Origin of the sequence: Streptomyces sp. NPDC051576 (assembly GCF_040681835.1) — a bacterium.
Lineage (GTDB): Bacteria > Actinomycetota > Actinomycetes > Streptomycetales > Streptomycetaceae > Streptomyces.
In genome coordinates, this window is record NZ_JBFAZO010000011.1 from 57672 (window position 1) to 113784 (window position 56113).

At 70.6% G+C, this 56113-nt stretch carries 50 protein-coding genes (2 of these 50 only partly in view); 25 read left to right on the top strand and 25 right to left on the bottom strand.

The features are described from left to right. On the top strand, positions 1-97 hold the final stretch of the coding sequence (locus AB0M63_RS31845) for an MFS transporter (RefSeq protein WP_366021837.1). Its footprint begins 1508 nt before the window's first position; the window shows 97 of its 1605 coding nt (coding positions 1509-1605); its start codon lies beyond the left edge, outside the window; the stop codon is at positions 95-97. A 139-nt stretch (positions 98-236) separates the two neighbouring features. Beyond that, entirely contained in the window at positions 237-1427 is a 1191-nt protein-coding gene (locus tag AB0M63_RS31850; protein WP_355921745.1) for an acyl-CoA dehydrogenase family protein, read from the top strand. Between the two features lie 51 nt (positions 1428-1478). On the opposite strand, the gene AB0M63_RS31855 is transcribed toward AB0M63_RS31850, so the two are convergent. Further along, positions 1479-1919, bottom strand: a complete 441-nt coding sequence (locus AB0M63_RS31855; RefSeq protein WP_355921696.1) for a cell division protein SepF — start codon at positions 1917-1919, stop codon at positions 1479-1481. Positions 1920-2251: 332 nt separating this feature from the next. Here AB0M63_RS31855 and AB0M63_RS31860 point away from each other — a divergent pair, with 332 nt between their 5' ends. From AB0M63_RS31860 to AB0M63_RS31915, 12 genes are all read left to right on the top strand, one after another. Beyond that, complete coding sequence (locus AB0M63_RS31860; protein WP_366021988.1) at positions 2252-3421, top strand: DUF5685 family protein; 1170 nt, start codon at positions 2252-2254, stop codon at positions 3419-3421. Between the two features lie 172 nt (positions 3422-3593). Then, on the top strand, positions 3594-5837 hold the full coding sequence (locus tag AB0M63_RS31865) for a nitrate- and nitrite sensing domain-containing protein (RefSeq protein ID WP_366021838.1): 2244 nt from the start codon (positions 3594-3596) through the stop codon (positions 5835-5837). Next, on the top strand, positions 5834-6262 hold the full coding sequence (locus AB0M63_RS31870) for a roadblock/LC7 domain-containing protein (protein WP_355921702.1): 429 nt from the start codon (positions 5834-5836) through the stop codon (positions 6260-6262). The genes AB0M63_RS31865 and AB0M63_RS31870 overlap by 4 nt, the downstream gene beginning before the upstream one ends. Further along, on the top strand, positions 6259-6615 hold the full coding sequence (locus tag AB0M63_RS31875; RefSeq protein WP_355921704.1) for a DUF742 domain-containing protein: 357 nt from the start codon (positions 6259-6261) through the stop codon (positions 6613-6615). Before AB0M63_RS31870 ends, AB0M63_RS31875 begins: the two co-directional genes overlap by 4 nt. Next, positions 6599-7198: an ATP/GTP-binding protein gene (locus AB0M63_RS31880; protein ID WP_355921707.1), complete on the top strand. Its 600-nt coding sequence runs from the start codon at positions 6599-6601 to the stop codon at positions 7196-7198. The genes AB0M63_RS31875 and AB0M63_RS31880 overlap by 17 nt, the downstream gene beginning before the upstream one ends. 406 nt (positions 7199-7604) lie before the next feature. Further along, the gene (locus tag AB0M63_RS31885; RefSeq protein ID WP_366021839.1) at positions 7605-9422 is read left to right on the top strand and encodes an FAD/NAD(P)-binding protein; all 1818 of its coding nucleotides are present in this window, start codon (positions 7605-7607) and stop codon (positions 9420-9422) included. Between the two features lie 89 nt (positions 9423-9511). Next, positions 9512-10588 (top strand): LLM class flavin-dependent oxidoreductase, encoded by a 1077-nt coding sequence (locus tag AB0M63_RS31890; RefSeq protein WP_366021840.1) that lies wholly within the window; start codon positions 9512-9514, stop codon positions 10586-10588. Then, complete coding sequence (locus tag AB0M63_RS31895; RefSeq protein WP_366021841.1) at positions 10585-11907, top strand: NtaA/DmoA family FMN-dependent monooxygenase; 1323 nt, start codon at positions 10585-10587, stop codon at positions 11905-11907. Before AB0M63_RS31890 ends, AB0M63_RS31895 begins: the two co-directional genes overlap by 4 nt. Before the next feature lie 24 nt (positions 11908-11931). Then, a complete protein-coding gene (locus AB0M63_RS31900; protein WP_366021842.1) occupies positions 11932-12714 on the top strand; it encodes a DUF1684 domain-containing protein in 783 nt (260 codons plus the stop codon). Between the two features lie 253 nt (positions 12715-12967). Continuing rightward, positions 12968-13867 carry a S1 family peptidase gene (locus AB0M63_RS31905; RefSeq protein ID WP_355921724.1) on the top strand — a complete coding sequence of 300 codons (900 nt, stop codon included), beginning with the start codon at positions 12968-12970 and terminating at the stop codon, positions 13865-13867. A 161-nt stretch (positions 13868-14028) separates the two neighbouring features. Further along, positions 14029-14913 (top strand): slipin family protein, encoded by an 885-nt coding sequence (locus AB0M63_RS31910; protein ID WP_366021989.1) that lies wholly within the window; start codon positions 14029-14031, stop codon positions 14911-14913. A 230-nt stretch (positions 14914-15143) separates the two neighbouring features. Next, complete coding sequence (locus AB0M63_RS31915; RefSeq protein WP_366021843.1) at positions 15144-16226, top strand: S1 family peptidase; 1083 nt, start codon at positions 15144-15146, stop codon at positions 16224-16226. Positions 16227-16283: 57 nt separating this feature from the next. Here the strand turns inward: AB0M63_RS31915 and AB0M63_RS31920 are convergent, their stop codons facing one another. From AB0M63_RS31920 to AB0M63_RS31935, 4 genes are all read right to left on the bottom strand, one after another. Further along, complete coding sequence (locus tag AB0M63_RS31920) at positions 16284-17354, bottom strand: DUF3533 domain-containing protein (protein ID WP_366021844.1); 1071 nt, start codon at positions 17352-17354, stop codon at positions 16284-16286. Positions 17355-17653: 299 nt separating this feature from the next. Further along, on the bottom strand, positions 17654-18634 hold the full coding sequence (locus tag AB0M63_RS31925) for an ImpB/MucB/SamB family protein (RefSeq protein WP_366021845.1): 981 nt from the start codon (positions 18632-18634) through the stop codon (positions 17654-17656). Further along, the gene (gene dnaE / locus AB0M63_RS31930; RefSeq protein WP_366021846.1) at positions 18631-22077 is read right to left on the bottom strand and encodes a DNA polymerase III subunit alpha; all 3447 of its coding nucleotides are present in this window, start codon (positions 22075-22077) and stop codon (positions 18631-18633) included. The genes AB0M63_RS31925 and dnaE overlap by 4 nt, the downstream gene beginning before the upstream one ends. Before the next feature lie 642 nt (positions 22078-22719). Further along, positions 22720-23094 (bottom strand): cupin domain-containing protein, encoded by a 375-nt coding sequence (locus AB0M63_RS31935; RefSeq protein WP_355906175.1) that lies wholly within the window; start codon positions 23092-23094, stop codon positions 22720-22722. 136 nt (positions 23095-23230) lie between these two features. Here AB0M63_RS31935 and AB0M63_RS31940 point away from each other — a divergent pair, with 136 nt between their 5' ends. Both AB0M63_RS31940 and AB0M63_RS31945 read left to right on the top strand, forming a co-directional pair. Continuing rightward, complete coding sequence (locus AB0M63_RS31940) at positions 23231-23674, top strand: MarR family winged helix-turn-helix transcriptional regulator (protein ID WP_355906178.1); 444 nt, start codon at positions 23231-23233, stop codon at positions 23672-23674. Positions 23675-23820: 146 nt separating this feature from the next. Next, positions 23821-24678, top strand: coding sequence for an alpha/beta fold hydrolase (locus AB0M63_RS31945; protein ID WP_355906181.1), 858 nt, complete (start codon positions 23821-23823; stop codon positions 24676-24678). 68 nt (positions 24679-24746) lie between these two features. Here AB0M63_RS31945 and AB0M63_RS31950 read toward each other — a convergent pair whose 3' ends face one another. Beyond that, entirely contained in the window at positions 24747-25757 is a 1011-nt protein-coding gene (locus tag AB0M63_RS31950) for a lytic polysaccharide monooxygenase (RefSeq protein WP_355906184.1), read from the bottom strand. A gap of 186 nt (positions 25758-25943) precedes the next feature. Between AB0M63_RS31950 and AB0M63_RS31955 the strand changes: the two genes are divergently transcribed. Next, positions 25944-26390 carry a GNAT family N-acetyltransferase gene (locus AB0M63_RS31955; RefSeq protein WP_366021847.1) on the top strand — a complete coding sequence of 149 codons (447 nt, stop codon included), beginning with the start codon at positions 25944-25946 and terminating at the stop codon, positions 26388-26390. A 25-nt stretch (positions 26391-26415) separates the two neighbouring features. Here the strand turns inward: AB0M63_RS31955 and AB0M63_RS31960 are convergent, their stop codons facing one another. Next, complete coding sequence (locus AB0M63_RS31960) at positions 26416-26550, bottom strand: hypothetical protein (RefSeq protein WP_355906190.1); 135 nt, start codon at positions 26548-26550, stop codon at positions 26416-26418. Between the two features lie 135 nt (positions 26551-26685). Here AB0M63_RS31960 and AB0M63_RS31965 point away from each other — a divergent pair, with 135 nt between their 5' ends. Continuing rightward, positions 26686-27285, top strand: a complete 600-nt coding sequence (locus AB0M63_RS31965) for a class I SAM-dependent methyltransferase (RefSeq protein ID WP_355906193.1) — start codon at positions 26686-26688, stop codon at positions 27283-27285. Between the two features lie 324 nt (positions 27286-27609). Here the strand turns inward: AB0M63_RS31965 and AB0M63_RS31970 are convergent, their stop codons facing one another. Beyond that, entirely contained in the window at positions 27610-28110 is a 501-nt protein-coding gene (locus tag AB0M63_RS31970; protein ID WP_366021848.1) for a DUF402 domain-containing protein, read from the bottom strand. After that, positions 28091-29020, bottom strand: coding sequence for a GNAT family N-acetyltransferase (locus AB0M63_RS31975; RefSeq protein WP_366021849.1), 930 nt, complete (start codon positions 29018-29020; stop codon positions 28091-28093). The genes AB0M63_RS31970 and AB0M63_RS31975 overlap by 20 nt, the downstream gene beginning before the upstream one ends. Positions 29021-29091: 71 nt before the next feature. On the opposite strand from AB0M63_RS31975, the gene AB0M63_RS31980 reads away from it, so the two are divergent. Continuing rightward, complete coding sequence (locus AB0M63_RS31980; RefSeq protein WP_366021850.1) at positions 29092-29463, top strand: GntR family transcriptional regulator; 372 nt, start codon at positions 29092-29094, stop codon at positions 29461-29463. Positions 29464-29477: 14 nt separating this feature from the next. On the opposite strand, the gene AB0M63_RS31985 is transcribed toward AB0M63_RS31980, so the two are convergent. Continuing rightward, positions 29478-30572 carry a DUF5925 domain-containing protein gene (locus AB0M63_RS31985; RefSeq protein ID WP_355906206.1) on the bottom strand — a complete coding sequence of 365 codons (1095 nt, stop codon included), beginning with the start codon at positions 30570-30572 and terminating at the stop codon, positions 29478-29480. Positions 30573-30760: 188 nt separating this feature from the next. On the opposite strand from AB0M63_RS31985, the gene AB0M63_RS31990 reads away from it, so the two are divergent. Beyond that, entirely contained in the window at positions 30761-32176 is a 1416-nt protein-coding gene (locus AB0M63_RS31990) for a xylan 1,4-beta-xylosidase (RefSeq protein ID WP_366021851.1), read from the top strand. A 22-nt stretch (positions 32177-32198) separates the two neighbouring features. On the opposite strand, the gene AB0M63_RS31995 is transcribed toward AB0M63_RS31990, so the two are convergent. The 5 genes from AB0M63_RS31995 to AB0M63_RS32015 form a co-directional block, all read right to left on the bottom strand. Further along, complete coding sequence (locus AB0M63_RS31995; RefSeq protein ID WP_366021852.1) at positions 32199-36041, bottom strand: lipopolysaccharide biosynthesis protein; 3843 nt, start codon at positions 36039-36041, stop codon at positions 32199-32201. Continuing rightward, entirely contained in the window at positions 36034-36834 is an 801-nt protein-coding gene (locus AB0M63_RS32000; RefSeq protein ID WP_366021853.1) for a polysaccharide deacetylase family protein, read from the bottom strand. Before AB0M63_RS32000 ends, AB0M63_RS31995 begins: the two co-directional genes overlap by 8 nt. Continuing rightward, positions 36827-37828 carry a glycosyltransferase family 2 protein gene (locus AB0M63_RS32005; RefSeq protein WP_366021854.1) on the bottom strand — a complete coding sequence of 334 codons (1002 nt, stop codon included), beginning with the start codon at positions 37826-37828 and terminating at the stop codon, positions 36827-36829. Before AB0M63_RS32005 ends, AB0M63_RS32000 begins: the two co-directional genes overlap by 8 nt. Next, positions 37825-38643 (bottom strand): glycosyltransferase family 2 protein, encoded by an 819-nt coding sequence (locus tag AB0M63_RS32010; RefSeq protein WP_356063632.1) that lies wholly within the window; start codon positions 38641-38643, stop codon positions 37825-37827. The genes AB0M63_RS32005 and AB0M63_RS32010 overlap by 4 nt, the downstream gene beginning before the upstream one ends. A gap of 369 nt (positions 38644-39012) precedes the next feature. Next, positions 39013-39438 (bottom strand): hypothetical protein, encoded by a 426-nt coding sequence (locus AB0M63_RS32015; RefSeq protein WP_366021855.1) that lies wholly within the window; start codon positions 39436-39438, stop codon positions 39013-39015. A gap of 173 nt (positions 39439-39611) precedes the next feature. On the opposite strand from AB0M63_RS32015, the gene AB0M63_RS32020 reads away from it, so the two are divergent. Further along, on the top strand, positions 39612-40418 hold the full coding sequence (locus AB0M63_RS32020) for an SGNH/GDSL hydrolase family protein (protein ID WP_355906227.1): 807 nt from the start codon (positions 39612-39614) through the stop codon (positions 40416-40418). A gap of 4 nt (positions 40419-40422) precedes the next feature. Here the strand turns inward: AB0M63_RS32020 and AB0M63_RS32025 are convergent, their stop codons facing one another. The 4 genes from AB0M63_RS32025 to AB0M63_RS32040 form a co-directional block, all read right to left on the bottom strand. Next, positions 40423-42048: a protein kinase gene (locus AB0M63_RS32025; protein ID WP_366021856.1), complete on the bottom strand. Its 1626-nt coding sequence runs from the start codon at positions 42046-42048 to the stop codon at positions 40423-40425. A 45-nt stretch (positions 42049-42093) separates the two neighbouring features. Continuing rightward, entirely contained in the window at positions 42094-43728 is a 1635-nt protein-coding gene (locus AB0M63_RS32030; RefSeq protein ID WP_366021857.1) for a sulfite exporter TauE/SafE family protein, read from the bottom strand. Beyond that, a complete protein-coding gene (locus tag AB0M63_RS32035; protein WP_366021858.1) occupies positions 43725-45704 on the bottom strand; it encodes a hypothetical protein in 1980 nt (659 codons plus the stop codon). The genes AB0M63_RS32030 and AB0M63_RS32035 overlap by 4 nt, the downstream gene beginning before the upstream one ends. Before the next feature lie 170 nt (positions 45705-45874). Continuing rightward, positions 45875-47419 (bottom strand): DUF4331 domain-containing protein, encoded by a 1545-nt coding sequence (locus AB0M63_RS32040; protein ID WP_355906239.1) that lies wholly within the window; start codon positions 47417-47419, stop codon positions 45875-45877. A gap of 229 nt (positions 47420-47648) precedes the next feature. Between AB0M63_RS32040 and AB0M63_RS32045 the strand changes: the two genes are divergently transcribed. The 3 genes from AB0M63_RS32045 to AB0M63_RS32055 all read left to right on the top strand — a co-directional run bounded on the left by AB0M63_RS32045 (position 47649) and on the right by AB0M63_RS32055 (position 49414). Beyond that, entirely contained in the window at positions 47649-48191 is a 543-nt protein-coding gene (locus tag AB0M63_RS32045) for a sigma-70 family RNA polymerase sigma factor (protein WP_355906741.1), read from the top strand. Next, on the top strand, positions 48188-49021 hold the full coding sequence (locus tag AB0M63_RS32050; protein WP_355906242.1) for an anti-sigma factor: 834 nt from the start codon (positions 48188-48190) through the stop codon (positions 49019-49021). The genes AB0M63_RS32045 and AB0M63_RS32050 overlap by 4 nt, the downstream gene beginning before the upstream one ends. Positions 49022-49147: 126 nt before the next feature. After that, complete coding sequence (locus AB0M63_RS32055; RefSeq protein WP_355906245.1) at positions 49148-49414, top strand: hypothetical protein; 267 nt, start codon at positions 49148-49150, stop codon at positions 49412-49414. Between the two features lie 42 nt (positions 49415-49456). Here the strand turns inward: AB0M63_RS32055 and AB0M63_RS32060 are convergent, their stop codons facing one another. From AB0M63_RS32060 to AB0M63_RS32070, 3 genes are read right to left on the bottom strand one after another with little or no spacing between them, the layout of a single operon-like run. After that, positions 49457-50665, bottom strand: coding sequence for a CaiB/BaiF CoA-transferase family protein (locus AB0M63_RS32060; protein WP_366021859.1), 1209 nt, complete (start codon positions 50663-50665; stop codon positions 49457-49459). A 49-nt stretch (positions 50666-50714) separates the two neighbouring features. Beyond that, a complete protein-coding gene (locus AB0M63_RS32065; RefSeq protein ID WP_355906251.1) occupies positions 50715-51497 on the bottom strand; it encodes an ABC transporter permease in 783 nt (260 codons plus the stop codon). After that, entirely contained in the window at positions 51494-52438 is a 945-nt protein-coding gene (locus AB0M63_RS32070; protein ID WP_366021860.1) for an ATP-binding cassette domain-containing protein, read from the bottom strand. The genes AB0M63_RS32065 and AB0M63_RS32070 overlap by 4 nt, the downstream gene beginning before the upstream one ends. Before the next feature lie 63 nt (positions 52439-52501). Here AB0M63_RS32070 and AB0M63_RS32075 point away from each other — a divergent pair, with 63 nt between their 5' ends. After that, positions 52502-53233 carry a TetR/AcrR family transcriptional regulator gene (locus AB0M63_RS32075; RefSeq protein ID WP_355906256.1) on the top strand — a complete coding sequence of 244 codons (732 nt, stop codon included), beginning with the start codon at positions 52502-52504 and terminating at the stop codon, positions 53231-53233. Here the strand turns inward: AB0M63_RS32075 and AB0M63_RS32080 are convergent. The 3 genes in view from AB0M63_RS32080 to hmgA are tightly spaced (at most 27 nt apart) and all read right to left on the bottom strand, a layout consistent with a single transcriptional unit that may run on beyond the window. Beyond that, on the bottom strand, positions 53215-54375 hold the full coding sequence (locus AB0M63_RS32080; RefSeq protein ID WP_366021861.1) for a type ISP restriction/modification enzyme: 1161 nt from the start codon (positions 54373-54375) through the stop codon (positions 53215-53217). The genes AB0M63_RS32075 and AB0M63_RS32080 overlap by 19 nt on opposite strands. 12 nt (positions 54376-54387) lie before the next feature. Then, positions 54388-55140 (bottom strand): GntR family transcriptional regulator, encoded by a 753-nt coding sequence (locus tag AB0M63_RS32085; RefSeq protein ID WP_366021862.1) that lies wholly within the window; start codon positions 55138-55140, stop codon positions 54388-54390. Positions 55141-55167: 27 nt separating this feature from the next. After that, positions 55168-56113: the 3' portion of a homogentisate 1,2-dioxygenase gene (hmgA, locus tag AB0M63_RS32090; RefSeq protein ID WP_366021863.1), read on the bottom strand. It continues 371 nt past the right edge of the window; only the last 946 of its 1317 coding nucleotides appear in the window; its start codon lies off the right edge, out of view; it ends in the stop codon at positions 55168-55170.

The following is a 56113-nucleotide window of genomic DNA, read 5'->3' on the forward strand; positions in this document are numbered from 1 at the left end:
GGCGTTGCGGTTGCCGCGCATCATGCAGTGCGGCGAGGCTCCGCTGGCCGCGGTGCCAGCCCCTAGGGAAGTCACACAGTCCCGCGTGTCTGCCTGAACCACGCTCTCCCACCCGCGCGCCGCCCGTGGCGGTCGGCTGGGAAGTGGGCGTTGTCCGTACCGGGTACTTCGCCGTCGGCGGCTATCCGTCCGCGTATCGTAACTAGCGCTGGTAGTTTTCTTGGATCCCGGAGGCCCTGCCCATGTCCTCGAAGTTGCCCCCCTTCGACCCCGCCGACCCCCTCGGCATCGACGACCTGCTCGACCCCGAGGACCTGGCGATCCGGGACACCGTGCGGGCCTGGGCGGCGGATCGGGTGCTGCCGTATGTCGCCGAGTGGTACGAGAAGGGCGAGTTGCCCGGGATCCGGGAGCTCGCCCGTGAACTCGGTGGCATCGGTGCCCTCGGCATGTCGCTCGACGGGTACGGGTGTGCCGGTGCGTCCGCCGTGCAATACGGGCTCGCCTGCCTGGAGTTGGAGGCCGCCGACTCCGGGATCCGGTCGCTGGTGTCCGTGCAGGGCTCCCTCGCCATGTACGCCATCCACCGCTTCGGGAGCGAGGAGCAGAAGCAGACCTGGCTGCCGCGCATGGCCTCCGGTGAGGTCATCGGCTGTTTCGGGCTCACCGAACCCGACCACGGGTCCGACCCCGGCGCCATGCGGACCTACGCCAAGCGGGACGGCGGGGACTGGGTGCTGAACGGGCGGAAGATGTGGATCACCAACGGGTCGGTGGCCGGGGTCGCCGTCGTGTGGGCGCGGACCGACGACGGGATCCGCGGGTTCGTCGTACCCACCGACAGCGCCGGGTTCTCCGCGCCGGAGATCAAGCACAAGTGGTCACTGCGGGCATCCGTCACCAGCGAACTCGTCCTCGACGACGTACGGTTGCCGGCCGATGCCGTGCTGCCGGAGGTCGTCGGGCTGAAGGGGCCGCTGAGCTGTCTGTCGCACGCCCGTTACGGAATCGTGTGGGGCGCGATGGGCGCGGCGCGCGCTTCCTTCGAGTCGGCCGTCGAGTACGCGAAGACGCGGGAGCAGTTCGGGCGGCCCATCGGTGGCTTCCAGCTCACCCAGGCCAAGCTCGCCGACATGGCGGTCGAACTGCACAAGGGGATTCTGCTCGCCCACCATCTGGGGCGGCGCATGGACGCCGGGCGCCTGCGTCCCGAGCAGGTCAGCTTCGGCAAACTGAACAACGTACGGGAGGCCATCGAGATCTGCCGTACGGCACGGACGATCCTCGGTGCCAACGGGATCTCGCTGGAGTACCCGGTGATGCGGCACGCGACGAACCTGGAGTCGGTGCTCACGTACGAGGGCACCGTCGAGATGCACCAGCTCGTGCTGGGCAAGGCGCTCACCGGACTCGACGCCTTCCGGTAGGAAGACCTCTGTTCAACCCTGCGGGAGGCAGGGCCGGTAAGCGGCCCTGCCTCAGCTCTGGTTGAAGAAGCCGTCCTCACGGCGTGCGGCCGGGTCGCCGCTGACGATCTCGGTGTTGGCGGGGGTCAGCAGGAAGACCCGGGTCGCGACCCGCTCGATCGTGCCGCGCAGGCCGAAGGTCAGGCCGGCCGCGAAGTCGACCACGCGCTTGGCGTCGGTCGCCTCCATCGCCGTGAGGTTCACGATCACCGGAACCCCTTCCCGGAACAGCTCGCCGATGGCGCGGGCGTCCCGGAAGCTGTCCGGGGTGACCGTGCCGATCCGACGGCCCTTCACCTCGGCGACGTCCGAGGCCACCTTCACTCGCGGGTCCGTCACCCAGGCATCCCCGGGCTGCTCGGTCCCTTCGGAGTAGTCGTCGTCGTAGTAGCGCTCGTCATCGTTGTCGTCAACGAGCCCAAGCCAGGCACTCGCCTTGCGTACCGATCCCATGGACGCCTCCTCTCACAGCGGTCTTTATTGCTATCCGCATCCCTATGGTCATCCATGATGCGGATCGCGCGCCAAGTGGATAGACGCCGCGCGGGGGGTTTGTGACGCTACTGGTGCACAGCCAATACGTCGAGGGCCCCCGTGTATCAAGGGTGTTGCCGGATACGGCTGCTGACTGAGAGTGAAATATGATTCTTCACGGCGAACGGGTGGCGACTGGTGCGTACGAGTGAACGGGGCGGTCGATACGATGCGGCCCCTCAACGCCCGGTCAGGCGCGGCAACCCGCTCCGGACGCCATGTCAGATGTCGTACACGCCACGGGGGTCGTCGTGTTCGGAATGGTCAGGCCTTGCAGTCATCGGCTCGGTGAGAGCCTCAAGAGTCAGTGGATGGCGCATCTGTGCGGGCTGTGTCTCGCACTGCGCGGGGATCATGGGCAGTTCGCGAGGATTGTCACCAATTACGACGGGCTGCTGCTCTCGGTCCTGACGGAGGCTCAGGTCGAGTCGGCGGGCGGCGGATGGCGGCGTACGGCCGGGCCGTGCCCACTGCGCGGGATGCGGACCGCGTCCGTCGCGCAGGGCGAGGGGGCGCGGCTCGCGGCGGCCGTCTCGCTGGTGCTTGCCTCGGCCAAGGTGCGTGACCATGTCGCCGACCGGGACGGGCTGCTGGCCCGCAGGCCGGTGGCGCTGGCCGCGCGGCGGGTCGCCGGGAGCTGGGGGCGGGCCGGGGCGCGGACCGGTTCCGCGGTCGGGTTCGACGCCGGGATACTCGTCGACGCGGTGGACCGGCAGCTCGGCATCGAGACACTCGCCGGGCTCGGGACGCCGATCCTGACCGTCACCGAACCGACCGAGACCGCCACCGCCGCCGCCTTCGCCCACACCGCGATCCTGGCCGGACGCCCCGGCAACGCGGCACCGCTCGCCGAGGCCGGGCGCCTCTTCGGACGGCTCGCCCATCTCCTGGACGCCGTGGAGGACCGGGAGTCCGACGCCGCGGCGGGCGCCTGGAACCCGCTCACCGCGACCGGCACCCCGCTCACGGAGGCCCGGCGACTGGCCGACGACGCGCTGCACGGGATACGGCTCGCGCTGCGGGAGGCAGAGTTCAGGGACGGGAAGCTCGCGCATCTGCTCCTCGCGCACGAACTCGGCCGCTCGGTCGACCGGGCCTTCGGTACCCGGTCCTGCGGTCACGGACCCGAGGCCGCTTTTGGGCCGCCGCAGACTCCCTACCTGCCGGGCGATCCGAGGCAGGGCGGCAATCCCTACGGCGGGGAGCCCCCGCGTCCCGACAAGCGCGGCTTCTGGGCCGGTTGCGCCGCTGCCCTCGGGCTGTGCTGCACCTGCAAGGTGTGCTGCGCCGACGAGTTCGAGGGGCCGTGGTCGCGGCGGCGGCGCGAGGGGTGCTGCTCCGGTTGCGACTGCTCGTGCTGCGACGCCTGTGAGTGCTGCGAGTGCTGTGAATGTCTGTCGTGCTGCGACTGCGGGCTGTGACGGTCGGTCACCCTCGTTGTATACGGGCGCCTTGGGGGATCGACGCCGACCTGCGGGTCTCGGTGTCCCGAGTTTCGGCGCGGTAAAACAAAAACATGATCCGGTGACCGGCGTGCTGTGAGCCTCGTTGGGTGGCAGAAGAACCATTTCGCCACCCATTTAAGGCACTTCAGTGGACGTCACAACAAAAGCGACCACCAGCATCCGCACCAGGCTGCTGAGGATTCTGGTCCTCGCCCTCGCGGTCCTGCTCGCTCTCCTCGGCGTCGCGGCCGCCGAGCAGATCTCCGCCTATCGCAACGCCTCCGCGACAGCAGACAACGCCCGCCTGGAGATCACCCTCCAGGGACTCGTCCACGAGCTGCAGAAGGAGCGCGGCCTCACCACCGGATACGTGGGCGGTGTCAAGCAGTTCGACGCCAAGCTGCCCGCGCAGCGCAAGGCGACCGATGCCGCGCGCGAGCAGTTGGACGTGGCCCTGAAAGGGCGTGAGGACTCGGCCGCGGGCTCTGTGCGCGAGTCCCTCGGCCGGCTCGACGGGCTCGCCGGGATCCGCAAGGACGCCGACGACGGCACCGGCGTGGTGAGGGACACCTTCGACTACTTCACCACCACCATCACCGTCCTCGACCGGCTCGACCTCGGCCTCGAAGACGTCCACGACGGCACCCTGCGCGACGCCTACCAGGCACTCCAAGTCCTGGGCAACGCCAAGGAGTTCACCGGCGAGGAACGCGCCATCGTGCTCGGCTCGGTGCGCGCCGGGAAGTTCCGCGGCGACGACTACAGCCGGTTCATGGAGATCCGCGCCGGGCGCCTCGCCGCCCTCGACGTCTTCCCGCGGTCGGCCACCGCAGTGCAGGAGCGGCGCCTGGACACCGCCCTGACCACGCCCGACGCCGAGCGCGCGCTGTCGTACGAGAGCAAGGCGGTGCACGGCACCGGGAAGCTGAAGTGGAGCTCCATCCCGCCCATGGCCTGGTGGGACTCCATGACCTCCACCATCAACGGGATGCGGACCGTGCAGGTCTCCCTCGGTACCGATGTCGAGAACAGGGCCGCCCAGTTGGAGAGTTCGGCCCAGCGCGACCTGCTGCTGTTCCTGCTGCTCGCCCTCGGCACCGTCGTCGCACTCGGCGCGCTGGCCCTCGACTGCGTGCGGTCCGTCTCCTCGCCGCTCGTCGAACTCGCCCAGCAGGCACGGGAGGTCGCCGGAAGCCGGCTGCCGCAGGCCGTGGCCGCCGTACAGGACGGCTCGGCGGGGACGGCTCCGCAGCCGCCCGCCCGGCTGGCCGTGGCCGACCGGGCCGGGGCCGAAGTCCGGGAGGTGGCCGAGGCGTTCGACCGGGTGCAGCGGTCCGCCTTCGATCTCGCCACCGAACAGGCCGTGTTGCGACGCAACGCCACCGACTCGCTGGTGAGCCTGGGCCGTCGCAACCAGAACCTGGTGCGCCGTCAGATCACCTTCATCAACAAGCTGGAACACGAGGACGCCGACCCCGCGACCCTCGCCAACCTCTTCGAACTCGACCATCTGGCCACCCGTATGCGCCGCAACGCCGAAAGCCTCCTCGTGCTCGCCGGAGAGTCCAGCCCGCGCCCCTGGTCCACCCCGATGTCCGTCAACGACGTGCTGCGCGCCTCGCTGTCCGAGGTCGAGGAGTACCGCCGGGTCACCCTGCGCCGGATCGAGCCCGCGTTCGTCACCGGCTCGGTCGTGGTCGAAATCGCCCACCTGCTCGCCGAGTTGGTGGAGAACGCGCTGAGCTTCTCGCCGCCGGACTCCGACGTGGAGATCGAGGGGCGGCGCACCAGCGCCGGCTATCTGATCGCGATCGTCGACCACGGCTTCGGCATGGACAACCAGGCCCTCGCCGAAGCGAACGTACGACTCTCCGGCACCGCCAGCTTCATGGCCGAACCCACCCGGTTCCTCGGCCACTTCGTGGTCGGCGCGCTGGCCCGCAAGTGCGGTATCGAGGTACGGCTCGGCGAGGCACCGGCGGCCGGTGTGGTCGCGCGGGTGCTGATCCCCGCGGGGCTGTTGACGGAGAAGGCGGCCGAGGCGAAGCCGTCGGTTCCGGCACCGAGGAAGGCGGAGGCGGAGACGGAGATGGACGAGCCGGAGACCGAAACGGTGGCCGCCCCGGTCGCCACCAAGGGCGGTTCGTCCGCTGCGCGTACCCGCAACGGCCTGGTCAAGCGGCCGCAGCGAAGCGGTATCGCGGCGGCGGTGAGCGAGACCGACCGGACCGACCGGACGCCTCCCGCCGCACCGCCCAACCCCGAGCGGACCCCTGAACAGGTCTCCGGGATGCTCTCCACCCTGCGCAGCGCCCACATGCGGGGCGGCATCAGCGTGGAGAAGGAGAAGGCCAAGGCGTCCGGCGGCAACAGTGAGGGTGACACCAAGTGACCACTGTCGACACCCAGCACGAATCGCAGACCTTCAACTGGCTGCTCGCCAACTTCGTCAAGAGCACCGACGGGGTACGGGACGCGGTCGCCGTCTCCTCCGACGGACTGCTGATCGCCGTCTCGGACGGGCTCGGGCGGACCGAGGCCGATCATCTCGCCGCGATCGTCTCGGGGTTGAGCAGCCTGGCGCGCAGCGCGTCCAAGCGGTACAGCTTCGACGGGGTCAAGCTGATCATGATCGAGATGGGGCGCGGTTTCCTGCTCGTCTCGGCGATCCGGGACGGCAGCTGTCTCGGCGTCCTCGCCGACAGCAGCGGTGAACTGGGCCTGGTCGGCTACGAGATGGCGGTGCTCGCGGAGCGGGCGGGTGATCTGCTCACCCCGACGCTCATCGCCGATCTGCGGCAGGCGTTGCCACGGTGAACGGTGAACAGCCCAGGGACGTAGAACCTGACGAGGACGCGACGTTCGTCCGGCCGTTCATCATCACCGGTGGCCGGTCCGAGCCTCTCCAGGCCGATCTGCGGCTGGAGACGCTGGTCGTCGCCGTCGGCGGGCCGGATCCGTCGCTCACCTTCGAGCGGCGCCACATCGTCGCGGTGTGCGAACAGCCGACGACCGTCGCCGAGGTGGCGCACCGGGTCGGCGTACCCCTCGGAGTGGCCAAGGTGCTGATCTCCGACCTCGTCGTCGCCGGGCAACTCGCCTGCCGGCAACCCGCGGAGCTGCCGCTCCCGATGCTCGAAAGGATCAGGGACCATGTCCGGGCGCTCTGACAGGATCGTGCCGCTGGCCGTGAAGATCGTGGTCAGCGGCGGCCTCGGGGTCGGCAAGACCACGTTCATCGGGGCCATTTCGGAGATCGAACCGCTCGACACCGAGGCGGCGATCACCCAAGTCTCCGTGGGCGTCGACTCGTTGGTGGGCGTCGAGGCGAAGACCACCACGACCGTCGCGCTCGACTTCGGGCGGATCACCCTCGATCCGACGATCGCGCTGTATCTGTTCGGGACTCCCGGACAGGACCGGTTCTCGTTCCTCTGGGACGACCTGGTGGAGGGCGCGCTCGGCACGGTGGTCCTCGTGGACACCCGGCGGATCGAGGACTGCTTCCCGGCGGTCGACTACTTCGAGTCGCAGGGCGCGCCGTTCGTCCTCGCGGTGAACCGTTTCGACGGCGCCGAGCGGTTCGAGGTGGACGAGGTCCGGGAGGCGCTGGGGCTGAGCGCGGACGTGCCCGTGCTGGAGTGCGACGCGCGGGACCGGGATTCCGTAAGGGATGTGCTGGGCGCGCTGATGGACCGGGTGATCGGGGTACGCGCGACACCACGACGGCGGACGGCCGCCTTGACGCGGTAGGCGCGGTCAAGGAAGCGAAGTGTGGACAGAACCCGAGGGGAGGGGTGTGTGAAGGCGGAAAGGGTGGAGACGCAGAACGCCTGAAGCGCCCGGTCGGGCGGGGATTCCGGCGACGGGGACGCGCAGTGGGTCAGCTCAACAGGAAGAGGACCACACTCGACCGAGGTCGATGTGGGAGCGCTTGACCAGCCACTGCTGCGGATGCATGGGGTAAGTGGAACAGGCATCCGGTGGGGCGTCAACCAGGATGAGACGTAGCGCTCACAGTTCGGACACCCTTGACAGCGAGGGGAAACGGCGCCGTACAGTCGATGGACGGTCCTGCTGAGGGGCTCGGCCGTACGGCGTCGCGAGGCGCCCTGTGTGAAGGCACCCGCCCGTGTTGCTCACGTCACGGAGTCTTCGCATGCCTTCCGACAGTCCCACCCCCATATCCGCCGCCCCGGGCACGAGGCCATCGCTCGTCATTGTCGGGGCCGGGCCGCGGGGGACCGGTCTCATCGAGCGCATCGCCGCCAACGCGCCCGAGCTGTACGCCGGTTCGGGCGCCGGAGGCGCCGATGGTTTCGACATCCACCTCGTCGACCCCCATCCGCCCGGCGCCGGACGCATCTGGCGCGCCGCCCAGTCGCCGCTGCTGTGGATGAACTCGCACGCCGAGGACGTCACCATGTTCACCGACGAGACGGTGGTCATGGACGGGCCGGTACGCCCAGGTCCCACGCTGCACGAATGGGCGGACATCGAGGGCGCCACCTTCGCCGACCGGCAGCTCCAGGGCGCCTATCTGCGCTGGGTGCACGAACAGTCCGTGGCCGCCCTGCCGCCGGGCATCACCGTCCACCACCACCCGCGGCGGGCCCTGAGGGTGAGCGGCCCGCGCGAGGGACGCCAGCAGGTGTGGCTGGAGGGCCTCCCGCGCCCGCTCCTCGCCGACCTCGTGGTCCTCGCGATCGGTCACCTCGACGCCGAACTCGACGAGGAACAGCGCGAGTTGGCCGCCTACGCCCGCGCCCACGACCTCGTCCACCTGCCGCCCGACTTCACCGCCGACAGCGACCTGTCCGCCCTCGCGCCCGGCGAACCCGTCATCGTCCGCGGCTTCGGTCTCGCCTTCGTCGACCTCATGGTGCTGCTCACGGAGGGGCGCGGCGGACGGTACGACGGCGAGACGTATGTGCCGTCGGGGCGGGAGCCGGTGCTGTACGTCGGGTCGCGGCGCGGAGTGCCGTACCACTCGAAGATCGGTTACGAGTGGGCCGGTGAACGGCCGCCGCTGCCACGGTTCTTCGGGGCCGCCGAGGTCGACGCGCTGCTCGCGCGGCCGGAGGGGTTCGACTTCCGGCGGGACGTATGGCCTTTGATCGAGAAGGAGTTGGGGTTCGCGCACTACCACCGGCTGTTCGCTGTGCACCCCGAACGGACGGCCGTCGCCTGGACGGACTTCGAGGAGAAGTACGCGGCCGGCGAGGCGGCGGAGCGCGAGGCGCTCGTGGCCTCCGCCGTGCCCGACCCCGCCGACCGGCTCGACCTCGCGGCGCTCGACCGTCCGCTGGACGGAGTGCGGTACGCCTCGCAGGAGGCGTTCCAGGACGGCCTGCGGGCCTACGTCGAGGCCGATCTGAGCCGCCGTCACGACCCCTCCAACAGCCCGGACTTGGCGGTCTTCCTCGGACTGCTCTCCGTCTACGGCCAGTTGATCCGGCTCGGCGGTGATGTCGGGCCCTGGTGGCACGGCTTCTTCAGCTATCTCGCCTCCGGGCCGCCCGGACCCCGGCTGCGCCAACTGCTCGCGCTGTCCCGGGCCGGCGTCGTGCGGTTCGTCGGCGCGGACATGGCCGTGACCGCCGAGGACGGGGTGTTCCGGGCGTCGAGCCCGACCGTGCCGGGGGTGACGACCGAGGCGCGGGCGCTCGTCGAGGCGCGGCTGCCCGAGCCCACCGTCGGACGGGCGCTGGACCCGCTGCTGCGTGAACTGCACGCCGACGGGGCGGTGGAGACCCCGCAGGGCCTGCTGCGGGTGGACCGTACCGACGGCCGCATCCTCGACGCGACCGGCCGCCCGCACCCCCGCCGCTTCGCCCTCGGCCCCTACACCGACGTACGAACCCCCGGCGCCTTCACCCGGCCGCGCACCGGCGGCCCCGCCTTCCGACAGAACGACGCCACCGCGCGGGCCGCGCTGGTCTTTCTGCGGGACCTCGTGTGTCGGGCCGCCGCGTAGTCACCGAGCCGGTCGGTGAAGTCACGTGCTTCATCGAGGACTTGGCCTCATCTCCTAGGGCTCCCGAACGACAGGAAGGCTCCCCTCTCATGACCTCCTCGCACGGCCGGGGCCTGCATCTGGCCGCCGCCGTCGACCAGCTCTCGGCCTACGACGCCGGCTCCTACGTCGAGTTGGCGCGGCTCGCGGAGAGCGGCGGCCTCGACTTCGTGACGCTCGACGACACCTTCGCGCGCCCCGGCCCTGACGCCCTCGCCGTGCTGTCCCGCGTCGCCCCGGCCACCGGCCGGATCGGGCTGGTGCCCACCGTGACCGTCACGCACACCGAGCCCTTCCATGTGCAGGCCGCCGTCGCGACCCTCGACTGGGTCAGCCGGGGCCGGGCCGGCTGGCGGATCGACGTGTCGACCAGCGAGGGCGAGGCCCGGCTCTTCGGCCGCGGGCATGCCGCGTCCGCCGACGTCCTGTGGCAGGAGGCGGGTGAAGTAGCCGAGGTGGCCGCCCAGTTGTGGGACAGCTGGGAGGACGACGCCGAGATACGTGACACCGCCACCGGCCGCTTCGTCGACCGCGGCAAGCTGCACCACGTCGACTTCCACGGCTCCGCGTTCTCCGTCAAGGGCCCCTCGATCGTGCCCAGACCCCCGCAGGGCCACCCGGTCCGCGTGGTCGACGCCACCGAGAGCCAGGCCCGGCGGACAGCGGCCCGGTACGCCGATGTGGCCCTGGTCCGCGCGGCGAGTTCCGCACAGGCCGGGGCCGTACGGGCCGAACTGCGCGCGTCCGCCGAGAAGTTCGGCCGTGATCCCGACACCCTGCGGGTCCTGGCGGCTCTCGTCGTCGACCTCGGCGACGGCGAACACGCGGCCGAACCGGGCCACGGCGGGGGCGGCCCCCGGCAGACCGCGCACGGCCCGCTGTACCGGGGCGGCCCGGTCGACCTCGCCGAACTGATCGCCGGCTGGCACGGCGACCGTACCGTCGACGGCTTCCACCTCACGCCCCTCGAACCGCGCCGCGACCTGGAACGGCTGGTCAACGGCACGGTGGCGCTGCTCCAACACCGGGGTCTGTTCCGCACGTTCTACCCGGGCAGCACGCTCAGGGATCACCTGGGCCTGGCCCGGCCCGCCAACCAGTTCGCGGTGAGCGGGGGAGCGTCATGACCGTACGAGCCCGTAGGAAGATCCATCTGGCGGCACACTTCCCCGGCGTCAACAGCACCACCGTGTGGGCCGATCCGCGGTCGAAGTCCCAGATCGGGTTCTCCTCCTTCGAGCATCTCGCCCGCACCGCCGAACGCGGTCTCTTCGACTTCTTCTTCCTCGCCGAGGGGCTGCGGCTGCGTGAACACAAGGGCCGTATCCACGACTTGGACGTCGTCGGACGGCCGGAGCCCCTCACCGTCCTCAACGCGCTCGCCGCCGTCACCGAGCGGATCGGACTGGCCGCCACGGTCAACGCCACCTTCAACGAACCGTACGAACTCGCCCGCAGACTCGCCACGTTGGACCACCTCAGCGGAGGCCGGGCCGCCTGGAACGTGGTGACCTCCTACGACGCCTTCACCGGTGAGAACTTCCGGCGCGGCGGCTACCTCGACCGCGCGGAGCGGTACATCCTCGCCGCCGAATTTCTCGCCGTAGCAAAGGAGTTGTGGGACTCCTGGACCCCGGACGGACTCTCCCGCCCCTTCGCGCACCGAGGGCAACACTTCGACATCGCGGGCGAGTTCACCGTGCCGCGCTCACCGCAGGGGCATCCGGTCGTCATCCAGGCCGGGGACTCGGGGGAGGGCCGGGAGTTCGCGGCCAGGTCAGCCGACGTCGTCTTCACGCGGCACGGCACGTTGGAGGACGGCCGCGCCTTCTACGCCGACGTGAAGGGACGCCTCGCGAAGTACGGTCGTAGCGCGGACGATCTCAAGATCATGCCCGGCGTCTCCGTCGTCCTCGGCGAGACGGCGGCCGAGGCGCAGGAGAAGGCCGTCGAGATCCGGCGACAGCAGGTCTCCCCGCAGAACGCGATCCTCGCCCTGGAGCAGCTCTGGGGCGCCGACCTCTCCTCCTACGACCCCGACGGCCCGTTCCCCGACTTCGACCCGGTGCCCGAACCGTCGATCACCCAGGGGCGGACCCGGCGCGGCGACACCGTCGCGATGGCCGAAAAGTGGCGGGCGCTGTCCCGGGAGAAGGGGCTGTCCATCCGGCAGACCGTGATCGAGGCGAGCGGCCGCCAGTCCTTCGTCGGCACCCCGGAGGCGGTCGCCGCCGAACTGGAGACGTTCGTACGGCAGGACGCCGCCGACGGCTTCGTCCTCGTGCCGCATCTCACCCCGGGCGGCCTCGACGAGTTCGTGGACAGGGTGGTGCCGCTGCTCCAGGAACGCGGCGCGTTCCGCACGGAATACCGGGGCGCCACCCTGCGCTCACATCTCGGGCTCCCCGACCCGGTGGGAAGGGGCGACCGGATGGCCACGGGTTGAGCACGGGACGATGGAGCTGATGGCATGACTTCGGGCGCGGCCGAGGAATGGAAGCAGTGGCACGAGCACCGCACGGAGACCGTGTCGGCGTCCTACGGCCCTCTCGCCCTCACCGGCACGCACTGGCTGGAGGACTATCCGGACGGTCGACTTCCGGCCATCCCCGGGGTATGGACGCTCGACGGTGACGCCGTCGTCCTCACCGCGTCGGCGGCCGACGGGCTGTCCCTCGACGGGGAACCCTTCACCGGCACCGTCCGCCTTGGCGTCGACACCGGCCAGGTGGGCGCCGCCCGCGTCGGCATCGGTGAGCGCCGACTGGTCGTGCTGATCCGCGAGGGAGCCTGGGGCGTACGCGACTACGATCCCGACTCGGCGGCCCGGCGCGCCTTCCGGGGCATCGGGGCCACGCCCTACGACCCGCGCCGCTCGGTGCCGGGTCGCTTCACGCCGTACGACACACGGCGCATCGTGCGCGTCGACACGGCGGACGGCGTCGAACGTGGGCTCGGGCTGGCGGGTGAACTCGCTTTCCGGCTCGACGGGCGGGAGTTGACGCTCCAGGTGGCCGTGCAGGACGACGGCAGGCTGTGGGCGGTGTTCGCCGACTCCACGAGCGGGCACGGCAGTTACCGGTTCCGGTTCCTGTACCCGGCCGCGCCCGATGCCGAGGGGCGCACGACGGTCGACTTCAACCGGGCGGTGCTGCCGCCGTGCGCGTTCGCCGACCACTTCGTCTGCCCTTTCCCGCCACCGGGGAATACGCTGGGCGTCGCGATCGAGGTGGGGGAGCGCAACCTCCGGTAGGTGGGGCATCGATCCCTGGTGGGCGGGGCTTCCATCTTCTGCGGCGGAGTGATCAACTCGCGTAGATCGTGGGCAAGTTGAAGGCTGCACGGCCGAAAGGCGCCCTTGCGCGGCTCGGTCACGCAGCCGAATACTCCCCCACAGCGCTTGTCAGGGGCACGGCGTGTTCGAAAACCGGACGCCCGACCCTGACTGCGCCTCACGGGCCCCGACCCCACGCGGGCCCCCGAATTCCCCTAGGAGGGAACGAAACGTGAGGATCAAGCGCACCACCCCCCGCAGCGGAATCGCGAGACGGGCCGGGCTGATCGCCGTGGCCACCGGATTCGTGGCCGCTGCCGCGTTCGCCGTCCCCACCGCGAGCGCGAGCGAAGCGCACACGTTCAGTGCGACCCAGCTCTCCGCGGCCAACTCGTCCGTGCTCAAGGCCGATGTCCCGGGCACCGCCTGGGCGGTCGACAGCAAGACGAACCGTGTCGTCGTCACCGTCGACAGCACGGTCTCCCAGGCCGAGATCGCGAAGATCAAGTCGCAGGCGGGCAGCACCGCCGACGCGATCACCATCAAGCACACGGCCGGCCAGTTCAAGAAGCTGCTCACCGGCGGCGACGCCATCTACGGCGGCGCCTACCGCTGCTCGGCCGGCTTCAACGTGCACAGCGGGAGCACGTACTACTTCCTGACCGCCGGCCACTGCGGTGAGGTCGCCTCCACCTGGTACTCCAACTCCGGTCACACCACGGTGCTGGGCACGAACGTGGGCTACAGCTTCCCGACCAACGACTTCGCGCTGGTCAAGTACACCAACACGTCGATCGCCCACCCGAGCGCGGTCGGCACCCAGACCATCTCCAGCGCGGCCACCCCGGCCGTGGGCACCACCGTCTACCGGCGCGGCTCCACCACCGGCACGCACAGCGGCCGGGTCACCGCCCTGAACGCCACCGTCAACTACGGCAGCGGCGACATCGTCTACGGCATGATCCAGACCACGGTCTGCGCCGAGGGCGGCGACAGCGGCGGACCGCTCTACGGCGGCACCGTGGCCTACGGTCTGACCTCGGGCGGCAGCGGTGACTGCACCTCCGGCGGTACGACCTTCTTCCAGCCGGTCACCGAGGCGCTGAGCTACTACGGCGTGAGCGTCGGCTGACGTCCGCCCGCATCACCTCCGCTCCGGACTGCAGCCGGTAGCGGGTGAGCCCCCGTACGCAACTGGCGTGCGGGGGCTCGCTCTTGTGCGCGGCACGGAGTTACCGTCGTCATATCGCAGCAGGCACCTGATGCGCCCACGTCGGACCCTGGGGGGCCGTGATGGTCGAGGAGCTGGTGACGGCGGGAGTGACTCTCGCGTCCGTCGGAGCGGTGTACGCGATGGCGGCGGCGCGGGTCGTCAAACAGTACGAGCGGGGCGTGGTGTTCCGGCTCGGCAGGCTCCGGTCGAACGTGCGCGGACCCGGCTTCACCATGGTCGTCCCGTTCGTGGACAAGCTCCGCAAGGTCAACATGCAGATCGTGACGATGCCCGTGCCCGCGCAGGAGGGCATCACCCGCGACAACGTGACCGTGCGGGTGGACGCGGTCGTCTACTTCAAGGTCGTCGACGCGGCCGACGCCCTGGTGCAGGTCGAGGACTATCGCTTCGCCGTCTCGCAGATGGCGCAGACGTCCCTGCGGTCGATCATCGGCAAGAGCGATCTCGACGACCTGCTCTCCAACCGTGAAAAGCTCAACCAGGGCCTGGAGTTGATGATCGACAGCCCGTCCATCGGATGGGGCGTGCAGATCGACCGTGTCGAGATCAAGGACGTATCCCTGCCCGAGACGATGAAGCGCTCGATGGCCCGCCAGGCCGAGGCCGACCGCGAGCGGCGGGCCCGGATCATCAACGCGGACGCCGAGTTGCAGGCCTCCAAGAAACTCGCCGAGGCCGCGGAGCAGATGTCCGAACAGCCCGCCGCACTCCAACTCCGCCTGCTGCAAACGGTGGTGGCGGTCGCGGCCGAGAAGAACTCCACCCTCGTCCTCCCCTTCCCGGTGGAACTGCTGCGTTTCCTGGAGCGGGCGGCCCCGGCCGCGCCCGCTCCACCCGTGACGCCGGTTGCCCCTGGGGCACCGCAATCGGTGCAGGAGCAACTTCCGTCCGCCGAACCCCAGTCGGATCCGGAATCCGAGGCATCGAATTCAGGACAGGACTAGACCTCACCGGCTGATGACCGTCACTCGCACGCGGTGTTTGCAGTGCGAATGGCCTGGGGTGACCGTGAACAGTCAAGTTGGCGGGGCGTGCAAGCGCGTTCCGCGCGCGACCTGAAGTCGACCTTGTGCGCCCCCTGTGAGATTCGGAAGAGTAGGCGCTCGTCAACCTTCCTTTCGGCCTGTCGGGCGCTCATGACCTGCCGGGCCGACCCCCCACAGGAGGACACGAGTTGAAGCACCGACGTATATCCCGGCGGCGGGCAGCCGTGGCGGGTGCGGGCATAGCCGCACTGGTCGTCGCGGGAGTCACCTTGCAGAGTGCGAACGCCAGCGAGACCTCGACGGCGGCCGCACCCCACACCCTCTCCGCCCTCGCGGCCGGAAAGCTCGCCTCGACGCTCGGCGAGAACCTCGGCACCGACGCGGCCGGCACGTTCTACGACGCGAAGACCAAGAGCCTCGTGGTCAACGTGCTCGACCAGGCCGCGGCCGACACCGTCCAGGCGGCCGGCGCCCGGGCGAGAATCGTCGAGAACTCCCTCGCCGAGCTGACGAGCGCCCGTACGACCCTCAAGCAGGACGCCACGATCCCCGGCACCTCATGGGCGACCGACCCCACCACCAACAAGGTCGTCGTCACCGCCGACCGCACGGTCTCCGCCGCCGAGTGGAGCAAGCTCACCAAGGTCGTCGACGGTCTCGGCACCAAGGCCGAACTCCAGCGCACCAAGGGGGAGTTCAAGCCCTTCATCGCGGGTGGTGACGCCATCTCCGGCTCGGGCGGGCGCTGTTCGCTCGGGTTCAACGTGGTCAAGGGCGGCGCGCCGTACTTCATCACCGCCGGACACTGCACCGAGGCCATCTCCACCTGGTCCGACTCCAGCGGCAACGAGATCGGCACGAACGAACAGTCCGACTTCCCGGACAACGACTTCGGCCTGGTCAAGTACACCTCGGACGTCGCCCACCCGAGCGCGGTCGACCTCTACAACGGCTCCTCGCAGGCCATCACCCACGCCGCCGACGCCACGGTCGGCGAGAAGGTGACCCGCAGCGGCTCGACGACCCAGGTGCACACCGGCACGGTCACCGGCCTGGACGCCACCGTGAACTACGGCAACGGCGACATCGTCAACGGCCTCATCCAGACCGACGTCTGCGCCGAGCCCGGTGACAGCGGCGGCTCCCTGTTCGACGGCGACGCGGCGATCGGCCTCACCTCGGGCGGCAGCGGCGACTGCACCTCGGGCGGCGAGACCTTCTTCCAGCCGGTCACCGAGGCACTGTCGACCTTCGGCGCGCAGATCGGCTGAGCGAGCCGTCGTACGACATCGTGACGTCCCGTCCCCGCGCGCGAGGGGACGGGACGTTCATGTGCCCGCATCCGCCGACGCCGGTCGGTCCAGGAGGTGTTCGTGCTTCCGCCGCAGCGTCGCGGCCAGCAGGGTCACCACGATCCCGGCGAGCGCCCATGCCGAGAGGACCAGCAGCGGGCCGGTCACGGCGTTGCCCTCGAAGTAGGCGATCGAGCGCGCCACCCAGGTTCCGGCGCCCGGTGGCAGCGCGGGGCCGATCGCGTTCCAGAACGGCGGCAGCAGCGGCAGCGGGAAGGCGCCGCCCGCGCTCGGGTTGCCCGCGATCACCACCAGCAGGATCGCCAGACCGATGCCTACGATCCCGAAGACACCCTGGAGCGCGAGGGTCGCCGCCCCCACGGCGAACGTGACCAGCGCGCCGAGTCCCCAGAGCGCCGTCACGCTCCCGGGCAGCGCGCCCAGGACCGGCCCGATGATCACCGCGCCGCCGAGACCGCCGACGATCGCGACCAGTGCCATCACGATCAGCCGGATCACCGCGCGGCGCGGGTTGGCGGGCCGGGCGCCGGTGCTGATCGCCAGGATCGAGGCGCACAGATAACCGCCGACGCACCAGCCCACGACCAGATAGAAGGACGAAAGACCGTCGAAGTCCTCGGCGGAGGCCGGGGCCACGTCCACGGTCCGGATCGTGCGCCGCTCGGCCTTCTCCAGGGTGGCGGTGATCGTCTCCAGAGTGGTGGCGAGGACCGTGCCGCCGCCGGTGGCGACCAGGAGGGTGTCCGTGGTGCCGCGCGGGTCGATGACGAGCGCGCCGTCGATGTCCCGGTTCAGGATCTGCTCCCGCGCCCGCGCCGCGTCGGACACCACGCGCGGATCCAACGGAGACCCGGGCAACCGCTCCAGCCGACTCACCGTCTGCCCGGCCGTGACCCCGGGCGCCACAACCCCGAAGGGCACATCCCTCGGCTTCGGATGATGGAGCGCGCCCACATAGGAGGCGATGAAGAGCAGTTGAAGCGCGACCACACCGATGACAAGGAGGGTGGCCCGCGGGGTGACCGCGTCCTTCACCTCACCGAGAAACGTCGTACGGGACGTACGGGCACCGGGGGTCTCTGTCATGTCCCCACGGTCTCGGCGGGCCGGTGTTCGCGCAGGTCGGGCGGGGCTGAACGGATGCCGTATGTGTGTTCGGGGGTGGGGGTGTGGTGGGGGCGGGACGGTCCCCGGGCACTTCCTGCGCTACGGCGTCTCGCGCTACGGCGTCTCGTGCTACGGCGCGAGATCTGCGGCGACGCCCTGCGCCCGGTCGTCGGCATCCTGGACTTCGCGCGCCGGCTCGTCCCCGTCGACCTCACCCCGGCGTCCCGCGTGGACCGTCGCGCCGCGTTCGTCGAAGCGAACAGCGCCTTGGACCACTGTCAGTTCACCAGGGCCGCTGGACGGACGGCGTCGGCTCCGAAGCGTCGGCGGGCGCGGTCCGCCGCGGCTTCCGCTGCGCGGGCGCGGTCGTCGCCGCGGTCCAGGGAGAGCTGGCGGTAGGCGCTGTCGGCCGGCAGCAGGGTGTCGGCGCGGATCAGGAAGGCGCGGACTCTCGCCCGCTGGAGCCCGAAGGAGTCCAGCAGACCCAGAGCGGCGGTCGTGAGGGCCGGTGAGTGGTCGGTCGGCTCCGGCAGTGTGCGGGTGCGGGTGGTGGAACTGCGGTCGGCGTACCGCACGGTGAGGGTGAGCCGGCCGCTGACCTGGTGCTCGACGCGCAGGCGTTGGCCGATCCGGTCGGCGAGTTCCAGGACCGCTCGGTGCTGCCGCGCCGGGTCGAGGCAGTCCCGTTCCAGCGCCAGTTCGGTGGTCAGGTGCGCCGCCGGCTCGGAGGGGAGGACCGGGCGGGGATCGTGGCCGCGGGCCCGCTCGGCCAGCAGCCGGGCGGGGCCCGCGCCGAGGAGGCGTTGCAGGGTCGCCGGGGGCAGATCAGTGATCTGGCCGATGGTGTGCAGGCCGTATCGGGTGAGTTTTTCCGTGGTCGCGCGGCCGACGCCCGGCAGCGCGGTGACCGGGCGGGCGTACAGCCAGTCGGTGGCCTGTCCGTCGCGGATCCAGGTGGTCTCGCCGGGCGCGGACGCGTCGGACGCCATCGCCGCCAGCATGCGGTTGCCCGCGAGTCCGGCACTGCAGTCGATGCCGTGGAGCCCCTTCAGTCTGAGCATCACCATCTGGACGACACCGTGGGGAGACCTGTCGAAGTACCGGAGCGCCGACGTCAGATCGAGTTGGACGGCGTTCGGCGGGAGGGTCTGGACGTGGGGTGTGATTCCGTACATCAGTTCGACTATGTCGTCGTACTGAGCCTCGGTCAGTTCCGCGTGCAGATGGAGGTGGGCGATGTGCCGCCGGCGCGTGGTCATCCCGCACTCCCCGGACTGCGATGGCCGAACTTCTTGAGATCGGCGGAGCGGGTGCCGGCGGGCTGGAGGTCGGCGTAGGGGTGCAGGCGGGCGCCGGTGGTGCCGTTGGCCAGGGTGCGTCGCGGCTGGGCGGGGGTCGGGTGCGGGCGGGTCTCGCCGAGGAGGGCGAGGGCGGCCTCGGGGCCGTGGTCGCGGCGGGCGGCGGCGATCTCGTCCAGGTCCCAGGCCATGGTGCCGACGACGGTACGACGGGTGCCGCGCACCTGGACCGTGCCGCGGACCAGCAGCAGCCCGCTGTGGAAGACGGTGTGCGCGCAGGCCGGGTGGGAGTCCTCGAAGAAGGCCAGGTCGACCAGGCCGGAACCGTCCTCCAGGGTGACGAAGATGATCCGCTTGCCGCTCGCGATCGGCGGAGTCTGGGTCGAGGCCCGTACGCCCGCGACCAACACCTGCTGCCCCGCGCGCAGTCCGGCCAGGTGGGCCGCGTCGGTAGCGCCGATCTCGCGCAGCAACCGGTGGTGATGCTCCATCAGGTGCTTGGAGACATCGATCCCGAGCGTGTTCAACTCGGCGCTCAGCGCCTCGCGTCCGGTCATCTCCGGCAGCCCGCTCGGCTCGGCGCCACCAACCGCACCTGCCTCAATGGGCAGTTGCCCCTCGTGCGCGGTCCGGTTACGGGACTGCCGGTGCAACTCGGCGATCTGGAGCAGCAGATCACGTCGAGTGAGACGACCGTCGTGCAGCGGGCCCAACGCGCCGATCTCCGCGAGCCGTTCGGCGACCGGTCTGCTGGGACGGGCCCGCTGCCAGAAGTCCGACAGCGATCCGTACGGCTGCCCCGCCTCCGCCCGTGCGCACTCCTCCTCGCTGATGCCGCGCACCCCGGACAGCGCGAGCCGTACACCCCACCGCCCTCCGTCGGTCTTCTCCACGGTGTGCCTCGTCCGGGAACGGTTGATGTCGACGGGCAGGACCTGTACGCCGCCCCGGCGGGCGTCGGCGACCAGAACTCGCTTGGGCCACATACCGGGATCGTGTTCGAGGAGACCGGCCAGCAGGAACGCCGGGTAGTGCGCCTTGAGCCAGGCGCTCTGCAGCGCGGGCACGGCGAAGGCGACCGCGTGGGCCCGGCAGAAGCCGTATGCCCCGAAGGCCTCGATGGTCCTCCAGACCTCGTCCCGGACGGCCGAGTTGTAGCCGCGTGCGCGCGCCAGCTCGTGGAACCAGTCCCTGATCCTGGGCAGTTCGTCCTTGTCACCGAGCGCCCGCCGGGTGAACTCGGCGTAGGCCCGGTCGCAACCGGTCAGCACCGACAGCGTCTCGATGATCTGCTCGTGCCAGATGGTCACGCCGTAGGTGTCGCAGAGCACCGGCTCCAGGTCCCGGTGCGCATAGGACGGCTTACCACCGTGCCGGGCGGCGATGTAGCGCTCGGGCATGCCGCCGGCCACCGGTCCGGGACGGAAGAGACTGATGTCGGCGATGACGTCCTGGGGGTCGCGGGGCTGCAGCCGGGAGAGGAGATCCTGCTGGCCGGGGGACTCCAGTTGGAACAGGCCGAGGGTCCGGCTCTCCTGGATGAGCTTGAAGGCGAAGACGTCGTCCAGCGGCACCTGTTTCGGGTCGTCCAGGTCGATGGCGGTGCCGGTGGTCCGTTCGATCTCGGCGACGGCATGGGCCATGGCGGACTGCATCCGCACGCCCAGGACGTCGAGTTTGATGTTGCCCAGCGCCTCGATCTCCTCCTTCGCGGCCATCGCCATGGGGTAGTCGCCCTGCGGGGTGGGCTGCACGGGCAGCCGGTCCAGGAGCGTCGCGTCACTGATGACCACGCCGCAGGGGTGCATGGCCATGCCGTGGACCAGAGAGTCGAGGCCCTCGGCGAGTTCCCACAGCGGCCCGAACCGGTGTGCCTCGGCGGCCAGTTGGCGCAGTTCGGGCAGTTCGGCGAGGGCGCTGGTGATGTCGGAGGCGCGCAGGTGCGGGAAGCTCTTGGCGATCCGGTCGATGTCGGCGGGCGGGATGCCGAGGGCGAGGCCGGTGTCGCGCAGGGCCCGGCGTGCCCGGTAGGTCTCGGGCATGGCGGTGACCGCGACCCGTTCCTTCCCGAACCGTTCGAAGATCGTGTCGTAGCACTCCAGGCGTCTGGCGGACTCCACGTCGATGTCGATGTCGGGCAGTGTCTTCCGGCGCAGGTTCAGGAAGCGTTCGAACAGCAGGCGGTGGTCGAGCGGGTTGGCGGTCGCGATGTCCAGCGTGTGGCAGACCAGCGATCCGGCGCTGGAGCCGCGGGCCGCGACCCGGATGCCCTTGGCCCGGATGTCGGCCACGACCTGGCCGACGGCGAGGAAGTACGAGTCGTAGCCCAACTCGGAGATCACGTCGAGTTCTTCGTCCAGCCGGTCGAGCGCCGTACGGTCGCGGTCGAGACCGCGTCTGGCCAGACCGGCCTCGCACTGTCCGCGCAGCAGTTCCGCGGCGCCTGCCGGTCCGGCGCCGAAGAGCGACGGTTCCGGGAGGTGCGGGGTGCCGAGTCCGAGGTCGGCCCTGGGGTCGACGACGCATTCGGCGGCCGTGGCGGCGGTGTCGGCCATCAGACGGCGGGCTCGCCGTACGTCCGCCCCGGCGCACTCGGCGACCATCCGCGCGATGCCCTCCATGCCTCTCTCGTCCTTGAGCCAGCGTTGTCCGCTGTCCAGTCGGCGCCGGTCGACCGGGCGCAGCAGTCGTGCCGCGTCCAGGACGTCGGCGAGGCGGTGCTGGTCGGGGTCGGCGTAGCGGACGGCGTTGGAGAGCACGGCGGTGGTGCGGGTGCGGTCGGCCAGGGCCAGGGTGCGGGCGGCCAGCCGGAGCGAACCCGCCTCGGTGCTGAAACGTTTCTGCGCCACAGCCTCCAGCCGGACTCCCTCCCCGAAGACCTCCCGCCAGGGCGCCAACAGCTTCACCGCGACATCCTCCCTGCCCACCGACAACGCCCGGACCGGCTCCGAGAGCGGTCCGAGCAGCACCGTCAGCCCGGGGCCGCCGTACTCACGCAGCGCCTCCCACGGCACGACCGGTGCGGTACCGGACACGGCGCCGACGTGGGCGGCGGACGTGATGCGGCACAGCCGCGCCCAGCCCGCCCGGTTCTGCGCGAGCAGCACGAACCGCAGCGGCGGCTCCACGACATGTGCGCCGCCGCGCGCCGGGGTGCGGCGGTGCTGGACCGGCGGCGGGGGCGCCAGGGCCTCCACCGCCAGGTCGATGCCGAAGACCGGTCGGACCCCGTCTTTCGCGCAGGCCTGCGCGAATCGAACAGCCCCGGTGACCGTGTCCCGGTCGGTGAGCGCGAGGGCCGCCATGCCCCGCTCGCCCGCCCGCCGGACGAGCTGCTCGGGATGGGAGGCGCCGTAGCGGGCGGAGTAACCGGAGGCGACGTGCAGATGAGCGAAGCCCGCCATGCCGCACCTCCATCACTCCACCCCTTTTCGGCCATGTGCCCGATACGTCCATCGTACGCTCGTTCGATTACTCTAACCCCATCAGCCCCGGTCAGCGACCCGCATTCGAACACGTCAGCGATTTTTTGGAGGGTGGGCGCAGTCCGAAATCGATGCCATCCCGTCAGGCCTCAAGCCGGGCAGGGCGGTTGAGGAAAAACGGCTCCGGGACGCATGTCGCGTGTGGCTGTCCGGTGGTCCGGAGTGGATCCATGGGCCGGGTCGACTGGGAGCGGGGTGGCGGGAATGAGGCCGCGCTCGCGTGCGATCCGGTGCGTCTCGGCGCGCCCGCGACCGGTCGGGGAGTCCGCGGGCGCGCCGAGGGGCGGAGATCGGCCGGGAAGGCCGCGGGCGCCGAGAGGTGGAGGTCGGTCGGGAAGGCCGCGGGCGCCGAGATGCGGAGATCGGTCGGCCGCAGAGGCGGGTCGCCGTTTCCCGACCGGTCGCTCTTGCCGGCATCGCACCGCCGTCGGGCGGGCGCGGATCTGTGTGGCGCGTGCTTGGTGAAGGAGTCGGTTGCGCGACAGGGATCGTAGGGCCTGGCGAGGTCAGGTTGTTTTGTTGTCGCGGTGGTTTACCCGCGTAACTCCGTTCGCTCGTACGTCAGTTGGCCCACGGCGGCACGATGTGCGTGCCGTCGGCCAGGTCCGCTTCCAGGCCGATGGACGTGGTGACCCAGGTGATCACGGTCCGGTCGGTGGGGTTCTCGGCGCCGAAGGTCGCTCCGGGATTGATGATCAGCGTGTCGCCCGCGCCGACCCGCTCGGTGCGGCCGTCGAGGGTGATCACCAGCTCGCCTTCGAGGATGTGCAGGATCTCCTCACGGTTGACGGTGTGCAGGGGTGCTTTGGTGCCGGCCGGGATCTCGCCGCGCCATGCGCACAGTTCTTTGCTGCCCGTGCCGGGGTGGGCGTACGAGACGAAGCGGGCGCCGTGGATCTCGTGGACGACGGCGTCGGACGGGTGGACGACGGGCATGGCTGCCTCCAGAAATGGATGGTGGGGAAGGTGGATGGCGGGAAGGTGGATGATTGCGCGATGGTCAAGCTGCTTGACCATATGTCCACATGGTCAAGCGACTTGACCGGTTCGTCAAGGGTGTTTCAATGCCCCTGTGGAGAACTCCGAGGCCATGGCCCTGACCGCCGCCCTGCTCGCCGCCGCCGGTGAACTGACGCGGCGCATCAACGACGGGGTCGAGGCCCGCGGATTCGAGGCGCGCCCCGCGTACGGCTTCGCCTTCACGCGGCTCGCCCCGGACGGTGCGACGGCCACCGAACTCGCCGCCCATCTCGGCGTCACCAAGCAGGCCGCGAGTCAGCTTGTCGACGAACTCGTGCGCAAGGGGTACGTCGAACGGCGTCCGCACCCCGGAGACGCGCGGGCCCGGCTGGTCGTCCTCACCGAGCGGGGCTGGGCCTGTACGCGGGCCGCGGAGGAAGCGGCCCTGGATGCCGTGCGGCCGTGGGTCGAGCTGCTGGGTGAGAGTGAAGTGCGCGTGTTGTGTGACCGTTTGGGGCGAATTGCGCCCTACGGTCCCATCAGGCCCACCTGGTGACCGGTTATCACTGGAAGTTTTTACTGACGCGTAACTTCACACTTCACCTACTCGCTCGTAACTTGACGAGTGAACAGCATTCTTGTGATCCGGATCACAGGGCGTAAGGCCGTCGCAACTCCCTTGAGCCGCAAGGAGATCACACGATGCTGCCCTGGAAACGAGTGCTCAGACCCCTGACCGCGCTGCTCCTGACCGCCGCGGTCGCCGCCCTCCCCACCGCCGCCCACGCGGCGAGCGCCCCGAGCACCGGCTGGAACGACTACGACTGCAAACCCTCCGCCGCCCACCCCGACCCGGTCGTCCTCGTACACGGCACGTTCGCCAACAGCACCGACAACTGGCTCGTTCTCGCGCCGTATCTGGAGGCCCGCGGCTACTGCGTCTTCTCCCTCGACTACGGCCAACTCCCGGGCGTCCCCCTCATCTACGGGCTCGGCCCCATCGACAAGTCGGCAGAACAACTCCAGGCCTACGTCGACAAGGTGCTAGCCGCGACCGGCGCCGCCAAGGTCGACCTCGTCGGCCACTCGCAGGGCGGCATGATGCCCCGCTACTACCTCAAGTTCCTCGGCGGCGCCGCCAAGGTGGACACCTTCGTCGGTATCGCGCCCGACAACCACGGCACCACCCTGGACGGCCTCACCCAGCTCCTGCCGTACTTCCCCGGCGCCCAGGACGTGATCTCCGCCGCGACCCCCGCCCTCGCCGACCAGATCGCCGGCTCGGCCTTCCTCGCCAAGCTGAACGTGGGCGGCGACACCGTCCCCGGCGTCCACTACACGGTCATCGCCACCCGGTACGACGAGGTGGTCACGCCGTACAGCAGCCAGTTCCTCAGCGGATCCGACGTGCACAACGTGCTGATCCAGAACCTGTGTTCAGTCGATCTCTCCGAACACGCCCTGCTCGGACTGTCGGACCGGATCGCCTTCCACGAGGTCGCCAACGCCCTCGACCCCGCACACGCGACCACCACCACGTGCCTTTCGGCCCTCAGTTGACCGCAGACACACCGCGGGGCCTGTCCGACCTGAGCCGCCGGACAGGCCCCGCCCCCTGGACGGCCGTACTAACGGCCGTGCCGTCCACCGCCGTTGATCGCGCGACGGCGGACCGAGGCGAACAGGGCCGCCGCGCCGAGTGCCAGGGAGGCCGCGCCGCCCATGGCGAGATACGGCGAGTCGTCATTGGCGCCGGTCTCCGCGAGGTCCTGTGAACTACCCACCGCCTGCGGCTCGTTGGCCTCGGCCTGCGCCGTGGCCGCGACCGGCTCCGCCGAGGTGCTCGCGTCCGCGTCCCCGTGGCCGTTGTGCTCGACGGTCGACTTGTCGGCACCGGCGGCGATCTGCTCGTCGGAGGGGGCGGAGGCGGACGGCGCGGGAGTGGTCGGGGCGGCCGGGGTGGGAGTCGGGGTCGAACTGCCCGCCGAGCCAGTGCTGTTGCTTCCGCCGAAGGTGACGTCCGAGCAGGAGTAGAAGGCCTCCGGGCTGTCCGAGCGCTGCCAGATCGCGTACAGGAGCTGCTTGCCGGAGCGCTGCGGCAGGGTGCCCGAGAAGGTGTAGAAGCCGCCCGAGGCGACCGGGTCGGTGCTCGTCGCGACCGGGTGCTCCAGGTCCAGATCGGCCCAGGCGAGCGGCTGCGTGGGGTCGTAGCCGGACTTGGTGAGGTACACCTTGAAGGTGCCCTTGTGCGGCGCGGTCACGCGGTACTTGAAGGTGTACGACCCGCTGCTGACGCTTGTCGTCGGCCAGTCCGCGCGGGCCAGGTCGAGGCCCTTGAACTCCTCGTTGTTCGCGCTGCACAGCTTGCCGTCCGGGATCAGCGTCCGGTGCTGCCCGTTCGCGTCCCCGATCCGGATGCCGTTCCAGTCGTAGAACGCCTGCGTCCCTCCGGCCGCGACCGCCGCCCTGCACGCGGCCGAGCTGGGGCTCTCCGGGTTCTCCGCGTAGCACTGCGAGACCCTGCTGACCGGGTCGCCCATCGAACCGTGCGCCGCCGCGGGCGTCGAGGTGAGCGCGGTCAGCGCGAGCGGGGCCATGCCGACGACGGCGACAGCGGCGGCCTTGCGGCGTGCGGGCATGGGGAACTCCAACTCCTCGGACGGTTCGCGGGGCGGGGGACGGTTCCCGGGACGGATCCCGTGGGGGTGATCAGAAGCTAGCCCCTGGAAACCGCGAAATCGCCTGCTGGAGACGGGGGAGGGAGATCCTTATGGTGGCGTTAAGACAGGGCTAACCGAGGGCTCAGAGAGGGGGCGGTGGCGCACATGAGTACCGATGTTCGCGTGGCCGTCGTCGGCGATGTGCCGGCTGTGAAGGCCGTGACCGACATGGCGTACCACCACTACATCGCGCGTATCGGTGTGGTGCCGCAGCCCATGGAGGCGGACCATATGGCGAATGTGGTCGCCGGGCGGGTGTTCGTCGCGGGTGACCCCGTGGTCGGGCTGGTGGTGATCGAGGAGCGCGCTGACCATCTGTTCCTCGACAGCATCGCCGTCCGCCCCGACGCGCACGGCACGGGGGTGGGACGGCGGCTGCTGGAGTTCGTGGACGCACGCGCGCGTGCGCTGGGGCTGGCCGAGGTCAGGCTCTACACACACGCCTTGATGTGGGAGAACCAGGAGATCTACCCGAGGTTCGGCTACGAGGTCGTCGAGCGGCGCACGGACGGGCCCTACGACCGCGTCCACTACCGGAAGCGACTGGGCTGAAGCGGCGGGTCCGAGCAGGCCGGGCTCAGCCGTCCGGCCACCAGGTGCGGGCGATGTCCTTCCGGACCTCGGGGCGCTCGGTGGGGCGCTCGTCGGACTCCTCGCGCACACGGCGGGCGTCCGACTTCTTCAGGGGCTTCTGCACGGTTACGCGGCGCATGGCTGCCTCCTTGTGTCCACCCGGGTTCGTGTTCTCACGAGGTAGACCGTTCCCGGGAGGGTGACTCATCGGCGCTGGTCTGTCTGTGGCGGCTGTCACGATGGGAGTGTCAGTGGCGGGTGTCACGCTGGGCGGATGAGTGAACCCGAAGCAAACGTGGACTGGGACGCGGAGGCCGCCGCCTTCGACGAAGAGCCTGATCACGGCCTGCGCGACCCGGAGATCCGCCGGGCCTGGGCGGACCGGCTGCGCGGCTGGCTGCCCGCCGGCGCGGCCGACGTCCTCGACCTCGGCTGCGGCACCGGCAGCCTGTCGCTCCTCGCGGCCGAGCAGGGACACCATGTCACCGGCGTCGATCTCTCCCCGGCGATGGTGCACCTCGCCCGCGCGAAGCTGGCCGGCCGTGACGCGGCGTTCCTCGTCGGTGACGCGGCGGCACCCCCGGTGGGGGAGCAGCGCTACGACGTCGTCCTCGTCCGGCATGTGCTGTGGACGCTGCCCGACCCGGCCCGCGTCCTGCGCCACTGGCGCGGGCTGCTGCGCCCCGGCGGCCGGCTCGTGCTGATCGAGGGCCGCTGGGGGCAGGTCAGCCCGGTCGGCATATCCGCAGACCGCCTCACCGAACTCCTGACACCCCTCGCCGGCCATGTGCGCGTGGAGCGGCTCTCGGACGACCCACTCCTGTGGGGCAAGCCGGTGACCGACGAGCGGTACGCGGTGGTGGCGGTGCCGTAGGCCGCGCCGGCGAAGTCCCGCCCGCTCGCGACGCTCGGCACGCTCTGCGTCCGGTACGAGGGCTTCCGTGCGGCCCACTGACAGCACGCACCGACTCCGCCACCAGCCGCTTCCACGGCGGGCGCGAGGCCCGACCTGCGGGCGAACGACGGGACTTCGCGGACACGGCCCAGAGCCTGCCGGCGGATTGTGCCGCAGACGTGGGGCCCGGCCCGGCTTCCTGCCGCCTTGCAGGCGTGGGGACCCCCAGCGGCGTCGCCGTCGGTCGCCGATGCTCCGCGTCGCCGCCTTCCCCCGCCCGACAGCCCCCGGCCCCGCCCGGCCTCACGCCAGCAACTCCTCGAAACCACCCTCACGCGCCAGCCCCTCCAACTCGTCGAGCGCTGCCACGGCGGCAGCCGCAGCCGCAGGGTCCGATTCCGCCAGCCCGCTCTCCTCGAACTCGTCCTCGTCCAGGCGTCGTACGTCCAGGCCGTCCGCCGAGCGCCACAGGTCCAGGTCGAGGTCCTCGACGACGAGTTCGGTGCCGGAGAAGGTGGCGGGGCGGGTGATGTCGCAGTACCAGCCCTTCAACTCGCCTGTACCGGAACGGACTTGCTTCACCGAGTACCAGCGGTCCCGCCAGTAGTATTCGGTGAACACGTCGCCGCGCTCGAAGCGTACGAAGCCGAAGTCGCGGACGCCCTCACCGGCCCACGGGGCGCGGACGGCGAGGCGGGTGCCGTCGTCGGAGAGCAGCTCCGCCGTGTAACGGATCTTCGTCCGGCCCGCCTTGACGAGGACGACGTCCAACTGGCGTGCGGGATCAGCTGAGTTCACGGACATACCGAACCTCCGTAGCGCAGGTCTCGTAACCGAACCACTTGTTGATCGCGAGCATCGGACCGTTGCCGGTGTCGTTGCCCGTGAAGGCCTCCGTGTACCCGGCCGCGCGGGCGCGGTGCAAGGAGTCGTTCTTGGCAAGCTTGGCCAGGCCCCGGCCGCGGTGGGCGCGGGCCGTGCCGGTCATCACCGTGCCGTAGCGGGTGCCGTCGTCCGTGCGGGCCGCGCTGAAGGCCGCCGGGCGTCCGTCGATGACGGCGACGGACGTCAACTCGGGGCTGAAGAGAGGGTTTCGCCAGGTCTCGTCCAGCCAGGCCTCGTAGTCGGTGAACTCGGTGTCGATGTCGCTGGGTTCGTCCAGCGTCGCCTCCGCGTCCAGCTCGAAGAGGGGGCGCGGGTCGTCGGCGAAGTCCGAGCCCGGGCGGATCGAGACGTCCGGCGGCGGATCCTGGAGCGGGGGCAGCGTGCCGTGCGTCAGGTCCAGGCGGAGGAAGTGCGCGGAGCGGCTCGCCGTGTAGCCGAACCCCTCGGCGAAGGCGCGGTTGCCCGGCTCGTCCAGGACCCAGGCGTAGAGCCTGCTCGCGCCCCGGGCGGCCAGGTGCTCCTCGGCGGTGCGGACCAGGAGCGAGCCCGCGCCCCGGTGTGTCCGCTCCGGGTGCACGTACACGTTGACGAAGCCCTGGCCGGGCTCCGGGCTCTCGTAGGCGATGCCCACCTGGGCGGTGCCGATGATCTCGCCGTCCTCCTCCGCGACCAGCCTGCGCAGCTCGGCCTCCGGATGTGCGTGGGCGATGTCGAAGGCGACGGACTCCGGTGTGAACAGCATGTAGGGGAGGGCCAGTCGGCGGACCCGGACGAAGCCCTCCAGGTCGGCCCGGACATCGGGGCGCAGGTCGCGCGCGATCACGGTCATGGAGTCGCACGCTACGGCGGGGCCGCGCCGGAGTGCCTCTCATTTTCCGGCGGGTGCGGGACAATCGGGCCGTGACCCTGAAGATCCACATCGATGACAGTGCCGCGCCCTACGAGCAGATCCGCGCCCAGATCTCGGCGCAGGCCCGGTCCGGCGCGCTGCCGGTCGGCTACCGGCTGCCCACGGTGCGCGGGCTCGCCGAGTCGCTCGGCCTCGCCGCCAACACCGTCGCCAAGGCGTACCGGGCCCTGGAGACGGACGGGGTGATCGAGACGCGGGGCCGCAACGGCACGCTCGTCGCGGCGGCCGGTTCGGCGGCCGAGCGGGAGGCGGCGGCCGCCGCGCAGGCGTACGCGGAGCGGGTACGGCGGCTCGGGCTGTCGGAGTCCGACGCGCTGGCCGCCGCACGGGACGCACTGCGGGCGGCCTACGACGCCCCCTAGGACAGCGGGAGTCGCTACAGATACAACCCCGCGTCCGCCCCCTCCCGCTGGTCCGGCACCGACGTCGGCTGGGTGCCCCGGCGCAGCGCGTACAGCTCCGCCAGGGTCGCGCCCTCGCGGCCGACGCCCTCCTCCGTGCCGAGCCAGTTCACCGCCTCCTTGCGGGTGAGCGCGCCGACCTCGATGCGGGCCAGACAGCGGCCGGGGCGGACCACGGCGGGGTGGAGGCGCTCCAGGTCCTCGTTGGTGGTGACGCCGACCAGGACGTTGCGGCCCTGACCGAGCAGGCCGTCCGTGAGGTTCAGCAGCCGGGACAGGGCCTGGCCTGCCGTGTGCTTGGCCTCGCCGCGGATCAGTTCGTCGCAGTCCTCGAGCAGGAGCAGCCGCCAACGGCCCTTGCCCGTCGAGTCGTCCTCGCCGATCGCGATGTCCATCAGATAGCCGACATCGCTGAACAGCCGCTCCGGGTCCAGCACACAGTCCACCTGGCACCAGTCCCGCCAGGAACGGGCCAGCGTGCGCAGTGCCGAGGTCTTGCCGGTGCCCGGCGGGCCGTGCAGCAACAGCAGCCGGCCCGCGATGTCCTCCGGGGTCGTCTTCATCAGGCGGTCCATCGCATCGGCCACCGGACGCGTGTAGTTGGGGCGCACCTCGTCCCACGTACCCGCCGAGATCTGCCGGGTCGTCCGGTGCGGGCCGCGCCTGGGGGAGACGTACCAGAACCCCATCGTCACGTTCTCCGGCTGGGGTTCGGGCTCGTCCGCCGCGCCGTCCGTGGCCTGGTCGAGGACCTTCTCGGCGAGTTCCTCGGTCGTCGCGGTGACCGTGACGTCGGCGCCGCGGTTCCAGCGGGAGATCAGCAGGGTCCAGCCGTCGCCCTCGGCGAGGGTCGCGCTGCGGTCGTCGTCGCGGGCGGCGCGCAGCACGCGGGCGCCCGGCGGGAGCAGGGTCGCCCCGGACCGTACGCGGTCGATGTTCGCCGCGTGCGAGTACGGCTGCTCGCCCGTCGCGAAGCGGCCGAGGAACAGCGCGTCGACGACGTCGGACGGGGAGTCGGAGTCGTCGACGTTGAGCCGGATCGGCAGTGCGTCGTGTGGGTTAGCGGACATGGGGCCATGATCCGGCACGAGGACGCCGTGTGCACCCGCTTTCCACAGTGCGCCCCCGAGTGTCGGTTCCGCCCGGTCCATCCGATGTGTCCGCTCCGTGTCCGCCGTGTATCCCCTCGGTCCTGTTACAAGCCTGTGCATGTGGAGGCCTGCCCCACCGCCGGGCACCGACGTTACTGTTGCCCTTGATGGGACGTCATGGGTGGAATTCGGGGGCACGGCGGTGGCGGCTCACCGCGTTGCTCGGCGTGGGTGTGGCCGCACTGGCTCTGATCGTGACCCTGATCAACACGCTTCCCGGCGGCGGAAGCACCGCGGGCACCTCGCGCGACGGCGACAAGGTGCACGGCACTCCGGCGACCCCGCCCGACGAGGACCGGCCGGAGGTCGGCTGGGGCTTCACCCACACCCAGTACAGCGCCGACGAGGGCAGTGACACCGCGACCGAGCGTGTAGAGGGGCTGCTGGCGAAGTCCCAACTGCCGCAGGACCAGGCCATCATGGGCTGGGGCGCCGACAACCCCGAGCCGGTGAAGGGGCGTTACGACTTCGGCGCCCTCGACCGCCGTATCGACTTCGTCCGCAAGTCGGGCGGCACCCCGGTCATCACGCTGTGCTGCTCCCCGGACTGGATGAAGGGCGGCAAGGCGGGCGTCGACAACACCGACTGGAGCCAGGTGTCGCTGGAGACGGCCCCGCAGGCGGACCACTACGCGGACTTCGCCGCGCTCGCCGCGACCGTCGCCAAGCGGTACCCGGACGTCACCCACTTCATCGTGTGGAACGAGTTCAAGGGCTTCTGGAACAACGCCGAACAGCGCTGGGACTACGAGGGTTACACCCAGCTCTACAACCTGGTCTACAAGGCGCTGAAGAAGGTCAACCCGAAGATCATGGTCGGCGGTCCGTATCTGGTGATGGACAGCGTCGACCCGCGCGACGCGAACGCCTCCAGCACCCTCAAGGGCAGTTGGGGCGCGATGGACCAGAGGATCGTCGACGCCTTCGACTACTGGAACCAGCACAAGGCCGGCGCGGACTTCGTGGTCGTCGACGGCTCCAGCTACACCAACGACGACGAGCTGCTGCCGAACGAGTTCGGGGCCACCGACAAACTCACCGCCGTCAGCGAGTGGGTACGGCAACAGACGCACGACCTGCCGCTGTGGTGGGCCGAGTACTACGTCGAACCCGCGGACGGCAACGACGACCGCAAGGGCTGGTCCGAGACCCATCGCGTCGCCGTCCAGGCGGCCGGCATGATCGCCATGGCCAAGGGCGGCGCCACCTCCGGCTTCTATTGGAACCCGGAGGACGAGAAGGGCACGAACTGCGCGGGCTGCCTGTGGACCCCGACCGACAGTTCCGACGGCGGGAGGCAACTGCCCATGTACGACCTGGTCTCCCGCTTCGACACGGCCTTCGGACCCGGCACCACGTACGCGACGGTGTCCGTCGCCGCCGACGACGTGCCCAATGTCCGCGTCCTCGCCACCGACAAGACGGTCCTGGTCGTGAACACCCTGAACCGGCAGATCAGCGCGAAGGTCGACGGCAAGCAGTTCGACATGGCGGCCTACGAGGTCAAGTGGCTGACGCGATAAGCCACTTGACCTCGTGGACCTGCTACTTCATGGTCAGGAACCGCTGCACCAGCGAGGCCAGCAGCACCGCCAGCAGGGGCAGCGAGAACCAGAAACTGCTCTGCAGCCACCGCAGTTGACGCACACCCGGCCGCACCGCGACCCGGACCACCTCGCGGGCCGTCAGCATCAGGATCAGCGCGACGGCGGCGAGCGCGCCCACCACCGACCACGGCGTCCAGGTGATCTGCGGTCCGATCGGCCCGGGATCGGGCTTCGGGACCGCACCGGCCGGCTGGGTGCGCAGCGCGTACATGGTCACGTCGTCGTTGACGAGGACCTTCCTCAACTCCTGCCGGTTGTCGAGGTTCTGGACGAGCCGCGCCTGCCAGGTCGGTGAGAAGCCCGCGTCCATCTGGAGCGCCACGACCTGACTCTCGTTGATCATCAGATACGAGTTCGGGCCCGCGTCCTTGAGCGCCTTGACCAGACCGGACACCAGCACCGGGTCCGAAGGGGCCAGCGTGGGAACGTAGTTGACCCGCTCCATGTCCTTCGCGCCCCACGGCATCGCCGGCGTCACGTCGTTGACCGTGTCGTCGGTCAGCCACAGCAGCCGCAGGGTCGGCTTGTCGTGCGCGTACACGTAGTCCATGGCCGCGACCTCGCCGGGCCGCACCCGCTCGAAGCCCTCGTTGCCCCAACGGGCCACCAGGAAGCCGCCCATGAGCAGCAGACCGGCGAGCAGCGCGGCCAGCGGGGCGAGGCTCACCCGGTCCTTCTCGCGCTCCTTGGCGGTGACGCCGGTGCGCGGGAAGAGGGCGAGACCCGCGAGCAGGGCCGCGCCCGGCACCGCGAACATGAAGACGCGCAGCGCCATCTCGCCGCCGTAGGACTGCATGCCGAAGCCCAGGAACGGGACGAACGTGAGGACGAGCAGGGAGCGTTCGCGGTACTTGTGGTCGCGGCGGCGCCACCAGCCCCAGCAGGCGAAGGCCATGATGCCGCCGGCCAGCAGGACGCGGGTGTAGAGGACCAGCTTGTGGGTCGAACTGCCGCCCGCGATACGGCCGGAGACGGATGTCGACACATTGCTGCCGACCCCGCCGACCCCGCCGAAGAGGTCGTCGAAGTGTCCGGACCAGTACGGCTCGGCCATGAAACCGAGCCAGACCGCGACCAGCACCGCGAACAGGATGGGCAGGCCGCGCAGTTCGGAGCGGCCGATCAGGACGAGGACCGTGAGCACGCCCAGCATCACGAACGGGGTGAGCTGGTGGGCCGGGACGCTCGCCGCGAACAGACCGATCAACACCAGGAGCAGGACGGCCTGTTGACGCCGGTCGGTCGGCTCGACCTCCGTCTCGCCCGGCCGCATCCTCGACCACAGGACGCCCGGCGCCCGGAACCACACCAGCAGGATCGCCACGAAGGCCAGATAGAGCAGGAAGGTGAAGCCCTGCGGGGAGAAGTAGTCCTGGCCGACCCAGCCGCTGAGCACGAAGATCCAGATACCGGTCCACTTCGCCCGCCAGCTCGCCCGCAGTGAGCGCACCAGCAGGAACATCGGTGCCAGATAGGCGAGTTGGATGGCGGTGGGCCACCAGCGGATCACCTCGGTCCAGTCGGTGATCCCGCACGCCCTGCCGATGAACGCCGCCGCGGCGAAGAAGCCCGGCCAGCTCCAGCGGGCGTCCAGGTCGGGTACGGCCGACCCGGTGCGGTCGATGTAGTCGATGAACCCGAGGTGCTGCCAGGCCGTCGGGAAGCGCGGTTCGGGCTCGATCACCGCGGGCAGCGCGTGCAGCGAGACGACGGTCGCGAGCAAGGTGATCAGCAGCAGGGCCCTGTGTTCGCGGCCCAGCCACAGCAGCGCGGCGAACACCGTGACCAGCAGCGCGGCGCCGACCAGCGTGGGCAGCGGCAGCACCGAGATCAGGCCGAGGCCGCCCATGTCGTCGAGGTCGGCCTGGCCGAGCCGCAGCGCGGGCACCCAGTACAGGAGCAGCGCGGCGACCAGCAGACAGACCAGCACGACACCGGGCCGGGTGGGCACGAGGCGCTCGCGCAGCGACAACGGGCGGGCGGGCGGTGGTACTTCTGCCTCCCGTGCCTGCTCCGCCGCGTCCTTGCGGGCCTGCTCCCGGACGAGGGCCGCCTCCGGTACGACCACCCGGTCGGAGCCCTCGGCGGGCTCGAACGGCGCGTCCACCTCGGGCTCCGCCGACGGGCTCAGCGAGGACTCCGAACCGGGTTCCCGCTCCTCGACGGGCAGTCCCACGATCTCGGACCGTTTGATGCCGAGCGCCCAGGTCGGCCGCTGCTCGCCGGACACGATGGGCGTGCCGGTGGGCGGGGTGCCCGGACCGGGCCGCACATCGGGACGGCGTTCCAGGTGGTCGAAGTCCACATGGATGCCGAGCGCGAGGGTGTCGGAGTCGAGCGCCCAGGCCGGACCACGACGGCGCGGCGCGGCCGGGACCTCGCGTGCCCCCAGGTCGGCGAGGTCGCCGTCCGGTGCCGTGTCCTCGGGCGCTTCCGCGGGCGTCGCTGCCCGGAGCGTCCGGAAGAGCTTGGGCGCGGCGATCGTCACGATCACCGCGAGGCTGGAGATCTCGGCGACGCCCGCGCCGGTCAGGCCCATCCGGGGCAGCAGCAGCAGCGTCAGACCGAGCACCAGGACGCACAACAGGCCCTGCAGCCACGCGAGTCCACCGGTGCGGCTCTGCGCGCGCAGCACCGCGAAGTAGGTCTCCATGACGACCCGCAGCAGGGCGCCCACCGCGAACCAGCGCAGCAGCGGGGTCGCCGCGTCCGCGTAGCCCGCGCCGAACACGCCCAGGATGTACGGGGCGCCGATGAACAGCAGCCCGCAGATCGGCAGCATGATCCGGGCCATCCGCTTGAGCGCGGCCCGGGTGTTGGCGGCGATGCGCGCCGGGTCGTGCGAGCCCTCGACGGTCAGTGAGGCGCCCATGTTGATGGCGAGCAGGTTGACCGTGCCGCCTATCGTCGTGGTGATGTAGAAGTACGCGTTGTCCTCGGAGCTGACCTGCGAGGCGATGATCACCGGCACCAGGTAGACCACGGCGAGCGAGAACAGCGAGCCGGTGTAGTCCCCGGCGAGGAACCGCCCGATCTCCTTGAGCGTCGGCGGCCTCGCGTGGTCCTCGGTCGCCTTGATGTGCCGGGGCACCAGCCGCCGGAACACCAGCCAGCCGAGCGGCACCACGGAGAAGGCGATCGCGGCGACCCACGACACGAAGACACCGCTGGTGGCGAACACCGTCGCGAGCCCGACGAGCAGCGCCAACTTGACCGCCGAGAACACGGTGTTGCCCACCGGCACCCAGGGCGCGCTGCGCAGCCCGGTCAGCACACCGTCCTGGAGCGTGAGCAGGTTCCAGGCCACGACCGCGACGACGAAGCCGAGCGCGTGGCTCGGCCCGTGCAGGAAGCGGTACGAGGGTCCCCACTCGTTCAGGGTCAGCAGGAAGACCCCGGCCCCGAGCGCGACGACCAGCGAACTGCCCGCGTACGTACGGAAGATGAGACGGCCGGTGGCGCGTCCGGCGACCGGGATGAAGCGGGCCAGGGCGCCCGTCAGGGTCACCGCGGTGAGTCCGGCCAGGAGCTTCATCGCGGCGATCGCCGCCGAGCCCTGTCCGACGGCGGAGGCCGAGTAGTAGTGGGCCGCGATCAGCCAGTAGCCGAGGCCCAGCACCGCGGAGATCCCGGTGTTGAGCATCAGGGCGTAGGCGTTGCGGAACAGCGGGCTGCCGCCGGGGGACTTGCCCCTCCCCGGCAGGCGCAGTCGGCGCCCCGTCCGCTGGGGCGCCTCGGTCTCGGGCGTTGCGGCCTCGGTGGTGGTGGTCGTGTCAGACACGGGAACGGCTGGCCTTCCGGCGGACCTGTCGGGCTCTGCGGACCATGGCGTACCCCTGGGTGAGGACCCGGTCCCTGGCGAAGTTACGGGCGATCGCACGGCCCTCGACGAGCCGCTCGAACTCCTCGACGCCCGTGGTGCGGCGCACGGTCACCCGACGCAGGGCGTACGGTCCCTGCCGGCGGCGGGCGAGGTCGTTGCCGACGGCGAGCGCCTGCGCGAACCCGGTCTCCCGCACCGCCCGGCGCACCCGGCGGCTGGAGTAGCCGTAGGGATACGCGAACGAGACGGGTACGGCGCCGAGTTCGTCGGCGACGATCTCCTTGCAGCGGACCAGCTCCGTGCGCAGGGTGTCGTCGTCGAGCTGGTCGAGCTGCGGATGGGTGTGGCTGTGACCGCCGATCTCGACGTCCGCGCCCGCGAGTTCGCGCACCTGGTCCCAGTCGAGCATGGTGTCCAGACCGCCCCCGGTGTCGTGGGCGCCTCGGATCCAGCCGGTGGAGACGAACAGGGTGGACGCGAAGCCGTGCTGCGCCAGCGCGGGCAGGGCATGCCGGTGCACACCCTCGTAGCCGTCGTCGAAGGTGATCAGCACCGGCCGCTCGGGCAGCGGCTTGCCCGAGCGCCAACTCGCCGCCAAGTCAGCGGTGTTGACCGGCGTGAAGCCCAGATCCCCGAGAAGCGCGAGCTGCTCGGCGAACGCCTCCGGCGCGACGGACAGCTCGCGGGTGGCGTCGTTCGGGGCGGCGGCGATCGAGTGGTACATGAGGATCGGCACCGGTGTGTCACTCATGTGCGTCCCCCCGATCGATCCCGACCACCTCGAACGTGGCCCCGCCCCGCCGTGCCCGCACGCTCCCGACGACATACCCGCCCGCCGCCGTGAACACCCCGGCGACGATCGCGCCCGCCCGGCCCGCGCCGCCCGGGCGGGCGAACACGGCGTCCCGCAGGCCGCGTGCCACGCCGGCCGGGAGGACCCGGGTCGTGTACCGGCGTTCCGACTCAAGTCCCTTGTCGGCGCCGACACTTCGGGCCACCAGGGCCTTGGACAGACCCTCGGCGTAGGCACGCGTACGGAAGTACCCGAAGTGCTCGCGAGCCTCGGGCACCCGGTGGTGGATCACCGCCCGGTCGTCGATCAGCAGCACCGCGTCCGGTCTGGCCCGGGTGAGCCGGATGCACAACTCCGTCTCCTCGCAGCCCAGCGGGCGCTTGTCGCCGTCACGCCCGATGCCGGTGGCGAAACCGCCGGCGGCGTCGAACGCCGTACGGCGGAACGAGGCGTTGCCGCCGAGGACGTTGCGGACCCGGACCCGGCCCGGGGGCAGGCCCCGGTAGGTGCAGCCCACCACCCAGTCGAACTCCTCGGGGAACCAGGCGGGCCGGCGGCCCGACGCCCAGATCGGCATCGTACGGCCGCCGACGGCCATGACCTTCGGATCGGTGTACGCCTCGGCGAAGTGCCGCAGCCACTCCCGCTCGGCCACGGCGTCGTCGTCGAGGAAGGCGATGACCTCGCCGCGCGAGACGGCGATGCCCGTGTTACGGCCGGCGGACAGCCCGCGGGGGCCCGCGTTCGCCAGCACGCGGACCTCGCCCGTCTCCTCGAAGTCCTTGTACTCCCTGGTGAGTCGGTCCAGGAGAGCCGGGTTGTGGTCGACGACCAGCAACGTCTCCAGAGCGGGCCGCGACTGCGCCCGCACCGAGGAGACCGCCGCGAGGATGTCCTCCCAGCGGTCCTCGGTGTAGACGCAGATCACGACAGAGATGCCGGGACTGCTCAAGACACCTCTCCCCGGACCGAGTCGAGCTTCGTGGAGTGTGAACGACGGCGCAGCGCACGCCGGTTGGAACGCTCCTTGAGGATCACCTTGAGCACCCGCAGACCGTCCCGCACGGCGCGCAGATTGCTCGTGCCGTGGATACGGAGGTACTCGTGGCTGGGGATCTCCTGCACCTTGAGACCGGCCTTGACCACCCTGATGTTGATGAGGGTCTCGATCTCGAAGCCGGTGCAGTCGAGGTCGATCTTGTCGAGGCAGTGCCGCCAGAACGCGTTGTATCCGTAGCAGAGATCGGTGTAGCGGGCGCCGAACTTCCGGTTGACGATCGTGCACAGCGCCCAGTTGCCGAGCTTGCGGATGAACGTCATGTCGTCCGTGCCGCCGCCGTTGGCGAAGCGGGAGCCCTTGGCGAAGTCCGCGCCCGAGACGAGGGCGGAGACATAGCTGACGATCTCCTGCCCGTCGGCCGAGCCGTCCGCGTCGACCATCACGATGATGTCGCCGCTGCAGGCCTCGAACCCGGTGATCAGGGCATCCCCCTTGCCCTTCCCCTGCTGTTCGACGACCTTGACCCCGGGCCACAGCTCACGGGCCACCGCGACGGTGTCGTCGCTGGAATTGCCGTCCACAAGAACCACTTCGTGAATCCATGCCGGAAGGGTCTTGAAGACGTAGGGAAGATTCTCCGCCTCATTCATGGCGGGAATCACGATGCTCACCGGCGGTGTAATGGCCAGGTGAGAGGAGATCGGCCGGTATTTGGCCGACATTAACGGATCTTGGCCCGATGTCGCTGGGCGCAGAACAGAACTCACGAGTCTGGTCCCTCTCGTCCGGCGGACCGCCCGCCCCTGGGCGGCCCGGCTCTGTGCTCCGGTTCGAAAGGGGGGTTCTCACAGGCGACACGGAGAAATGGATCTCCGTGCACGCGTGGTGAGCTGGCAAAGCTGGTCGACCCCCGGAAAGCGTGAAAGCCGGCCGCGCGGCACGACTCGGTCACAAATGCGGTCACCGAGCACGGCACCCCCCTACCGCGCCCCGCCCCGGATCCATCGCGGTCCTTGAGCCCTCCCCTAGAGCCGCTCGATGATGGACCAGTGCGGGTGAGATGTACGACGGTATTGATGATTGAACCTGTATGGCAAGGCCTGGAACGAGGCCTCACGTTTTTGTTGGTTTGACCGTTACACTCCTTTGTCTGTCGTTGTGCGGCCGCGCATATGCCGCACGAATACCGGTATCGGAATCAGACAACTGATCGCCGCCACCGCGATGATTCCGCCGTCGACCGACCAGCGGTGCACGGCCAGCATTCCCTGGGCCACCAGCATGTCGACGACCACCGCGCCCGCCACCGAGGTGAGGACCCGGGCGAAGGGATCAAGTCCGCGCAATATCGCGGCGATCGCCGCGGCCGGCGCGGCGAAGAGAAAGAACAGCGCGAACGGACCGCGCAACGGCGAGCCGGAATCGGTGAGCGCGAGCACCGCGCCGACCGCTCCCACGGCCGCGGCCGCACCGGCGAGCAGCGCCGACAGGTCCCTCCCTGGTCCTGACCGCGTCCGCCCGGTGTCGGCGTTGGATGTTCTCTTGATCCCCAAGGTCTGCATTGGCGACTTTGCCCCCCGACGCGCCGGATGCCGGACTTCAATGTGACGCAGCCCCGCGCGACACGTCAAGACGCCCACTCGGACGCTCCGGTACTCCCTTGGCATGGACACTTCCCGTCAATGTGCGTAGTTGGTACGACGGTTGTGGCAGAGATCCTGCTAAGGGAGGTTCCATGAGACGTTCCCGATTTACGGCATACGTGACCTCGCTCCTCCTCGCCGCCGGCCTCGCCCTCACCGGGGCGACGGCGGCGCAGGCGTCCCAACTCGCCGCCACCGGCGGCTATGTGGCCCTCGGCGACTCCTACTCCTCCGGAGTCGGCTCGGGCAGCTACATCAGCTCCAGCGGGTCCTGCGACCGCAGCACCAAGGCCTACCCCTACCTCTGGGCAGCCGCCCACTCACCCTCGACGTTCGACTTCAAGGCCTGCTCGGGCGCTCGTACGGGTGATGTTCTCGCCAACCAGCTCGGCACCCTCAGCACCTCGACCGCCCTCGTCTCGATCAGCATCGGCGGCAACGACGCCGGCTTCACCGACGTCATGACGACCTGCGTCCTGCAGTCCGACAGCTCCTGCCTCTCCCGGATCAACACCGCGAAGGCGTACGTCGACTCGACGCTCCCCGGCCTCCTCGACAACGTCTACTCGACGATCAGCGCCAAGGCCCCCGCCGCGCACGTGGTCGTGCTCGGCTACCCGCGCTTCTACCGACTCGGCACCACCTGCCTCGGCCTCTCCGCGACCAAGCGCTCCGCCATCAACGGCGCGGCCGACTACCTCGACACGGCCATCGCCAAGCGCGCCGCCGACCACGGCTTCACCTTCGGCGACGTACGCACCTCGTTCACCGGCCACGAGATCTGCTCCGGCAGCTCCTGGCTGCACAGCCTCAACCTGCTCAGCATCGGCGAGTCGTACCACCCGACCGCGTCCGGCCAGTCCGGCGGCTATCTGCCGGTACTGACCGGCGCGGTCTGAGGTCTCACTGACCCGAAGGTGATGCCGAGTCCGAGGCGGAGGCCCCGTCCGACGGGGTCTCCGTCAGGCAAGTCACCGAGAACGGCACCGAGTTGGACGTCGTCTCCACCGGGCTGCGGACCTCGACGCTGATCTCGTTCTTGAACGTCCCGCTGTCCGTGTACGTCGTCAGGAACACCCGGTCCTGCTTGGTCTTCCCGCCGCCCGCCGGGAACGACAGCGTCTTCCAGCCCGGGTTGGAGACCGAGCCGGTCTTCGTCACCCACCGGTAGGACACCTCCGCGGGCAGTTTCCCCACCGTGATGCTCGCCGTGAAGGTCGGAGCCTTGGAGTTCGGCGGCGGACAGGTGCCGGAGTAGTCGGTGTTGGCACCCGCCACCGTCGCGTGCACCGACTGGGGCGCCGAGGACGACTTGCTGCTGCTCGGGCTCGGCGTCTGGCTGGGCGTCGCACTCGTGCTGCTGGCGCTGGGCGAACTCCCGCCCGAGGTCTGGCTCTTGGGGCTGCCGGTCGTCCCGCTCGCGTCCGCGTTCCCGTCGTTCCGGTTCAACAGCGCGTACGTCAGCCCGCCGATCGCCAGGGCCAGCGCGACCAGGCCTGCGATCAGCACGACGGCCGCGCGCCGGTTGCGGTGCGGTTCGTCCGCGGTCGGCGTGGTCGTCGAGTAGGGGCCCTGCGGCGGCCCGAAGCCCTGCACCGGCTGCGGCGGCGTCCGTGACTCCCCCTGGGAGTACGGGTCCTGCGGGGAGCCCGCCATCGTCGGCGCGTACGGCGTCGTGGGCGCGGTGGCCGCGTACGGAGTGCCGCCCGCCGCGACGAGCCGCAGATCCTGCTCCGCCTGCTCGGCCGACATCCGCTCGGCCGGATCCTTGCGCAGCAGCCCCTCGATGACGGGGGTGAGCGGCCCCGCCCGGTGCGGCGTCGGCAACTCCTCGTCGACGATCGCGCGGAGCGTGCTCAGCGGGGTGTTCTGCCGGAACGGCGAACTGCCCTCGACCGCCGCGTACAACAGCACGCCGAGCGCCCACAGATCGGACTCGGGCCCGGGTGTGCGGCCCAACGCCCGCTCCGGGGCCAGGAATTCGGGCGAACCGATGACCTCACCGGTCATGGTGAGCGCCGAACTGCCCTCGACCATCGCGATACCGAAGTCGGTCAGCACGACCCGACCGTCGTTCGACATCAGCACGTTGGCCGGTTTCACATCCCGGTGCAGCACCCCCGCGTCGTGCGCGGCCCGCAGCGCGGCGAGCACCTCGGCACCGATGTGCGCGGTCCGCTGCGGGGTCAACGGGCCCTCGGCGTCCAGGAGATCGGCCAGGGACACACCCCGGACCAGCTCCATCACGATCCAGGGGCGGCCGTCCTCCGTCGCCACGTCGTACACCGTCACCACATTGCGGTTGGCCACCCGCGCCGCCGCCCACGCCTCGCGCTCCAGCCGGGCGTACATCCGCTCCACGTCGCCGGAGTCCAGCCCGGCCGGCGCGCGCACCTCCTTGACGGCGACCTCGCGCTGCAGCACTTCGTCGCGGGCCCGCCACACCGTGCCCATCCCGCCCTCTCCGAGCGGGGACAGGAGCCGGTAGCGGCCCGCGATCACACGTTCAGTGCCCGGTTCTTCGGGCATGGGTGCCCCCCATTCGCATCCGGGCCAATTCTCCACAAACGTAACTCAGCCGAGTGCGGATGCCGCCCCCTTGAGTACCAATCCGACCCCAAGGGCCACGACGACGAGCGCCGACGCCAACGGCAGCGTCCGGCGGACCAGGACAGCCGTGGGGCCGGCGGTCCAGCGGGGACTCCGGTCCAGCACACGGTTCATTCCTGTACCCAGCTTGACGACCGCGAATCCGGCGGCGGTGAGGGTGAGCGCGAGACCGACGCCGTACGCGACGACGAGCAGCAGCCCGAACCAGGCCTGGCCCAGCGCGGCGGCCCCCACGAGGACGACCACGGCGGAGGGGCTCGGCACCAGCCCACCGGCGAAGCCGAGCAGGATCGTGCCGCGCAGGGTGGGGGCGGTGGAGTGGGTGTGGGTGAAGCCGCCGTGAGTGTGTTCCACGGTGTCGTCGTGAGCGTGCCCGTGACTGTGGTCGTGGTCGTGGTCGTGAGGGTGGGGGTGGTCATGACCGTGATCGTGACTGTGCGGGTGGGGGTGCGGGTGTGCGTGGGGCTCGGCGTGTGCGGAGGCCAGGACCAGCGCGCGCTCGCGTGACTTCACGGGCTCGTGCACGTGTCCGTGTGAAGGGGCGGGTTTCCGTGGGCGGTTGCTCCAGGCCCTGCGGACGAGGTTGCCGCCGGCGAAGAGGACCAGGACACCGCTCGCGATGCCCAGCCACGCGATCACCGAGGGGGTCGCGGCGGAGCCGGCCGTGACCAGGAGGCCCAGGGCGATCACGCCGAGGGTGTGGGTGACGGTGACCGAGGCCGCGAGCGGGAGGACGTCCTTGAGGCGGGCGCGACCGCCCCGCGCGGCGGCCGTGGCCGCCATCAGGGTCTTGCCGTGGCCGGGTGCCAGCGCGTGCATCGCGCCCAGGGCGATGGCGATGAGCAGGGAGAGGGCGGCGAAGCCGACGCTGAGATCGTGCCGGGCGACCAGGTTGTTCAGGGCCTCCGTCCAGCGGTCGGCGCCGCGCGGGAGGATCGAGGCGGCCGGTGTGTCGGACGCGGACTGGTCGTCGTCGGTCAGGGCCGGGCCGCCGGGACGGGCCTTCAGGGACGCGGTCGTGGTGTCGGCGGGGGAGGAGAGCAAGTCCTTGGGATAGCTGGTGAGTTCGTGTGACACCGACTTCTTCGCCACGTCCGACCCGGTGAGCGTCATCCGGTCGGCGCGCGCGGTGATCTCCCGCCATCCCGGGCCGGTGGTCAGCCCCGCGCTGTGGAACCCGATGGTCACGGCGTTGCCCTTGGGCAGAGGCGCTGTCGAACCGCACTCCACCCGCAGGGTGTTGAGCCCCGCCTGCCCGGGGCGCAGGTGCGCGGTGCTGCTGCCGGGCGTGAGGGAGACCGTACGGCCGTCGACGGTGACCTTGCTGCCCTCGGCGGCCTTGTCGCACCGCTGCCGGGCCCACTCCGTCATGCCCAACCGCTTGATCTCCGGCTTGACTTGGGTCGCCGGGATCTCCGCGAGGTCCTCGACGTGGGTCACTCGCAGCTCGCCGGGGGCGACGACGAGACCGTCGTAGCGGTTGACGGTGAAGTTGCCGAGGGGGTGCGCGCTCGCGGCGGCGGTGGGGACCAGGAGGAGCGTGCCGGCGGCCGTGAGGACGGTCGCGGCGGCGGCGAACAGGCGGCGGGCGGGCCTCACTTGGTCGCCTCCAACGCCTTACGGGCCTTGCTCGCGCCCAGCGGCGAGAAGCCCGGGTTCAGCTTCAGGGCCTTGGTCAGATGGGCGCGGCCGTCCGCCTTGTGGCCCGTGGCGAGTTCGATCATGCCGAGGTGGTAGATGAACGAGGCGTTGTGGTAGCCGGTGGCCGTGGCGAAGCGGGCGTAGGAGAGGGCCTCCTTGTCGAGGCCGTTGACGTGCAGGGCCCAGGCGAGGGCGTCCGCCGTGTGCACGGTGTGGCGGCGGGCCCACTCGGCGCGGGCGGCACGCAGGGCCGACTTGATGTCTCCGTGGTCGGCGGCGGCGAGCGCGGTGTCGAGGTCGGCGTTGACGCCGTTGGCGCGGGCGAGGGCGATCCACGCGTCGACGAGGGCGTACTGGTCGTCGGCCTTCGCCTTGTCGCCCGCGGCCCCCCGGCTCTCGTACAACTCACCGAGTTCCACCAGAGGTTGGGGCAGCGGATAGCGGGAGACGACCAGTTCCATGCCCTTGATGGCGTCGGCGCGGTCGCCCAGGGCGGCCTGGGCGCGGGCGCGGCCCTCCAGGGCGGGGAGGTAGTTCTCGTCGGCGGCGAGGGCGCGGCCGTAGTCGCTCAGGGCGGTCTTGTAGTCGCCCTGGTTCCAGGCGAGTTGGCCGAGCGTGGCCGCGACGTACGAGATGTCGCCGGGGGAGGTGGCGGCGGCGAGCGCGCGTTCCAGGACGCTGCGGGCCGTGGTGACGTCGCCGCGCAGCTCGTGCACGTACGCGTACCGGGTGAAGACCGGGACGCCGGGCTTGCGGGCGTCGGCGAGGTCGGCGGCCTTCGACGCCTCGTCGTAGCGGCCGAGTTCGACCAGCGCGTCGATACGGGAGCACAGGGCGCGCTCGCTGTAGGGGTTCTCCTTGAGTACCTGGTCCGCGTAGGTGAGGGCTTCTTTGAACTCGTGCCGGGCTGCGGCGAGCGCGGCGCGGCCCTCCAGGGCGTTCTCGTTGTCCGGCGAGATCTTCAACGACCGCGCGAACGCGGCCTGCGCCTGCGGATACCGCGACGGATCACCCTTCGTCCGCGCCTGCTCCACATAGGCCAGCCCGAGCGTCGCCCACCCGTCGAAGTCCTTCGGCTGCCCCCGCAGATGGGCCTGCAACGAGGCGATACTCGCGTCCAGACTCCCGCTGGCCAGCAACTCCGGTGACACCGCACTGGAGTTGGTCGCGACGCTGGCACCGCTGTCCTTCGCGGCACCGATCGCGATCGCCCCGCCGGTCATCGCCACGGCCAACAGGGCGGCACAGCCCGCGAGTTGTAGCGCCCGCCAGCGACGACCCGCGGCTGCGGCCCGGCGTACGGCGGCGACGCGCTCGTCGTTCGGCGCGGGGGAGTCGTCGGGGTTGTCGTGGTGGTGGGTGTGGGTCGACCCGTCGTGGTGGTGATGTGTGTGGGCCGGTCCGTCGGCGTCACCGTGGTCGTGGGAGGGGGCCGGTTCATCGGCGGTGCCGTGCGCGGGAGTTGCGGTGGGGGGCACATCGGCGGCGGCGGTGTCGGTCGGCTCGGGGGCCTCGGCGTGGGCTCCGGTCGCGGAGTGCTCGGAGCGCGGGGCCTGCGGCTCCTCGCCGGGAAGCGGGCTGTCGGTCGGCGCGGATTCCGCCTCGGCGACCGGCTCCGGGACGTCCTGGCCGGCTGAGCCGGCGGATTCGGTGACGGGGTCCGAACTTGGCGTGTCCATCGGCTCGTTGGCCGTTTCGGTGCCGCGCGCGCTCTCCGTCTCGGCGCCGGCTTCCGCGGCCCGCTCACGCCCCGATCCGGCGCCCTCGTCCTCAGCCTTGGCGGTGTTCGTGCTCTCCGCCCCGCCGTCAGCCCTCACGTCGCCCCCACCCGCGTCCTCCCCCTGCTCCCACAACCGCTCCCACTCCCGCTCCGCCGCCGGCGTCTCGCCGGGCCTGTCCTCCGGCGGGTTGTTGTCGTTCTCGCGCGGGGCCATGCCGTTCCTCCATCGCCTGGGTGGATCAGTGGTTCTGTGGGTCTGCGGACCGGTGGATACATGGGGATACGTGGATCAAGTGCCGTACTGCTCAAAGGGCGTGCCACACGGGGTGGCGCGGCCCGCACCGTGGGGGATGGAGCTGTGCGGGCCGCGCCAGTTCGTGGGGGTCAGTACGGGCGGTGGCTCATCCGGCGGCGCCACCACGCGACGCCCGCGCCGATCAGCAGGACACCGGCCACACCGGAGGCCGCCGAGGCGACGATCAGCATCATGTTGTCGCTGCTGCTCGCGGACGAACCGGCCGGCTGCAACGCGTCGCCGAGCTGGTTCTTGACGTCGGAGCCGCTGGTCGTGCCCTTGGCGAGCGGGCCGCGTGAGCCCGAGGTGGGCTCGGCGACGTACGGGAAGTACTTCTCGAAGCCCTTGTCGTTCTTGTCGACCGCGTCGCCCAAGTCGTTCTTGGAACCGACCAGTTCACCCTCCATGACCTGGAGCGCCTCGTCGATCACGTCGTCGGTGAGCCGACGCCCGTTCGGGAAGCCCGCGTTGTCGCCGTCAAGGACACCGAGCCGCTTGGGGTGCGCGGTCGGCTTGATCGAGGTGTTGAGGCGCAGCATCTCCGACGGCTTGGCGTACGGCTGCTCGGTGTTGAGGTCCTTGACGCCCGTGAGGAACACGCTGACGAGGTCGTTGCGCGGCTCGCTCGGCGCCTTGATCTTGTAGATCGACTCGATCAGCTTCGGCAGTTCCGGCTCGGTCACGTTCTTCAGGAACTGCGCGTCGTCCTTGGGCTGGGACGCGTTGAACTTGTCCTTGTCCTTCTGCGGGTTGACGACCTCGTTGACCAACGGGTTGCCCAGCCGCGAGACCTGTGTGTAGTAGCCCTGCGCGTTCTTGCGCTGGGTCGTCGAGTAGATGCCGACGGTCGGACGCGAAGCCGACTGCCGGATCAGGTCGTTGGGCACCTGGAGGGCGATCGTGTTGACGTTGTAGCCCTTGAGCGTGTCGTTGCCGACCTCGCTGAGGTTGCCGCCGTACAGCAGGTCGAAGACGCGCAGATCGGCGAAGAACGGGTCGTCGGCCTGGCCGGCGAAGGTCGCGCCGCCGTTCGTCGTCTTGTAGACCGCCTGCGAGCGCAGCTTGGCGTAGTCGGGCATCGACGCCTTGCCGACGTCCGACGGAGCCGCCGGGATGTCGTCGGCGACCTTGGTCTCGGAGACCTGCTTGCCCTTCTTCAGCTTGATCAGCTCGACGTCGTAGGACTGCGTGACGTTGAGGTCGGGGTCGGTGAGGCTGGTGACCGCGCCCGTGTTGTAGAGGAACGTCTTCTTGTTCTTGATCTGGGTGTTGAAGGTGTAGCGGAAGATGAAGTCGTCCAGTGCGTCACCGTTGTTGTCGATGTGCAGGTCGTACTGGGCGTCGTCCGCGAACTGGTAGAAGTTCGGGCCGCCGGCGGGCTCCTCGAACGGGATCCAGTTCGCCACGATCGTCGTGGTGTCCGGCTTGTCCGGGCTGACGAACGCGTACAGGTCCGTGTTGTCGTACTGCGGAGTTCCCGAGATGAGAGGGGCTTCCCGGTGGGAGGAGGCCGAGGCCACTCCCGGTTCCAGCACGGTGACGCCGGCGGCTGCGAGCCCCCCGGCGGTCAGCGCGCCACATATGAGGGCCGCGAGCTTCCTGCGTCCCGCACCGCTCCTGGAGATAGGTGTCATGCCGTCCGTCCTCAGTGCCAACTTGCCTGACGCCCGGGGATTCGGAACTGGCGCCGGGGCGGATTGGTCGAAGTCGAAAACTTTTTTTGGTGGGCCGCTATCCGTCCCTTGACCCGCGTTTTGGGCGCGCTGATCCGTAACCCATCCGTAGGGGCGTTCGCTGCGAATGCCTCGTGTGACGGGATGTGATGAGGGGATGGGCCGCGTGCGGTCGAAGAGTGGGGGACGGGTGGAGGCGGACGAGCTCCTCGTGCTGGTGGCGGCAGGGGATCAGCGGGCCTTCGAGGAGCTGTACGGACTGGTGTCCGGGCCGGTGTTCGGGCTGGTGCGCCGTGTGGTGCGCGACCCGGCGCAGTCCGAGGAGGTCGCCCAGGAGGTGCTGCTGGAGATGTGGCGGTCCGCCGCCCGCTTCGACCCCGGCCGGGGCAGCGCACTGTCCTGGGTCCTCACCCTCGCCCACCGCCGGGCCGTCGACCGGGTGCGCAGCGCCCGCGCGGCCGTCGACCGCGAACAGCGCGAGGCCCGCCGCTCCCACCACCCGGCCTTCGACCAGGTGACCGAGGAGGTCGAGGCAGGCCTCGAACGCCAGTTGGTGCGCCGCTGCCTCGACCGCCTCACCGCCCTGCAACGGCAGTCCGTCACTCTCGCCTATTACGACGGCTATACGTACCGTGAAGTGGCCGAGCGGCTCTCGCTGCCGCTCGGCACGGTCAAGACCCGCATGCGTGACGGACTCACCCGGCTGCGCGACTGCCTGGGAGGTGTCGCATGAGCATTTTCGCCCGACTGTTCGGCCGGGGGGATCTCCATTCGCTCGCCGCCCCCTACGCCCTCGACGCCCTCGAACCCGACGAGCGGCGCCAGTTCGAGAAGCACCTCAAGGGCTGCGACCGCTGCGCCGAGGAGGTGCGCGCCCTGACCGAGGACGCGGTCCGCCTCGCCTGGTCCACGGCCGCCCAGCCGCCGCTCATGATGCGTGACCGGGTGCTGGCCGCCGTGCGCAACACCCCGCAGGAACCAGGACCGTTGCGGGAGCACGCGAGGGAGCGGCGGGAGTACACACCCCGGCTGCCGGCCCATGTGTGGGGCACCCAGCCGCAGGCGTCACGCGCCCGCGTGCCCCAACGGCGCCCGTTCTTCGTGCCGTTCGCCACCGCGACGGCCGCCGCCGCGCTCGTGGTGGCCTCGCTGTTCGCCGTGCAGGCGAACCGGACCCAGGACAAGTTGGACGCCGAGCAGGCGCAGTCGCGTGAGATCGCCCACGTTCTCTCGGCCGCCGACGCCCGCGCGACGACCGGCGCGGACGCCCAGGGCCGGAGCATCGGCGTGATCGCCTCCGCCTCGGAGGGGCGCGCGGTCGTCACCCTGAGCGGATACGGCGCGCTGCCGAGCGACCGCGTGCATCAGCTGTGGCTGATGCGCCCCGACGCGCAACCGCGCTCCCTCGGGCTCTTCAAGGGCGACACGCCCTTGGTCGCCACCGGACTCGACAAAACTGCGACATCACTCGCAGTGACCGTCGAGCCCGATGGAGGCTCACCGCAGCCCACAACGCAGCCAGTTGTCCAACTCGCCCTGAAATCGGTTGGATTCGGAGAGTAATCAAGGAGGGGTCGTCAACACCCTTACGGGGAAGGTGAATCCTGAGACCTCGATACACGAGTGCTCGGTGAGGGCGATAGGGTTAACCTGCCCGGGCCGGGTGGACTCGTACGGGTGGGGAGTGACATGGAACAGATAGTGCGCAGCAGGGCAAGGGTCCCTGCGATCACGTGCGGAAGCAGCGCGACGAGTTCGCGTCTCGACCGCCATCTCTCAGTGCTGGGCGGCCCTGTCGTCCCGCAACGCGAGACGGCGGAGGCGACCTTGCTGATGCGCGAGCTGACCTCGCGTGACAGGACGCAGGAACGCAGTGCCACAGGCACGCGAGTGAGCCGCGTCAAGCTCTTCGCACCGCTGCGCAGGCTGCGCCGTTCGCTGTTCGGCGGGCGCTGAGCAACTGCTCGGTGCCCCCGGGGAGTTCCCGGGGGCCCGCGCTCAGGACGCCACACCGTCCCGGCGCAGTGCTGCGATCTCCACGTCCGCCATCCCCACGGCACGCAGCAGCGTCTCGGTGTGCTCCCCGAGCGCGGGCACGTCACCCATCCGCGCCTCGCCTCCGCCCGGCAAGGTGATGGGCGGCAGCAGTGCCCGCAGCGGTCCGACCGGCGAACCCACTTCCCGCCACCGCTCCCGCGCCGCCAACTGCGGGTGCTCCGCCACCTGTTGTACGTCCCTGAGGCGCGCGCAGGCCACACCGGCGCGCTCCAGTCGCAGCACGGCCTCGTCGGCGCCCAGCCCACCCAGCGCCTTGCCGACGAGGGCGTCCGTGCGCTCCCGCCTCGCGACCCGCGCCGCGTTCGTCGCGAAGTCCGGGTCGGTCCCCAACTCCGGCCGCTCCAGCACCAGTTCGGCCAGCCGCCGCCACTCCCGGTCGTTCTGCACCGACAGCAGCACATGCCCGCCGTCCGCCGTGGGATAGGCGTCGTACGGGGCGATGACGGCGTGTGCGAGTCCCGTGCGCGCCGGGGGAGTTCCGCCGTGCATCGCGTGGTGCAGCGGATGCCCCATCCACTCCGCGAGCGCGTCCAGCATCGACACCTCCACCGGCCCGCCCCGCCCGGTCGTCCCCCGGCGCACGAGCGCCGCGAGCACGCCCGAGAAGGCGTACATGGCCGCCGCGATGTCCGCCGCAGGGATCCCCGCCTTCACCGGCAGCTCCGGCGTCCCGGTCACCGACACCAGCCCGGCCTCGCACTGCACGAGCATGTCGTAGGCCCGCTTGCCGGCGTACGGCCCCGACGCCCCGTAGCCGGAGATGTCCACGGCGACCAGCCGGGGGTGCGCCGCGCACAGCGTCGCCGCGTCAAGACCGAGCCGGGCGGCCGCCCCGTGGGCGAGGTTCTGCACGAACACGTCCGCGTCCGCGACCAGCCGCCGTACGACGTCCAGCCCGCGCGGGTCCTTCAGGTCCAGCGCGATCGACTCCTTGCCCCGGTTGCACCACACGAAGTGCGAGGCCAGACCGCCGGCCGCGGTGTCGTAACCGCGCGCGAAGTCACCGCCGTCGAGCCGCTCGACCTTGATCACCCGGGCGCCCAGATCGGCGAGCTGACGGGTCGCGAAGGGCGCGGCTACGGCCTGTTCGACGGCGACGACGGTGATGCCCTCCAGGGGCAGCGGCAGCGGTTCCATGCCGGGGATCATGTCCCGTGACCGGCACCTTTGTCACCGACGCCTTTGCCGTGCGGGGAGTTCACCCCTCGCCGCGCGCGTACCGGCGTACGGCGAGCGGCGCGAACACGGCGATCAGCGCGGTGCACCACACCAGCGACCCGGCGATCGGATGGGCCACCGGCCAGGCGGCGCCCTCGGGCACGGGGGAGTTCCCGAACAGGTATCGCAGGGCCGTCGTGACCGCGCTGATGGGATTCCACTCGGCCAATGTGCGCAGCCAGCCCGGCAGCCGGTCGGTCGGGATGTACGCGTTGGAGAGCAGCGGCAGCATGAAGGTCGCGCTGCCGAGCTGACCGGCCGCCTCCTCGCTGCGGGAGGCGAGCCCGAGCAGGATGCCGACCCAGGCACAGGCGAACCGGAACAGCAGCAACAGGCCCACGGCGGCCACGGCTTGGGGCGCCGACCCCTCGATCCGCCAGCCCACCGCGAGGCCCACCAGCAGGAACGGCACGGTACCGGCGGCCGTGACGACCAGATCGGCGGCCGCCTGCCCCAGCGGTACGGCGGCCCTGCTCATCGGCAGGGTGCGCAGGCGGTCCGTCACGCCCCGGTGCGAGTCCTGGGCGGCCTGGAACATGCCCGTCATGATGCCGTTGGCGGCCGTCGCGACCAGCAGACCCGGGACGAGGTAGGAGCGGTACGCGCCGCCCGGCATCGCGAGTGCGCTGCCGAAGACATAGCCGAAGAACAGCAGCATCGTGATCGGCATGGTCTGGGTGAGGATCACCAGCGCCGGGTTGTTCCGTACCCGCCGCAACTGCCGGCCGAGCATCGCGGTGCCGTCGTACGCCAACGCGCTCATGCCACCCGCTCCTTGTGGTCGGTCAGCCGGAGGAACACGTCGTCGAGGGTGGGTGGTCGCATGCTCGCGTCGATCAACGGGACGCCCGCCGCGTCGAGTTCGCGGACGAGCCGGGGGAGGGTGAGCGTCGGGTCGCCGGTGACCGCGCCGACCGCGTTCCGCTCGTGGTCGAACGACGGCTCGGCGCCGGTCAGTCGGTCCAGCACACCGGCCGCCTGCGCCAGCGCGTCGGCATGGGCGACGACGACCTCGGCGTACGTGCCGATGAGCGCCTTGAGTTGGGCCGGCGACCCGCTGTGCGCGACCCGGCCCCGGTCCACCAGGGCTATGTCGTCGGCGAGTTGGTCGGCCTCCTCCAGGTACTGCGTGGTCAGCAGCACGGTCGTGCCCTCCCTCTTCAGGTCCCGCAGGGCGTCCCAGATGCGGTTGCGGCTGGCCGGGTCGAGGCCGGTCGTCGGTTCGTCCAGGAAGAGCACGTCGGGGCGTCGTACGAGACTCGCCGCCAGATCGAGGCGGCGGCGCATCCCGCCGGAGTACGTCGACGCGGGCCGGTCGGCGGCCTCCGTCAGGCCGAAGCGGTCCAGCAGCTCGCCGGCCCGCTCGGCGGGGCCGCGCACCCGGTGCAGCCGCGCGAACAGCCGCAGGTTCTGCCGGCCGGTGAGGTCGCCGTCGACCGACGCGTACTGCCCCGTGACGGCGATCCGGCGCCGTACGGCCGAAGCCTCCCGGACGAGATCGTGCCCGGCGATCCGCGCGGAGCCCGCGTCGGGCCGCAGCAGGGTGGTGAGCAGGCGGACGGCCGTGGTCTTGCCCGCGCCGTTGGGCCCGAGGACTCCGCAGACCGTGCCCTGCGCCACCGCCAGGTCCAGCCCGCGCACCGCGTGCACGGCGCCGAAGCGCTTCTCCAGACCTTCACTAAGTACAGCGTACGTAGTAGTCATGGGTCGACCATAGCGCACTACGTACGGTGTACGTAACTAGCATGGTGGTCGAGGTGATGATCAATGGCGGACCGAGCGGCCGTACCCGAAGTGATCTGGGCGCGCCCCGAGCGTGCGGGGCGGGGGCCGAAGCCGGCGTACAGCCGCGCGGACATCGCGGCGGCGGCCGTGCGGATCGCCGACAGTGGCGGGCTGGACGCCGTGTCCATGCGGCATGTGGCGGCCGAGCTGGGGTGCGGCACCATGTCGCTCTACAACTACGTCCCCCGCAAGGAGGACCTCTACGAGCTGATGGTCGACGCGGTGAGCGGCGAGCACGAGGAGTGGGAGCCGTCGGGGGACTGGCGGGCGGACATGATCCGGGTCGCCCACCAGACGCGGACCCTGATGCACCGGCACCCGTGGCTGCCCCGGCTGATGTCACCGGTGTACGGGTTCAGCCCGAACGCCCTGCGCTATCTGGAGCACTGCCTCGCCTGTCTCGATCCGGTCGAGGCGACCTACGGCACGAAGATGCAGCTCGTCGGGCTGCTCAACGGGGTCGTGACCATGTATGTGGCGAACGAGCTGGCCACCGCCGAGCGTTCGCGGTCGCTGCCCTGGTCCGAGGAGCAGGAGAACGCGGTGCGGATCGCCTACCTGGGGAGCCAGATCGCCGGCGGGGCCTATCCGCGGATGGCCGCGGCGTTCACCGAGGATCCGGGGCCGATCGATCTGGACGCGGTGTTCGACATGGCGTTGGCGAAGGTCCTGGACGCCTTCGATCCCGAGCGGGGTCAGAGCAGCGCGAACTGACCCTCCGGGCCCTCCTCGTGGTGGTCCAGGACCGATGCGGGACGGCGCGTCCACTCCGGTGCCGGGAGGACGCCCGCCCCGCGCAGCTCCGTCGCCGTGATCGAGGTCGTCATCTCCAACTCCTCCTGCTGCGGCCGCAGTTCCGCCAACAGCGCCAGGACGGTGATCAGCTCCAGCAACTCGGAGGTCCAGGCCTGCTGCCATGTCGTCGGGCGGATCGCCGCCAGCGTGCCCGGCTCCGCGACCTCCGCCGTCCGGGACGTGAACCACTGCTCCAGCACCCGAACTCCGCCCACCTCGAAGTCCCAGGACTCGGGCGGTACCGGGGAGACGCGGCCCTCGTCCAGGTGCAGGGTCTCCTCGTCGCGGTCGTAGTGCAGCGTGAGGGGAAGGGGCGGCAACGGGGCCCGGACGTACGGGCGTCGGCCACCGGGGAGTTTGGGACGGTCACCGTCGCGGCGCATCAGCCAGAGCACGCGGTGGCCCAACTCGACGCCGCGTGCCCAGAGTTCGGGTTCCGCGGTGAGTGGTACGGCGAGCCCGGGGCGTGTCGTCGCCAGCGTCCACGCGAGGACGTCCACCGGGGCGGGGGAGTGGCCGAGACGGGTGGCGAGATGGGCCAACAGGCCCGGTGCCAGGTTCGGTTCCTCGGCTCCGGGGCGACGGTAGAGGGGGCGGACGCGGCCGGGGCGGAGCAGGGGGAGGACCGAGGACGCGAGGAGGAGCGGACCCGGGGCACCCGCCGTCTCCACCACGAAGATCTGCCGCTCGTCCGCGACCCGCCACACCTCCGGCCGGGCGGAGTCGATCAGCCGGTGGTCCGGGATCAGCCACTGCTCGTCGAAGGGGGCGTGCAGGACCCGGATCGGCTCCGGGCAGGGGCCGGTGGCCCGGATCAGCTTCTCCGTGCCGCTGGGCTGGCCCGGGAGCTGGGGCACCGCCGAGTGCAGGGTGCGGGAGCGGGACGGCTCGAACAGGGTCTCCCGCTCGGGGACTTCGGCCTTCACCAGGGCATCCCAGCGGGCTCTCAGGGTTGCCGCGTCGGGCGCCGTCGGCCACCCCCGGCCGAGCCGGATCGGTGCGACGGACCACGGCATGAGGTCCGCGAGCAGCGGAGCGTCGTCGTGCGTCACGCTCGGCATCGTACGACGACCTCAGTTCGCGGCGTCGAGGGTGACCGTGAAGGAGAAGCGGTCGCCCCGGTAGTGGATGACGGCCACGTCCAGCACCCTGCCCTGTGTGTCGTAGGTGATGCCCGTGTAGTGCAGGATCGGGCTGAGGAGCGGCACTTGGAGCAGGCGCGCGGTCTCCGGGTCGGCGAGGCGGGCCTCCACGGTGTCCGTGATGCGGCTGATGTCCGCGCCGACGACATCCCGCAGCACCTTGGTCATCGGCCAGCGGATCAGGTCGTCCGGGTCGAGGCGGGCGGCCAGTTCGGGGCGGATGTGGTTGCGGGCGTGATTCGTCGGCTCGCCGGTCCGCTCCTCGCCGCGCAGCCGGTGGTACGTCGCCACCTCGGCCAAGTCCGGGAAGTGCTCAACGAGTTCGGGCGGCACGGGCACCTTGCCGTGGTCGAGGAGTTCGGTGGTCATGCCGGACTGCTGGGCCACGATCGCGTCCACGGAGCCCAACAGCCGTACGGGCGTGGCCCGGTGGACGTCCGGCTCGATGAACGTGCCGCGTCTGCGGTGCCGGGTGATCAGGCCCTCGTCCTCCAGCTCCTTCAGCGCCTGCCGCATGGTGAGCACGCTGACGCCGTAGTGCCCCGCGAGCTGCTCCTCCGTCGGCAGCCGCAGCGGGTCCCGGGGCGAGCGGCCGAGTATCGAGGCGCGCAGCGACTGCGACACCTGGTACCAGAGCGGCAGCTTGCGGTTCAGGACGATCGAGTCCGGGGCGAAGGAGGTCACGGGGTCATCCGTACCGGTAGGGGATCTTCAGGGCAAGGGGTGGAAGTGGCGCTGGAGGCCCCGCCAGACCTCGTCGTAGCCCCGCTGGAGGTGATCGGCGTGGGCCGCCTGAGCCGTCGCCGTCACCGGCCAGCGGGTCTCGAACATGAAGGCCAGGCCGTCGTCGACCTTCTGCGGGCGCAGCTCGGCGGCGCTGGCCCGGTCGAAGGTCTCGCGGTCGGGTCCGTGCGCCGACATCATGTTGTGCAGCGAGCCGCCCCCGGGCACGAACCCCTCGGCCTTCGCGTCGTAGGCGCCCTCGATGAGCCCCATGTACTCGCTCATCACGTTCCGGTGGAAGTACGGCGGCCGGAACGTGTCCTCGCCCACCAGCCAGCGCGGCGCGAAGACCACGAAGTCCACACCGGCCAGGCCCGGGGTGTCCGACGGGGAGGTCAGCACGGTGAAGATCGACGGGTCGGGGTGGTCGTAGGAGATGGAGCCGAGCACATTGAACCGGCGCAGGTCATAGGCGTACGGCACATGGTTGCCGTGCCAGGCGACGACATCGAGGGGCGAGTGGTCGTAGGTCGCGGTCCAGAGGTTGCCGCAGAACTTGTTCACCACCTCGACCGGGCCCTCGACGTCCTCGTACGCGGCGACGGGGGCCCGGAAGTCCCGCGCGTTGGCGAGTCCGTTGGCGCCGATCGGGCCGAGGTCGGGGAGCTGGAACGGCGCCCCATAGTTCTCGCACATATATCCGCGGGCTGAAGCATCCAGCAGCTCCACACGGAAGCGCACCCCACGAGGGATCAACGCCACATGTCCCGGCTCCACATGGAGGAGCCCGAACTCCGTGCGCAGCAGCAGCCCGCCGCGCTCCGGCACGATCAGCAGCTCGCCGTCCGCGTCGCTGAAGACACGGTCCATCGAGGAGTCGGCGTGGTAGAGGTGCACGGCCATGCCGGTGCGCTGGGTCGCGTCGCCGTTGCCG

Excerpts from the sequence above, each read along its gene's own strand:
- AB0M63_RS32055 (WP_355906245.1), top strand. The coding sequence starts at position 49,148 with ATGGAACAGATAGTGCGCAGCAGGGCAAGGGTCCCTGCGATCACGTGC.
- AB0M63_RS31890 (WP_366021840.1), top strand. The coding sequence starts at position 9,512 with ATGACCTCCTCGCACGGCCGGGGCCTGCATCTGGCCGCCGCCGTCGAC.
- AB0M63_RS31960 (WP_355906190.1), bottom strand. The coding sequence starts at position 26,550 with ATGCGCCGCGTAACCGTGCAGAAGCCCCTGAAGAAGTCGGACGCCCGC.
- dnaE (WP_366021846.1), bottom strand. The coding sequence starts at position 22,077 with ATGGCGGGCTTCGCTCATCTGCACGTCGCCTCCGGTTACTCCGCCCGC.
- AB0M63_RS32065 (WP_355906251.1), bottom strand. The coding sequence starts at position 51,497 with ATGAGCGCGTTGGCGTACGACGGCACCGCGATGCTCGGCCGGCAGTTG.
- AB0M63_RS31950 (WP_355906184.1), bottom strand. The coding sequence starts at position 25,757 with ATGCCCGCACGCCGCAAGGCCGCCGCTGTCGCCGTCGTCGGCATGGCC.
- AB0M63_RS32020 (WP_355906227.1), top strand. The coding sequence starts at position 39,612 with ATGAGACGTTCCCGATTTACGGCATACGTGACCTCGCTCCTCCTCGCC.
- AB0M63_RS32080 (WP_366021861.1), bottom strand. The coding sequence starts at position 54,375 with ATGCCGAGCGTGACGCACGACGACGCTCCGCTGCTCGCGGACCTCATG.
- AB0M63_RS31985 (WP_355906206.1), bottom strand. The coding sequence starts at position 30,572 with ATGTCCGCTAACCCACACGACGCACTGCCGATCCGGCTCAACGTCGAC.
- AB0M63_RS31945 (WP_355906181.1), top strand. The coding sequence starts at position 23,821 with ATGCTGCCCTGGAAACGAGTGCTCAGACCCCTGACCGCGCTGCTCCTG.
- AB0M63_RS32050 (WP_355906242.1), top strand. The coding sequence starts at position 48,188 with ATGAGCATTTTCGCCCGACTGTTCGGCCGGGGGGATCTCCATTCGCTC.
- AB0M63_RS31900 (WP_366021842.1), top strand. The coding sequence starts at position 11,932 with ATGACTTCGGGCGCGGCCGAGGAATGGAAGCAGTGGCACGAGCACCGC.
- AB0M63_RS31895 (WP_366021841.1), top strand. The coding sequence starts at position 10,585 with ATGACCGTACGAGCCCGTAGGAAGATCCATCTGGCGGCACACTTCCCC.
- AB0M63_RS31970 (WP_366021848.1), bottom strand. The coding sequence starts at position 28,110 with ATGTCCGTGAACTCAGCTGATCCCGCACGCCAGTTGGACGTCGTCCTC.
- AB0M63_RS32040 (WP_355906239.1), bottom strand. The coding sequence starts at position 47,419 with ATGACACCTATCTCCAGGAGCGGTGCGGGACGCAGGAAGCTCGCGGCC.
- AB0M63_RS32070 (WP_366021860.1), bottom strand. The coding sequence starts at position 52,438 with ATGACTACTACGTACGCTGTACTTAGTGAAGGTCTGGAGAAGCGCTTC.
- AB0M63_RS31855 (WP_355921696.1), bottom strand. The coding sequence starts at position 1,919 with ATGGGATCGGTACGCAAGGCGAGTGCCTGGCTTGGGCTCGTTGACGAC.
- AB0M63_RS31975 (WP_366021849.1), bottom strand. The coding sequence starts at position 29,020 with ATGACCGTGATCGCGCGCGACCTGCGCCCCGATGTCCGGGCCGACCTG.
- AB0M63_RS31935 (WP_355906175.1), bottom strand. The coding sequence starts at position 23,094 with ATGCCCGTCGTCCACCCGTCCGACGCCGTCGTCCACGAGATCCACGGC.
- AB0M63_RS31885 (WP_366021839.1), top strand. The coding sequence starts at position 7,605 with ATGCCTTCCGACAGTCCCACCCCCATATCCGCCGCCCCGGGCACGAGG.
- AB0M63_RS31990 (WP_366021851.1), top strand. The coding sequence starts at position 30,761 with ATGGGACGTCATGGGTGGAATTCGGGGGCACGGCGGTGGCGGCTCACC.
- AB0M63_RS31880 (WP_355921707.1), top strand. The coding sequence starts at position 6,599 with ATGTCCGGGCGCTCTGACAGGATCGTGCCGCTGGCCGTGAAGATCGTG.
- AB0M63_RS32015 (WP_366021855.1), bottom strand. The coding sequence starts at position 39,438 with ATGCAGACCTTGGGGATCAAGAGAACATCCAACGCCGACACCGGGCGG.
- AB0M63_RS32025 (WP_366021856.1), bottom strand. The coding sequence starts at position 42,048 with ATGCCCGAAGAACCGGGCACTGAACGTGTGATCGCGGGCCGCTACCGG.
- AB0M63_RS32060 (WP_366021859.1), bottom strand. The coding sequence starts at position 50,665 with ATGATCCCCGGCATGGAACCGCTGCCGCTGCCCCTGGAGGGCATCACC.
- AB0M63_RS31920 (WP_366021844.1), bottom strand. The coding sequence starts at position 17,354 with ATGACAGAGACCCCCGGTGCCCGTACGTCCCGTACGACGTTTCTCGGT.
- AB0M63_RS31965 (WP_355906193.1), top strand. The coding sequence starts at position 26,686 with ATGAGTGAACCCGAAGCAAACGTGGACTGGGACGCGGAGGCCGCCGCC.
- AB0M63_RS31910 (WP_366021989.1), top strand. The coding sequence starts at position 14,029 with ATGGTCGAGGAGCTGGTGACGGCGGGAGTGACTCTCGCGTCCGTCGGA.
- AB0M63_RS31955 (WP_366021847.1), top strand. The coding sequence starts at position 25,944 with ATGAGTACCGATGTTCGCGTGGCCGTCGTCGGCGATGTGCCGGCTGTG.
- AB0M63_RS32035 (WP_366021858.1), bottom strand. The coding sequence starts at position 45,704 with ATGGCCCCGCGCGAGAACGACAACAACCCGCCGGAGGACAGGCCCGGC.
- AB0M63_RS31925 (WP_366021845.1), bottom strand. The coding sequence starts at position 18,634 with ATGACCACGCGCCGGCGGCACATCGCCCACCTCCATCTGCACGCGGAA.
- AB0M63_RS32000 (WP_366021853.1), bottom strand. The coding sequence starts at position 36,834 with ATGAGTGACACACCGGTGCCGATCCTCATGTACCACTCGATCGCCGCC.
- AB0M63_RS32075 (WP_355906256.1), top strand. The coding sequence starts at position 52,502 with ATGGCGGACCGAGCGGCCGTACCCGAAGTGATCTGGGCGCGCCCCGAG.